60 protein-coding genes (1 of these 60 running past the window's edge) are annotated in these 57,671 nt (G+C 29.6%); 56 read left to right on the top strand and 4 right to left on the bottom strand.

From position 1 onward, the window contains the following. On the bottom strand, positions 1-73 hold the start of the coding sequence (locus KPL54_RS16290; protein ID WP_216107560.1) for a hypothetical protein. It extends 134 nt beyond the left edge of the window; 73 of the gene's 207 nt are visible here — the first part of the coding sequence; its start codon is at positions 71-73; its stop codon lies beyond the left edge, outside the window. Between the two features lie 290 nt (positions 74-363). Continuing rightward, on the bottom strand, positions 364-579 hold the full coding sequence (locus KPL54_RS16285) for an LLM class flavin-dependent oxidoreductase (RefSeq protein ID WP_216107559.1): 216 nt from the start codon (positions 577-579) through the stop codon (positions 364-366). A gap of 286 nt (positions 580-865) precedes the next feature. On the opposite strand from KPL54_RS16285, the gene KPL54_RS16280 reads away from it, so the two are divergent. The 39 genes from KPL54_RS16280 to KPL54_RS16090 all read left to right on the top strand — a co-directional run bounded on the left by KPL54_RS16280 (position 866) and on the right by KPL54_RS16090 (position 35,254). Next, positions 866-1,048: a hypothetical protein gene (locus tag KPL54_RS16280; RefSeq protein WP_216107558.1), complete on the top strand. Its 183-nt coding sequence runs from the start codon at positions 866-868 to the stop codon at positions 1,046-1,048. Between the two features lie 58 nt (positions 1,049-1,106). Next, complete coding sequence (locus KPL54_RS16275; RefSeq protein ID WP_216107557.1) at positions 1,107-1,652, top strand: type II toxin-antitoxin system PemK/MazF family toxin; 546 nt, start codon at positions 1,107-1,109, stop codon at positions 1,650-1,652. Between the two features lie 6 nt (positions 1,653-1,658). Next, positions 1,659-2,210 (top strand): hypothetical protein, encoded by a 552-nt coding sequence (locus KPL54_RS16270; protein ID WP_216107556.1) that lies wholly within the window; start codon positions 1,659-1,661, stop codon positions 2,208-2,210. Positions 2,211-2,735: 525 nt separating this feature from the next. After that, a complete protein-coding gene (locus KPL54_RS16265; protein WP_216107555.1) occupies positions 2,736-3,119 on the top strand; it encodes a hypothetical protein in 384 nt (127 codons plus the stop codon). A 78-nt stretch (positions 3,120-3,197) separates the two neighbouring features. Then, positions 3,198-4,079 (top strand): SprT-like domain-containing protein, encoded by an 882-nt coding sequence (locus tag KPL54_RS16260; RefSeq protein WP_216107554.1) that lies wholly within the window; start codon positions 3,198-3,200, stop codon positions 4,077-4,079. Positions 4,080-4,121: 42 nt separating this feature from the next. After that, positions 4,122-4,826 (top strand): hypothetical protein, encoded by a 705-nt coding sequence (locus KPL54_RS16255; RefSeq protein ID WP_216107553.1) that lies wholly within the window; start codon positions 4,122-4,124, stop codon positions 4,824-4,826. A 97-nt stretch (positions 4,827-4,923) separates the two neighbouring features. Then, complete coding sequence (locus KPL54_RS16250) at positions 4,924-5,094, top strand: hypothetical protein (protein WP_216107552.1); 171 nt, start codon at positions 4,924-4,926, stop codon at positions 5,092-5,094. 62 nt (positions 5,095-5,156) lie between these two features. Further along, positions 5,157-8,144 carry a hypothetical protein gene (locus tag KPL54_RS16245; RefSeq protein ID WP_216107551.1) on the top strand — a complete coding sequence of 996 codons (2,988 nt, stop codon included), beginning with the start codon at positions 5,157-5,159 and terminating at the stop codon, positions 8,142-8,144. Positions 8,145-8,673: 529 nt separating this feature from the next. Continuing rightward, a complete protein-coding gene (locus tag KPL54_RS16240; protein ID WP_216107550.1) occupies positions 8,674-9,171 on the top strand; it encodes a hypothetical protein in 498 nt (165 codons plus the stop codon). A gap of 168 nt (positions 9,172-9,339) precedes the next feature. Beyond that, the gene (locus tag KPL54_RS16235) at positions 9,340-9,639 is read left to right on the top strand and encodes a hypothetical protein (RefSeq protein ID WP_216107549.1); all 300 of its coding nucleotides are present in this window, start codon (positions 9,340-9,342) and stop codon (positions 9,637-9,639) included. A gap of 72 nt (positions 9,640-9,711) precedes the next feature. After that, entirely contained in the window at positions 9,712-11,379 is a 1,668-nt protein-coding gene (locus KPL54_RS16230) for an N-6 DNA methylase (protein ID WP_216107548.1), read from the top strand. A 253-nt stretch (positions 11,380-11,632) separates the two neighbouring features. Next, positions 11,633-11,791 carry a YegP family protein gene (locus KPL54_RS16225; RefSeq protein ID WP_253203501.1) on the top strand — a complete coding sequence of 53 codons (159 nt, stop codon included), beginning with the start codon at positions 11,633-11,635 and terminating at the stop codon, positions 11,789-11,791. A 178-nt stretch (positions 11,792-11,969) separates the two neighbouring features. Then, positions 11,970-12,425, top strand: a complete 456-nt coding sequence (locus tag KPL54_RS16220) for a DNA-binding protein (RefSeq protein WP_216107547.1) — start codon at positions 11,970-11,972, stop codon at positions 12,423-12,425. A gap of 162 nt (positions 12,426-12,587) precedes the next feature. Then, a complete protein-coding gene (locus KPL54_RS16215) occupies positions 12,588-13,028 on the top strand; it encodes a hypothetical protein (protein ID WP_216107546.1) in 441 nt (146 codons plus the stop codon). Positions 13,029-13,292: 264 nt separating this feature from the next. Next, positions 13,293-13,760 carry a P27 family phage terminase small subunit gene (locus KPL54_RS16210; protein ID WP_216107545.1) on the top strand — a complete coding sequence of 156 codons (468 nt, stop codon included), beginning with the start codon at positions 13,293-13,295 and terminating at the stop codon, positions 13,758-13,760. Next, entirely contained in the window at positions 13,757-15,442 is a 1,686-nt protein-coding gene (locus KPL54_RS16205) for a terminase TerL endonuclease subunit (RefSeq protein WP_216107544.1), read from the top strand. The genes KPL54_RS16210 and KPL54_RS16205 overlap by 4 nt, the downstream gene beginning before the upstream one ends. Before the next feature lie 243 nt (positions 15,443-15,685). Continuing rightward, positions 15,686-16,924, top strand: a complete 1,239-nt coding sequence (locus tag KPL54_RS16200; protein ID WP_216107543.1) for a phage portal protein — start codon at positions 15,686-15,688, stop codon at positions 16,922-16,924. A gap of 45 nt (positions 16,925-16,969) precedes the next feature. Continuing rightward, entirely contained in the window at positions 16,970-17,572 is a 603-nt protein-coding gene (locus KPL54_RS16195) for an HK97 family phage prohead protease (protein WP_216107542.1), read from the top strand. A gap of 86 nt (positions 17,573-17,658) precedes the next feature. Next, positions 17,659-18,747, top strand: coding sequence for a phage major capsid protein (locus KPL54_RS16190; protein WP_216107541.1), 1,089 nt, complete (start codon positions 17,659-17,661; stop codon positions 18,745-18,747). A gap of 50 nt (positions 18,748-18,797) precedes the next feature. Further along, positions 18,798-19,082, top strand: a complete 285-nt coding sequence (locus tag KPL54_RS16185) for a head-tail connector protein (protein WP_216107540.1) — start codon at positions 18,798-18,800, stop codon at positions 19,080-19,082. Beyond that, positions 19,079-19,432, top strand: coding sequence for a phage head closure protein (locus KPL54_RS16180; RefSeq protein WP_216107539.1), 354 nt, complete (start codon positions 19,079-19,081; stop codon positions 19,430-19,432). Before KPL54_RS16185 ends, KPL54_RS16180 begins: the two co-directional genes overlap by 4 nt. After that, positions 19,432-19,824: an HK97-gp10 family putative phage morphogenesis protein gene (locus tag KPL54_RS16175; protein WP_216107538.1), complete on the top strand. Its 393-nt coding sequence runs from the start codon at positions 19,432-19,434 to the stop codon at positions 19,822-19,824. Before KPL54_RS16180 ends, KPL54_RS16175 begins: the two co-directional genes overlap by 1 nt. Then, a complete protein-coding gene (locus KPL54_RS16170; protein ID WP_216107537.1) occupies positions 19,821-20,159 on the top strand; it encodes a hypothetical protein in 339 nt (112 codons plus the stop codon). The genes KPL54_RS16175 and KPL54_RS16170 overlap by 4 nt, the downstream gene beginning before the upstream one ends. Before the next feature lie 96 nt (positions 20,160-20,255). Continuing rightward, positions 20,256-20,825, top strand: a complete 570-nt coding sequence (locus KPL54_RS16165; protein WP_216107536.1) for a major tail protein — start codon at positions 20,256-20,258, stop codon at positions 20,823-20,825. Between the two features lie 75 nt (positions 20,826-20,900). Then, entirely contained in the window at positions 20,901-21,260 is a 360-nt protein-coding gene (locus KPL54_RS16160; protein ID WP_216107535.1) for a hypothetical protein, read from the top strand. 223 nt (positions 21,261-21,483) lie between these two features. Further along, on the top strand, positions 21,484-24,954 hold the full coding sequence (locus KPL54_RS16155) for a phage tail tape measure protein (RefSeq protein WP_216107534.1): 3,471 nt from the start codon (positions 21,484-21,486) through the stop codon (positions 24,952-24,954). Between the two features lie 18 nt (positions 24,955-24,972). Further along, on the top strand, positions 24,973-25,860 hold the full coding sequence (locus KPL54_RS16150) for a phage tail family protein (RefSeq protein WP_216107533.1): 888 nt from the start codon (positions 24,973-24,975) through the stop codon (positions 25,858-25,860). Between the two features lie 3 nt (positions 25,861-25,863). Beyond that, a complete protein-coding gene (locus KPL54_RS16145; protein ID WP_216107532.1) occupies positions 25,864-27,045 on the top strand; it encodes a siphovirus ReqiPepy6 Gp37-like family protein in 1,182 nt (393 codons plus the stop codon). A gap of 27 nt (positions 27,046-27,072) precedes the next feature. Then, a complete protein-coding gene (locus tag KPL54_RS16140; RefSeq protein WP_216107531.1) occupies positions 27,073-27,897 on the top strand; it encodes a hypothetical protein in 825 nt (274 codons plus the stop codon). Between the two features lie 13 nt (positions 27,898-27,910). Then, positions 27,911-28,378, top strand: a complete 468-nt coding sequence (locus tag KPL54_RS16135) for a collagen-like protein (protein ID WP_216107530.1) — start codon at positions 27,911-27,913, stop codon at positions 28,376-28,378. Between the two features lie 14 nt (positions 28,379-28,392). After that, complete coding sequence (locus KPL54_RS16130) at positions 28,393-29,154, top strand: hypothetical protein (RefSeq protein ID WP_216107529.1); 762 nt, start codon at positions 28,393-28,395, stop codon at positions 29,152-29,154. Between the two features lie 20 nt (positions 29,155-29,174). Beyond that, positions 29,175-29,432, top strand: a complete 258-nt coding sequence (locus KPL54_RS16125) for a hypothetical protein (protein WP_216107528.1) — start codon at positions 29,175-29,177, stop codon at positions 29,430-29,432. A gap of 2 nt (positions 29,433-29,434) precedes the next feature. Further along, a complete protein-coding gene (locus tag KPL54_RS16120) occupies positions 29,435-29,605 on the top strand; it encodes a hypothetical protein (protein ID WP_216107613.1) in 171 nt (56 codons plus the stop codon). Between the two features lie 272 nt (positions 29,606-29,877). Next, positions 29,878-31,110: a S8 family peptidase gene (locus tag KPL54_RS16115; protein WP_216107527.1), complete on the top strand. Its 1,233-nt coding sequence runs from the start codon at positions 29,878-29,880 to the stop codon at positions 31,108-31,110. A 103-nt stretch (positions 31,111-31,213) separates the two neighbouring features. Then, a complete protein-coding gene (locus KPL54_RS16110; RefSeq protein ID WP_216107526.1) occupies positions 31,214-31,657 on the top strand; it encodes a hypothetical protein in 444 nt (147 codons plus the stop codon). A gap of 22 nt (positions 31,658-31,679) precedes the next feature. Then, complete coding sequence (locus KPL54_RS16105; RefSeq protein WP_216107525.1) at positions 31,680-32,381, top strand: N-acetylmuramoyl-L-alanine amidase; 702 nt, start codon at positions 31,680-31,682, stop codon at positions 32,379-32,381. Between the two features lie 21 nt (positions 32,382-32,402). Continuing rightward, the gene (locus tag KPL54_RS16100) at positions 32,403-32,840 is read left to right on the top strand and encodes a hypothetical protein (protein ID WP_216107524.1); all 438 of its coding nucleotides are present in this window, start codon (positions 32,403-32,405) and stop codon (positions 32,838-32,840) included. Positions 32,841-33,041: 201 nt separating this feature from the next. Then, complete coding sequence (locus tag KPL54_RS16095) at positions 33,042-33,461, top strand: 3'-5' exonuclease (RefSeq protein ID WP_309245396.1); 420 nt, start codon at positions 33,042-33,044, stop codon at positions 33,459-33,461. A 494-nt stretch (positions 33,462-33,955) separates the two neighbouring features. Beyond that, the gene (locus KPL54_RS16090; protein ID WP_216107522.1) at positions 33,956-35,254 is read left to right on the top strand and encodes a hypothetical protein; all 1,299 of its coding nucleotides are present in this window, start codon (positions 33,956-33,958) and stop codon (positions 35,252-35,254) included. 112 nt (positions 35,255-35,366) lie between these two features. On the opposite strand, the gene KPL54_RS16085 is transcribed toward KPL54_RS16090, so the two are convergent. Then, a complete protein-coding gene (locus tag KPL54_RS16085; RefSeq protein ID WP_216107521.1) occupies positions 35,367-35,564 on the bottom strand; it encodes a hypothetical protein in 198 nt (65 codons plus the stop codon). Between the two features lie 838 nt (positions 35,565-36,402). Here KPL54_RS16085 and KPL54_RS16080 point away from each other — a divergent pair. From KPL54_RS16080 to KPL54_RS16065, 4 genes are all read left to right on the top strand, one after another. Then, on the top strand, positions 36,403-38,439 hold the full coding sequence (locus KPL54_RS16080) for a cell division protein FtsA (protein WP_216107520.1): 2,037 nt from the start codon (positions 36,403-36,405) through the stop codon (positions 38,437-38,439). A gap of 30 nt (positions 38,440-38,469) precedes the next feature. Further along, positions 38,470-39,651, top strand: a complete 1,182-nt coding sequence (locus KPL54_RS16075) for a M20 metallopeptidase family protein (protein ID WP_216107519.1) — start codon at positions 38,470-38,472, stop codon at positions 39,649-39,651. A gap of 100 nt (positions 39,652-39,751) precedes the next feature. After that, positions 39,752-40,705, top strand: a complete 954-nt coding sequence (locus KPL54_RS16070; RefSeq protein WP_216107518.1) for an RluA family pseudouridine synthase — start codon at positions 39,752-39,754, stop codon at positions 40,703-40,705. Positions 40,706-40,716: 11 nt separating this feature from the next. Beyond that, on the top strand, positions 40,717-42,345 hold the full coding sequence (locus tag KPL54_RS16065; protein ID WP_216107517.1) for a putative polysaccharide biosynthesis protein: 1,629 nt from the start codon (positions 40,717-40,719) through the stop codon (positions 42,343-42,345). A gap of 23 nt (positions 42,346-42,368) precedes the next feature. On the opposite strand, the gene spoVB is transcribed toward KPL54_RS16065, so the two are convergent. Continuing rightward, complete coding sequence (gene spoVB / locus KPL54_RS16060) at positions 42,369-43,892, bottom strand: stage V sporulation protein B (protein WP_216107516.1); 1,524 nt, start codon at positions 43,890-43,892, stop codon at positions 42,369-42,371. A gap of 194 nt (positions 43,893-44,086) precedes the next feature. Here spoVB and KPL54_RS16055 point away from each other — a divergent pair, with 194 nt between their 5' ends. From KPL54_RS16055 to KPL54_RS15995, 13 genes are all read left to right on the top strand, one after another. Then, positions 44,087-45,385 carry a hypothetical protein gene (locus tag KPL54_RS16055; protein ID WP_216107515.1) on the top strand — a complete coding sequence of 433 codons (1,299 nt, stop codon included), beginning with the start codon at positions 44,087-44,089 and terminating at the stop codon, positions 45,383-45,385. Between the two features lie 85 nt (positions 45,386-45,470). Continuing rightward, entirely contained in the window at positions 45,471-46,172 is a 702-nt protein-coding gene (locus tag KPL54_RS16050; RefSeq protein ID WP_216107514.1) for a zinc dependent phospholipase C family protein, read from the top strand. A gap of 88 nt (positions 46,173-46,260) precedes the next feature. Further along, positions 46,261-46,779, top strand: a complete 519-nt coding sequence (locus KPL54_RS16045; RefSeq protein ID WP_216107513.1) for a class I SAM-dependent methyltransferase — start codon at positions 46,261-46,263, stop codon at positions 46,777-46,779. A gap of 213 nt (positions 46,780-46,992) precedes the next feature. Further along, positions 46,993-48,696 carry a B12-binding domain-containing radical SAM protein gene (locus tag KPL54_RS16040; protein ID WP_216107512.1) on the top strand — a complete coding sequence of 568 codons (1,704 nt, stop codon included), beginning with the start codon at positions 46,993-46,995 and terminating at the stop codon, positions 48,694-48,696. A 46-nt stretch (positions 48,697-48,742) separates the two neighbouring features. Then, entirely contained in the window at positions 48,743-49,213 is a 471-nt protein-coding gene (def, locus tag KPL54_RS16035; RefSeq protein WP_216107511.1) for a peptide deformylase, read from the top strand. Positions 49,214-49,382: 169 nt separating this feature from the next. Then, positions 49,383-50,291: a quinolinate synthase NadA gene (gene nadA, locus KPL54_RS16030; protein ID WP_216107510.1), complete on the top strand. Its 909-nt coding sequence runs from the start codon at positions 49,383-49,385 to the stop codon at positions 50,289-50,291. Between the two features lie 4 nt (positions 50,292-50,295). Continuing rightward, complete coding sequence (locus KPL54_RS16025; protein ID WP_216107509.1) at positions 50,296-51,597, top strand: L-aspartate oxidase; 1,302 nt, start codon at positions 50,296-50,298, stop codon at positions 51,595-51,597. Beyond that, entirely contained in the window at positions 51,578-52,414 is an 837-nt protein-coding gene (nadC, locus tag KPL54_RS16020) for a carboxylating nicotinate-nucleotide diphosphorylase (protein WP_216107508.1), read from the top strand. Before KPL54_RS16025 ends, nadC begins: the two co-directional genes overlap by 20 nt. 221 nt (positions 52,415-52,635) lie before the next feature. Then, positions 52,636-53,187: an RNA polymerase sigma factor gene (locus tag KPL54_RS16015; protein ID WP_216107507.1), complete on the top strand. Its 552-nt coding sequence runs from the start codon at positions 52,636-52,638 to the stop codon at positions 53,185-53,187. Continuing rightward, positions 53,180-53,956 carry a hypothetical protein gene (locus KPL54_RS16010; RefSeq protein WP_216107506.1) on the top strand — a complete coding sequence of 259 codons (777 nt, stop codon included), beginning with the start codon at positions 53,180-53,182 and terminating at the stop codon, positions 53,954-53,956. Before KPL54_RS16015 ends, KPL54_RS16010 begins: the two co-directional genes overlap by 8 nt. Continuing rightward, entirely contained in the window at positions 53,943-54,821 is an 879-nt protein-coding gene (locus KPL54_RS16005; RefSeq protein ID WP_216107505.1) for an ABC transporter ATP-binding protein, read from the top strand. The genes KPL54_RS16010 and KPL54_RS16005 overlap by 14 nt, the downstream gene beginning before the upstream one ends. Before the next feature lie 4 nt (positions 54,822-54,825). Next, the gene (locus tag KPL54_RS16000) at positions 54,826-56,085 is read left to right on the top strand and encodes a hypothetical protein (RefSeq protein WP_216107504.1); all 1,260 of its coding nucleotides are present in this window, start codon (positions 54,826-54,828) and stop codon (positions 56,083-56,085) included. 16 nt (positions 56,086-56,101) lie between these two features. Beyond that, the gene (locus KPL54_RS15995; RefSeq protein ID WP_216107503.1) at positions 56,102-57,235 is read left to right on the top strand and encodes a hypothetical protein; all 1,134 of its coding nucleotides are present in this window, start codon (positions 56,102-56,104) and stop codon (positions 57,233-57,235) included. Positions 57,236-57,671: the final 436 nt, after the last annotated feature.

Genomic DNA, 57,671 nt, shown 5'->3' with positions numbered 1-57,671 from the left:
TTATTGGCTCATTATCTGGTATTTTCAATCCTTCATCTATATGATGTTGTATATCTTCTAGTCTTGTATTCATATTTTCAGTAAGCCCCTTTTATAATTATTATTTTATTTATATTCTAAGAAGATAATATCAGCTATTCTCTTTAAATATATTTAATCATTACTATACAATATGAACAATATTTGTTCAAGTATAGAACCTTACCATTAAATCCATAAAGTGAGATGATAGTTACAATTGACTAATTAGATATAAACAAACAGTTATAAGCCATTATAATTATAAGACATACAATTACATACATTCTATAGAATAATGGCTTGTAGACACTCTTAGACAAGAAAAAAGATAGAAGATTTCCTCTATCTTTTTTTAGTCCATTCAATTTTGTAATCCAAAACTTCTGCTATCTCTTCAGCTTCTTCATACCTTAACGTTCCTTTATTTATCTTTTTACTTAGATTTTGAATAGTATCATTCCGGCTATATTTCTCGTTTAATCTTTTTATTATTTCTGTTAAAGTAACGTCGGACTTAGCTAACATAATTTTTACAGTTTCTTTGATTGGCACTTGCATCACCTACCTTATTTACAATATGTATTACAGTGGTATTATACTATAGAGTATATTAATAATCAAGGATGGCAAATATTAGTCTTTAAAGTTGAAAATAAGCATTGACATATTAGCCTTTATGGTATATATTTAAACTACAGAGTTGATAAAGAACGAAACGCAGCAAGACAAACGAAACAAAGAAAATCATATCTAAAATCTTAATTGTGAAAGAATTTAAATTGACAAATAGGTTGAGGCTCAGCAAATGGACTTCACCTCAAAATAATAGGGGGAATATAAAAAAATGAGAAAACAAATATTACCAAAGTCACCAAGAATTAAGGATTTTATGGGAATGAATATTATTAATGGAATTGTCTATCATAGGGAAGCTTTTAAGAGGGCACAAAACGCAGAAAAGAAAGAGTTCCATTTAAAAAGATTTAATGAATTAAAAATAGAATTAGAAAATTACAAAGCAGCTTAATTAATATATATGATTGACAATGTGTGTCAGTCAAAACAAATTTTTAGGAGTGTAAAGAGTGAATAACGATAAATTAATAGTTAGAAGATCAGATATTTTTATGGTAGAACTAGTAGAATCTAATAATGCATTATTGAAAGGCAATCATCCGGTATTAATACTTACAAACAAGAAGAGTTTACAAAATTCTGATTTAATTAATATCGTACCAATTACAAGTTCAATTAATACTAATCCTTCAAGTATACAGATTGGTGTAGAATGTGGATTGTCTCATAATAGTATGGTTCTTTGTAATCAGGTTCAAGTTATTTCAAAATCTAAGTTAGGAAAGAAGATCGGATTTATAGGGGCAATGAAAATGGATGAAATTCTTTCTTGTATTAACGCTCAATTTGGGTATAAAAATATAAATCTTGAAGCAGTTAACAAACAAAGAATTAATTCTATGGCACAAAGCATCCAAGAGTTAAATAGGTTTAAAACTAAATACAGCATTTCCGATAAAGAATTAGATGATGAAATTCGAATGAAAACATCTGAACTAAAGTTATATTGTAATTCGCTCAATCTTAATTATAAAAATTATATTGAGGGGGAATAAATATAAATGTTCTTATATAATGAGGGAAAACGCCAGGAAATTAGGGTAGCTAAGATACAAGGGGAGTATAAGGTTATGGCTCAGTTATGTAATAAATACTTAAATAATTTACTACATATGGATTACCCAATGGTTGGACAAGATATCCATGAGGAGATGCAATGGAGCTTTTATAATTTGGCATTAGCAACTAAGAAAATGGGGGATGTCCAGAAGGCCTATACTTTAGCTAAAAAAGCATTAACTTATTGTATGTTTAGAGATATCAATCATACGTATAATTGTTTACTGCTAGGAGAGTGCTCATTTGAGATTGGAAATGTGCAGGAGTCAGTGGAAATGCTTGATATATGCGTAATATATTTCGATTTAATTGGAGAAAGACGTTATAGTTTATATTGTTCATTCAATAAGGCAAAAGCCTTAAATGACATGCTAGGTATGGAAGTTAGTATACGTTATTATGAAGAAAATGAGAAAACTAAACATCTAAATCGTGGAGATACAATGTTGGAAGAAATGAGGATGGAATTAGAGTATAGATGCTATGCTAGCTAAACTCTAGCACAAATAAAATTATAGAGGAGGTGGTTTTGCATTATTTATTATTGGAGGTGCAGTTATGGTAAGTGCTAGGAAAGAAGAATCATCTAAAACAGTAGTTACCATGATAGATCCACCAGGTGGCTGACAAAAGGGGCAAATGAAAATAACGAACTAAGTTAAATTTATTTTTCTAGGGGTTGTCTAATAGGTGGTTTTTATATACAATAGGAATGTAAGGAAAAAAAATAGAAACAAAAATAGTCCGTTAGTTTACTAGAATAAACAAAACAGACGAAAAATTCTTATTCAATTTTATTAGGGGTGGTAATTTATATACATATTAAAATCTATATTTAAATAATACCACAGAATTTAATAACATGCAACTAAATATTTAAATAGTTCAATGTTTTTGAGTAATATCTGCAATCATTGGCATATCAACGTGTTATAAGGTACTAAATATCATTAAAAAATGGTAAAACACATGAAAAGTGCTAGTTTTAGAGAAAATAAAATATATCGGAGGGAATTATTATGGATAAAAAATTAAACAAACTACAACAAAGTACAACTGGGACAAGCTACGCTGACACTAGAAAACAAAGTTTAGCTGCAGATGAATATAATTTTGAGAGGTGTCAGAAAACTACGGATGAATTTGCAATTCAAAGTTCAGAAAACTTCGCCACTGATAGTTTGATGAAAACTGAAACTCTAAGTTCTGAAATATATGCAATGGGAAAGGCTCCAACACTTGAAGAATCATGTGTTCCAGTGACTAGTCCGCAGAGTTCAACCTCTATAATGGACACTTTACCAAAGGAAACTTCAGCAAGTACCTTAGTAGATTACGGAGAACTCAAAACTTATATTGATACAACCAATATCTTTAATTTAGAAAAATATTTTAGACATTAAATAAAATAAATCCTCAGGGGAGTTTCCCTTGAGGTGTACAAAAAAAGACCAGGGAAAATATTAAGGGGGAAATTAAAAATGGAAGATGTTCAAGAATCAAGAGAGGATTTTTTAGAAAAAATGGTGGCAAAAGAGTTAAGAAGATTAAAGAAAGTTGTATATAAGTATAAAAAGAGAGAATTACTTGAACATAAATTAGCAGTTGTTGCAGAAAATCTAAAAAACAAAGATGCTGCAGGGGTATATGAAACTATAGAGGGCAAGAATGAATATGATTACTCACATAAAATTGTCATAAGTAATGAGTATATTGATGAATATTACACAGCAACTGGGAGATATCTAAAACCTTATTATAAAAGAGCAATTAAAGCCACTATAAGACATGAATTGTGTCATGCATTAGTATATGAATTGTATAATGACTGGAGTGAAATTGAGGGAGTTCATAGAGATGCGAGTCCTATATTTTTAGATGTGTTATATTTTTGCGGCGGGACAACAAACCATGATTGTAGAACATCATTTCTTAAGAGTAAATCTTATGAAGATATTAAAGGTTTTATCAACTTTAGAGAACTAAATTTATATGTTATAAAACAGTTACGTGGATTTAATAAGATTATTAAGGAAACAAAAACTATAGTAAAACATTCTCATTATATAAAAAATGCTTTTGAATTTTCATCGAGAAACCCAGGAGTTACTGCAAAATACACGATTAAATGTATTAGTAAAGATCTAGACCATAGAGAAACATTACTAATTAATTCTAATATGTTTGAAATAGGTTCTTGCATAAAATTTTGTGATCTTCAGAAGCTTGTTGATAAAAAAATTAATAGTGATGCCTTTAATGAAAAGATAATCACCCAGGATTACCTTAGGGGAAATATATTGTATAGAGTTAAAGATGGAAGACTTAATAGGGTTAATGATGAGTTTTATAAAGTATCTTAAACAATAACAGCATATTGAACTACGGAGGAGGTTGATCGTATCATGGAAAAAAATACAGAGATTAAAAGTGCAAAATTTAAGGATTTATTTCTTAATGCTGAAGGTGGATTTATTCCTATGCCTAGACAACTAAGTAGAGTATTAGGATTCAATGCAACTGGCTTGCTAGAGGAATTATATGATAGATATGACTATTATATAGAAAAAGATTTGCTCGATGACTATGGAGAATTCTTTTATACAGTAGCAGATTGTGAAATTAATACTGGATTATCCAGGAGAGAACAAGAGGGAGCTATTAAGAAACTCACGAAGGTAGAATACAAATTTATTGAAGATATAAAACAACGTGGCATGCCTCGAAAGAGGTATTTTAAACTTAATAATAACCCACTTGAATTAATAAATAAGATGTATACCGAAGCAGAATCAATGAAAACTGAAATAAAAGATAAAGCAGCTAAAGAAGCTGAAAGATGTAGAAAACTCACAAACACCCTATCGAATGCAGTCGGTACAAAACAGCCGTACTATAACGTACAAAACAGCCCGACTATAACGGATGAAACCGCCGTACTTGAACGTACAAAACCGCCTGTAATTAATAACTATGATAAAGAACTACTAAAAACTAAAATAATAACTATTTTAGAAAATGATCCTTTTAAGATTGCTAAGAATGCTATGAATAGTAATCCACATGACTATAAAGATTTTGGTTATGAAGATGATGGATTAGATTTTTAAGATCAAAAGTAATAGGATTAAAACCTTTTTCTTGTCGGAGAAGAACCTCCAAGAGTAAATATACAACAATAAAATAATAATTAGGAGTGATATCAAAATGACAAAGAAAATATTCAAAAAATCCATTGCAATAGAGTTAATATGCAATGGAGAAAATTTACTATATACAGAACAAAACAGGCTTAAGAGTTGGCTTACTGTATTCTGTTTTGAAGAAACTGAAGAATTACTTAGAAAATTAACAGAAATTAATTACAGAAATAAATAATCAACACCTATTAAATAATATCAAGATCTAAATAAATCAAAATTTATAGGAGGCTTATTAATATGAATAAAAATATACAAATATTATCAATAGAGGCTAAGGATGTAGTTACAGGAATGTGTGCTATAGTAGATAAAACAAATTATAAAAACGTGGAAATATTAAAAGAACAAGGTTATAGAATCTTAAGAAATTATAAAGGTAGTATGGATTATTCACTGTTAACTATACATCTACAGAAAATGAATACTAAGATAGTTAAATTCAATAGGGCAATACATAGGTATTATTCTAATGATATTATAACAGTGAATTTTAATTATTCAATTGACAATAGTATAATGTTAAAGGATGAAAAAGACGAACAATATAATAGTATGCTTATTGTATTAGATATTCTTAAAGCAGAAAGATCAAGACATATGAAAACTAAGAATAGTATTAATGGTAAAATTAAGAGATTAGAGTCAAAAGTAATATTAAATTTAGATAAAATTGAAATATTAAAACGTGAATTAAAAAAAATCAATGATAAAATAACATCGATTAATGGGGATATCGCAAATGTTCAAGATAAAATTATAGTAATAAAAAATAAATATAGTTTGTCTACTAATATGCTAAGAGAAAAACTATATCGGAATGGGTTTAATGTAAAGGTTAATGGAACAGATACTAATTTTGTTAGATTCCTAAGAAGTTCCGGTTCAGCCAGAGTCGGAAAAATCAATTTTGTGAATAAAGATTACTATAATAAATTAATTAATTGGTGTATGTGTGGAATACAATATTTAAACAATAATGAATTAGATCTTCCAAGCCTAGAAAGTTACGTTTCTTTGGTTACATCTTCAATAATTGATACTTTTGAATTAAAAGCTGAGAATATATTATTGATTGATGAAGCGACAAGTACATTTGAAGACACAATAATGGCTACTGAATTAATAAATGAAGTTAAGGACGAGAATGAAAATATAATAAGTGGTGATTTATCTACTAAAGTGGCTAAAAAATCTATATCAAATGTACTTTTTGATGGTGAAGCATTGCTTTGTAAATCAATATTTATTGAAAAAGATTATGAAGATAAAGCAATACTACAGATTAGGAATTCATTTTATAAAGGGTTAGGAGTTAATACAGACATTCAAAAGTTCTTTAAGGATAACAACATAACTGAAATATCCCAATTGAAAGGTGAGACTACGGCTACGGATATAAGTCAAATAAAGTTAATTTGTACTAAATCATCAATCAAATATCTTAAATATGGTACTTTTGAAGAATGGAAAAAAGTTATGTTGCCAGAATGGGCGATTTGCAAATATGAAAAGCCACAATCTAACTTTAATGGAATGGCTCAATCACATTATCAGCTCATAAATACGCTTGGAATGGATTTTAATTCTACTAAAGATTTATTAAAAAATACATTAGAGTATATAAGGTTATTAAAGAATGACATATCTGTTTTTAAGCTTCATTTAGGGATAATTAAAGATGGTGGATTGGATGCTATAGTAAACGAAGAGGATATAGAGGGAGAAATGACTGAAGAAGAATTAACTCAATTAGATAGCATTAAAACTAATTCCGATATGATATTATCAATGCTGAAGATTAATGAAGAATTTGCTAAAACGAAGATTTGCAGACAATTCAGGTATGAAGTTGTTAGCAATTACATTAAGAATGTTAAGAAAGGGCATATATTAATTAATGGGACATATGCCACCGTAGTAAATTCATTGTATGAGTATTTGTTATGTTCTATAGGTAAATGGGATGGAGTAAGTAGTACCATAGGAATAGGACAATGTGTAACATCTAAATTTGAGCCATTAGAAGATGTTTTGGGGGTACGTAGTCCACAGCCAACAATGTCGAATATGACCGTTTTTGAAAATCAAGAAGCAGGAATATTAGCAAACTATTTTCAAACCAAAAGTGAGAATGTAATATTTATTTCTGCTATAGGATGGAATATATGCGAGCTTGAATCATCAATGGATTTTGATGCAGACCAGATGCTTATATCCAATGAAACTATACTAACATCTCATTGCAAAGCCTTAGATGAAACGATAATAGTTAATGGTCAGGAGATAAAAAGATTCTTAGTTAGTACAGACTTTACTCCTAAAACTAAAATTTCCAGAGAGTACAACGCAAAAGATTTAACAGACACAGACGTAAAATGTGCTCAAGGGAAAATAGGAGAATGTATTAATTTAGTTCAAATGTTGAATTCAGTTTATTGGACTAAGAAGTTTAATGGAGCATGTGAGGAAGATTTATTAAGGTTATTTACAGATATATCTACTTTAAATATTTTAAGTTGTGTAATTATTGATAGTTGTAAAAAGTCTAGTCCAGTAAATATTGATAGAGAAATGAAGAAAATTAGAGAAAAGGGTTACTTGGGGAGAGGAAGTATCATAAGAGATGGTAAAACTAAGAATGTTGGAATAAGGCCTAAATTCTTTAAATATCTTGATGGTGGCAAGGATTATAAATTTATATGGTTTGAATGTGGAATGGATTATCTTGTTAATATTATGTCTGATAAAGAAATTAATCCAAGGAAAGATAGAGATGAGGAGAATGGTAATGTTACTTTAAAGAGTTTACTACTTAAACAGAAAGGTAGAAAAGCAGATAGACAGAAGATACAGAGTATAATTAAAAAAATAAACCACATGCAAATAGGAGTATCTAATATATGTAAAAGTAAGGATGCTGGTAAAGAAAAGTTTAGACAAATAGAGGAAATAAGAAAAATATCTTTAAAGGAAATTAGTAAAATAGAAATAACTACAGAAATGGTTTATACAATTGTTAAGAGATTATCAGATTCTTATAGTACGGAAGAATATCAGGGATATAAGAAAATAGGGAGAAATATATTAAAAGTATTATATTCTATTGATTCAGTTAAATTCCTCTCGTGTTTACAAATAAAACCTAATATAAGTGAAACAATAGTGAGAGCTGATGATGGTGAGATATATGTATATAATGTAAAATATAAGAAAATATGTGCATAATTTAATGAAAATTCGTACACTTGATAAAAATAGACGTAGAATAATAAGGCTATAGAAGGGTTTAGGTAGGATACTTTACTAAGTACTATTATTCTATAAGGTAGGAGAGTAATATAAATTTATTTGTATTATTTCCTTTAATCTGAATAGATTGAAAACTAAGTGATAGCCCGATATCAAAGACTATTAGACAGAAATATAAAATGAGGAATTGAATGAGAATTAGATTCTTAACAAAGTAGTCTATTAATTTAGGCTACTTTTAGTATTTTTCATGTTCGAAAACTTTATACATATGAATAATACCACTAACACAAACAGATGTCAATAGAATAAAAAAAATTATATAATTTAAATAATAGTAATTAAGAGTAGTAATTAATTTTGCTGCTTTTTTGTCGTGATTCCAAGTGATGATACTTGGTTTAATTAATTTGTACGGGCTGGGCGGAAATCATCTCCGCTTAGCATTACCTTTTATACCTATAATGAAATAGGTCACATTTATGGACGGTTAGGAGAAATATATATGAAAATTAATAAAAATTTAAGAGAAAAACAAGGAGTCTATGCAGTACATATTAATTTAGAAAATATTAGTTACGTATATTTAGGTAGCGGAAAATTGGCTGATCGGATCAGCGGGAATATTAGTAAGCTAAAAAGGAACGTTCATGCAAATCCAACACTCCAGGAGGCTTATAACATAGTTGGAGAATGTAAAATAGAAGTATTAGGGGTTTGTGAATCAATTGAAGAAGCTAGAGCAGCTGAACAAGATTTAATAAATTTTTATAAGAAATTAGAAGACGTGGTTGTCTGCAATAAATATAAAGCAGTAACAATGGAAAAGCCATATAAAAGAGTATTAGACGTAGAAAAAGTTAAAGAAATAAAAACGTTAATAGCAGAAGGAATAATGAAAATTAATGATATTGCTCTAGCTTATGGAGTAAAGGCATGTACTATAACTAAAATTAAGCATGGGTATAGATGGTCAAACGTTAATATAGATGTACAAGCTTAATAACGATACCTCTCGAAAGATACCGTTATTTGAATATAACTCTAATAATAGTAGTATATACCAAAATGATAGAAATTAACACACTTTTTAAAAATAAATATAATTAAAGTTGACAAGAAAATTAAGATATTTAATAATGTCTTGCTAAAAACTGGGGGAGTGTTATAAATGAATATTGACGAGTTAAATGATTTCTGTATTAAGAACATAAATATGGAATTACTGGATATGAAAGATCATCCTATTACAGTAAAAGAGGTAATAGCGAGTGCGTTAAAAGAAATAGAGACTGACGAAAGTTGTAAGGACGATCTTGAATCTATGTTAAAAATGATTGAAAGTTTAAAAGAGTTTGAAGATTTAAATTGTATATATTCAACAGATTGCATGTCCGGGGGAACTTTTGGTCAAGGGTTTGTAATTATAGATTCAAACTTGGATTATAAGGGATTCGTAAGAACTATTTAGTTAATATAAGGGTATTCAACATAGTGTTGAGTACCCTTTTTTGTTGTGTAAATAAATGGAGGGGGAGATTAATTGGCAACAAAGGGAAACAAAGAAGTCCTAAAATCCGTTAACTACTCAATAAATATTATTAAAAAAATAAAAGAAGATGTAGCCTTCACTCAAGAGGAAAAACAAAAGATATTAATTGATTTTGTTGGAATGAGTGAGGATAACAATAGTTATTTTACACCTTTTGAAATATGTAATTTCATAAAAGATTTACTTAATATCACATCCGGGAAGATTATTGATCCAAGTGCGGGTATTGGTAATATGATAAGGCCTTACATAAAAGAATATGGAAAATTACTTGATGGTATAGAATTTACTTGTTTTGAATTTGATGAGAATAACTCACTTGCAGGATATAAAGCTTTTGAAGATTATGAACAAGTTAAATATAACACTTGCTTCAATAGTTTAGATAGAGTTGGAGAAATTAAAGATAATTATTATGATTATGTGATAGGTAATCCACCATTTGTAGGATCAGTAGAATATTTAAATGAGTTTAATAATACTAAAGGAAAAGCGAAGAAAACTGATATCGTAAGTTGCTTTATAGACCTTTCTATTAAGAAGTGTAAAGACAAAGGTTATATTGCTTTGGTGTTACCTGGAGGTCATTTATTTAAGGGTAATGCAGTACAGAAACTAAGAGATTATATGAAAGGTGTTATTAGCTTAAAAGGAATATTTCCTTTAGATGCAGACACGTTCTCAGAAGCTGGTATATTAGGAACTTCAGTAGGAACAAACTTGCTTATATGGCAAAAGGGCACACCTCAAGGTAAAGTATTCATAGGAGATTTAGCAGATAAAAAGGATCTTAAAACAGAAATGAGTTCTATCGCATTACAATTTCAATTATTTTTAAGTGGTGATTATTATTTAGAGCAATCTTATAATTATGCTAAATTAATTAAAGGTGTTGGAGTTGATTGGGAGCCTCAAGAAAAAGAGGAAGAAGTAATTAACGGTATAGAATGTCATTGCTGCAATAAGAAATTTCCAGAATATCAGATTAGTGAATACACGTCAAAAGATGGATTAAGTATAGAAAATATATGTATTGAATGTGAAAATGATTCACTAACATATATGAATATAATCAAGAGAAACTTTTTAATTGATGGAGAGTCTTACGAAGTAACTAGGGCAGATGAAAGGGAAATTAAGAAAGAAGAATCATTGAAACGTGAAAAGGATGAGGCAGAGCGAAAAAGAGATTGTAAAAAATCAATTCTCTATTTAAGTAATGCTGAAAAGTTTGATATAAATTATCAGATTGTTAAATATGCTAATGGTTTTATAGGGACTCAAGAGGACTCAGGCGAGGATAATATTCAAAGGTGTAAGTTTAACTATGGTTGTAATAAGCACTGGAGCATAGATAAAACGTGGGATAAAAACCTAGGTAAAGTAGATATTCATCTTGATAGTTTTAAAAAAGAAATTCAAAGAGTTCGTAAACCTGGTGCAGTAGATTGGAGAGAAAGGACTAGAATATGGTGGAGTGGTAGGATACTTTGTGAAGAAGATTTCTACAATGCTACATTTGGATTTAGTACATATAGTGATGATGAAATTGTAAAAGAGGTTTATGTTAATTATCAATTTATATGTAGTAAAAGTTATAGTCTATCTAAAAAGATTATGGAATTATTAAAAGAGGATGGATTTAAGGTGAAAGAATAATGGTTATGGATTATATAATTCCTGCATTCACTTATATTTTGTCTTCAATAACTAGTATAATCAATTTTGTTATACAAATGTATGACAAAATAATGAGTCATTAATCAACACATAGAACAATCTTAAAAGTATGTTAAGAGCATACGCACATAATTATTTTAAATTAAAAAAGTAAAATTTACATAAATAATAGTAAAAAAGAAGGAAACTTCCGATATATGTAGAAATATGTATATATGGGAGGTGATTAATAATGAGTGAAGCAAAATGGGAATTTTACAAAGATAGTGCAGATAAATGGAGATGGAGAAAAAGAGCATCAAATGGTGATATAGTTTTATCATCTTCTCAAGGTTATGTTAATAAAGCTGATTGTATTTCTAATGCAAAAACAGCTGGATATGTAGGTTAAATATATTTAATTATTAAAGAGTATCTATTAATTTAGATGCTTTTTTATTTGCCAAAAAAATAAGAAGAAATAGAAAGGGTGATTAATATGGATTATAAATTCAAAGGGTAATATTTTAAAACACACCTTTTTGAGATGAATAAGATGGTATAATAAGTAAAAGGAAGGTGTTTTAAAATTGAAATCTAATAAAATATATTTATATATCTGTGTGGTATTATTATCTTTTAGTTTAGTAGGCTGTGGAAGTAAGACAGTTGTATCTAATGATGTAGCAAAACCAATTACTGCGCAAAAGGTAGTAGCAGTTAAACAGACACAAACACAACTTGATGCTAAGATCAAGAAAGAATCTGTAAAAGCAGACTTTATAAAACTAAATGGACATGAGAGTGAATTTGTTGGTAAATCATATTTAATAGAAGGAACAGTAACAAACATAGATAATAGTAATGCTGTATTACCATCATTTACAGTAACTACGAAAGAAGATAAGGGAGTAGGAATGTATTCAATAATAAATATTAATAAGGTTAATATTGTTAAAGGTAATAAAGTAAAAGTATATGGTAAGTTAAATGGTAAGAATGATATAGGATTTACAGAGTTATCAGGGAATGTTATAGAGAAATAAATAGAAGTATAAGTATATGGAAGAGTCTAAGAGATTAGGCTCTATTTTTGTGCGTGGATTTATATGTCTATTTTTTTACGAGTGTATGAGTGAGTATTATACTAATGTTAATATGTTAGTGCAGTCGTTATGTATACACAGTATGTATATGGAGGTGGGGGTGTGTTGTATAGAACATGCGCCATATGTAATTGCAAGGTACAGTATGGGACGTTGTGTGCGTGTGAGATAGAGAGAGAGAACAATAGGAACAAAGAGTATAGAACTAAAAGGAATAAGGATAAGGAACTAAAGAAAAGACAAGTGTTCTACTCAAAGGATGTATGGCTAAGGCTGAGGGATAGCATAAGGAGTGAGTATAGTAACATGTGTATCATGTGTCTGATTGCAGATGATGTTGTTATACCTTCTGACTATGTGCATCATATCCATACGACTGAGGACTATTGGAACATGAGACTACAAGAGGATAACCTTGTGACCTTGTGTGCTACTCATCATGCTTGTGTACATAGAGATATGAATGTTAGTAAGAGAGAAGAACAAAAAATAATAAAAATGTTAGAAGATATGATTGAAGAGTATGAAGAGAATTATATATAGAAGTAAGAATGTTAGAAGGTAAGATGAGAACTGCATAATAAAGTAAGAATGTTAAGGCATAAAGGGAATTATAGTATATAAGAAAAATGAATACGAATATTTGTTTGTATGATTTAAAAAAGAGAGAGTATCCCCCTAGTAAAAGGTTGGGTTGGAATCTTAAAAAGTCGTTGGTGAAGATTCAATTTAAAAATAGTCCCTTTTCAAGTTTTTAACATAATAAGTAATAAAATAATAAGAAATAACGAATTGGAGGTGAGCAAAATGGCAAATATTAAACCAATTGAATTACAAACTAAACATAGCAATCCAGAAGATATTGCAAAAAGAATGGAAACTGAAGAAGCATTAAAAGGTACTACTGTAATAGAAATTAAACCCCCAACTTCACTATCTACAACTGGTAAAAAGTTCTATAAGAAAATAATAGAGATTTTACCTGATGGATTTTTAAATGGAGGAGACACATATTGTGTAACTATAATTTCAGAGTCTTTAGATAAGATGCAATTATGTCAAAAAGAAATTAATAAGATTGGATTGTTTATTGATGGAAATGAAAATAAAGCAGTTGGAACATATAAAAAATATGTAGATATATTTAATACATTTTCACAGAAAATTGGCTTATCTCCAAGGGATAGAGCAAGTTTATCAATACTTAATATCAATAGCGAAACAGATAAAAATGATAAGGTCTTACAGGCACTCAAGGGTGGCGATAAGAAATGATTTTATTAGAACAAGGATTACAATATGCGAAAGATGTTGTTTATGGAAAAGAAATTACAACTAAAGAAGTTGTGAGACAATGTGAAATATTTCTTGAAGATTATGAAGTAAATCAATTTAAAGAAGAATTCAAATATTATGCTGATGAAGATAAATTAGAAGTAATAGATAATCTTTTAAAGTTATTAAATTTTGCTACAGGATTTGTAGCAGGACAACCAGTATTGGAAAACCTAGCACCCTTTCAATGTTTTTTATTGATAGGTGTTTTTTTATTTAGATTTAAAAATAACTCTAATAAATTTAAAAATAACGATATTACATTATTTATAAGTAGAAAAAATGCGAAGACAGCAATCGTAGGAATTATATATATTCTATTGATGTTAACAGAGCCATCATATTCAGAGTTCTATTCTATTTGCTTAACTAAAGAATTAAGTGCAGAGATAAGAAAAAGTATGGGACAAATATTAGAAGCAAGTCCTAGTTTAATTAGACACTTTAAAATAAGTAAAACATTTACAGGAAGTATTATTTGTAAATTAACTCATAGTTTTTATAAACCTAGAACTTCAGAAGCAGGAAAGAACAATTCTGTTCGCCCATCGGCAGTATGTTCAGATGAGCATGGTAACTTTCAAAATGCAGATAACTTTAATGCTATGAAAGGTGGACAAAAGAATGTAATTAATCCAATTGTATTTCGTACAACAACAGCCTATGCAATAACTAATTCTATTATGGAAGAAGATATTGACTATATTAGGAAAGTATTTGATGGAGTCTATGAGGACGATAGACAATTTGCTCTATTATATTATGCTGAAGAAGAACATCTATGGGATGACACAGGTATTTATCAATCAAATCCTTTAAGAATTGAAGAGAATTATGACATCATAAGAGAAAATAGGAAGAGGGCATTAGTTAAATCAACAGAAAAAATTGAATATTTAACTAAGGATATGAATAATTTTCTACAAGGTGATGCCGAAAATACATACTTAGATGTTAAAACATGGAAAAAACTAAGTGTTCCTAAGATAGATTTACATGGAAAAGAAGTAACTGTAGGGGGAGATTTTGCAATTAGTTTAGATTTAAATGCAATTTCAATTATGTACAAGGAAAAAGGAAAATATTATTTAGTAAGCAAAGGATTTTTACCAAAGGAGACATTGGCAGAACGTAGAGAGAAAATTGATTATTATGCTTATGAAGATGCAGGGTATTGTGAATTAATGGAAGGTAGAATTGCTAATTATATAAGGATAGAAGAATACATAAGAAGTATTGAAACTCTTTATAATTGTAAAATAGCTTGTATAGTAAGTGATCCTTTTAATGCATTACAAATGATGAATAATTTGAGTAATGATTATGATGTTGTTTTGTTAAAGCAAACATACACAAGTTTAAGTCCAAGCATTAAAGCCTTTAGAGATTCTGTTTATAATAATGAAATAATTTATCAAGAAAATAAACTACTAGATTTTTGTGTAAGTAATGCTGTAGAGGTTAGAGCAAAGGTTACGGAAGATATATTATTAGCTAAAGAAAATAAAAACAAACAAAGAATTGATATGCTTATGAGTAGTATTTTTGCATATAGTCAAATTTATCTAATTGAAGAAGCACCATATAATGCAATAGATGAACTAGATAAGATGGATTGGTAGAGGAGATGAGAGTTTGAAAAAGAAACTTAAAAATAATATAAATAAACTTATCAAAAGTATTAAAAAGATAACAAATAAAAGCACATTTGAAATGGAATTAGTATTTTTAATAGGAACATTTATTATTGTTTTTACTAATTTCCTCTTAAATTTCTTTTTAGGAATGTATTTCTTAGGATTGATTTTAATTGTATATAGTATTTTTATATATAAGTTAACTAAGGTGAGGAGGTGATGTGAAAAATGATATTCGACAAACTAGAAAAAAGAGATGCTGTAGATGTAAATGATTGGAAAGATGTATATAGTTTTGAAAAAGGATATGATACAACAATGTTTTCAGCTTGCTTCCAAGAAAGTGACTATTTTAAGTGTATAAAAATAATATCTTCAGACGTTGCAAAAGTGCCACTATTAGTTAAACAACATACTGAAAATGGCGAGAGAATTGCAAAGGAACACCCTTTATTTGATATATTAAAAAATCGTCCAAATCCGTATATGAGTGCCGTAGATTTCTTTAAAAGTATGGAAGCCACAAGACAACATAATGGAGATAGTGCCAGTTTAATAGTAAGGAATATTAGAGGACAAATAACTGGTTTATATCCAATAAACATAGTTGAAATACTAATTGATGATGTAGGTTTATTAAAAACTAAAAAAGTTGTTATGCCAATCGTTGTAACATATACATGTGGTAAAGATGGACAACAATATACTGCAAGATATGAGGATATATTACATTTTAAAGGATTTACACTTGATGGAATGACAAGCATGTGCGTTAGAAAGAGTCTTAAAACAACATTAGATACTAATATTTCTGCTAAAAATTATCAAAAAGAATTATTTAGCAATGGATTAACAAGTAAAGCAGTGGTACAACTCACGAGTGATATAAAAGATGAAAAAGAATTAAAAAAGACACAAGAAAAGTTTAATAGAATGTATAGTTCTAAAGGTCGTATTCTAACAGTTCCAGCAGGATATTCTGTACAACCATTAAATTTATCATTAACGGACGCAGAATTTTCTGTACTACGTAAAATGGGAACAGTTGATACATTCACTGCATTTGGAGTTCCTTTGTATATGGCAGGAATATTAGAGGGATATAACAACAATGCAATGGAACAAGCTACTTTAAGTTTTTTGAATGATACATTGCAAGTGGAATTTACTTCTATTGAACAAGAAGGTAATTATAAATTATTGACTGAAACTGACCGTAAAAATGGTTACTATTTAGAGTCTGATACTACTTATTTATTTAAGCAAGATTCTAAAACTCTTACAGCAATCTTAATATCTCAAGTACAAAATGGAATCACAAGACCGAATGAAGCACGTAGAAAGCTAGGATATGATGATGATGTTAATGGTGATGAACTATTGTTACATTCTGGAATGATGCCTTTGAGTATGGTATTAAATCCAGTAGTAGTACCCTTGACAACACAAGAAGTTAAACCAGTTTAATTTTGTGAAGTCATAAAAATAATACAAGAAAGAGAGGTGTGATATTTGGAAAAAGAAATTCGCAATATTATAGTTAATAAATTAGAAACTAGAGTTGCAACAGATTCTACTGAAAAGATAATTTCAGGATACATAAATAAATTCAATACAAGAAGTCAGTATATGGGATTTTATGAAGAGGTGGCAACAGGTGCTTTTGATAAAACCTTAGCAGATGGGCATAACATATTTTCAATGTTTAATCATAATGATGATAAAATATTAGGTTCTACTAGAGCAAATAGTTTGAAATTATCTATTGATGAAGTTGGATTAGCATTTGAATTAAGAATAAATGACAAAATATCTTATGCTAATGATTTATATGAATTAGTACAAGAAGGTTCTATAGATGGGTGTAGTTTTGGATTCTATGTTATAGATGATTCTTGGGTAACGACAACTGAGGGAATAGACTTGAGAATAATTAAAGAAATTGAGTTGATAGAGTGTACATTGACGCCTTTTCCTGCTTATTTAGATAGTCAAGCAAGTTGTAGAAGTTTTACAAAATTTGAGGAATCTAAAACCAAAGACGAAGAAATAAGATTATTAAAATCAAAACAAGAAAATTTAAAAGCAAAATTATTAATAGAGTTAGAACTTTAAGATTACTGAAATGATAGGTAGTCTTATTTTTATGCTCAAAAACACGTATCACACAAAAAAAAAATTATAAAGTGAGGTTTTTATAAATGAATATTACAGAAATAAGAGCAAAAATTGGTGAAATGAAAGTAGAGGTTAGAACTCTATTAGAATCAGATGTTACATTAGCAGGAACAAAAATGGAAGAAGTTAGAAACTTAGAGAAAGCACTTAAATTACAAATTGAATTAGGTGAAGAAGAAAAGAGAGACATATTAGACCAAAGCAAAAATAAAAAGGATGGTGTTGTAAAAATGGAAAAAGTAAACGAAATGAGAGCAATAACAAAACAATTAATGGGAAAAGAATTAACTTCAGAAGAAAGATCAGCAATAATGTCATCTGATAATGCTGTATTAATTCCAAAACAACTTATAATGGACGTAATAAAATTAAGTACAGGATATGGTTCACTAAAAGGAATATGTGCTGTTATTCCAGTAGTAAAAAATGAAGGTTCGATTCCAGTTGTAGATATTAGTGGACAAAATGCTTTACTTACAGTAGTTGAAGGTGATGCAATAATTGATGGTAAGTTAGTTTCTACAGACCTTAAATTTAAATGCTCTAAAGTTGGTTTAATCCAAGAATTAACTTCTGAAAGTGTGGATGATGCCGAAGTTGAAATTGAGTCACTTATCAGAGAGAATTTTGTTGAAATCAGTGTATCTAACGAAAATGCAAAGATTCTTAACGTAATTAAAACTAATGCAGTAGCAGTAGTTGCAACAGGATATGAGGATATAGATACTGCAATTGATAGTGCATTGCCAAGTGTAAAAGCAAATTTAGCTGCTATTACAAATGTAACTGGATATTGTCATATAAAAGCTCAAAAAGATTTAACTTCAGGTAAGAAACTAGATTTAATTACTATGGTTGGTACACAAGAATACTACTATGGTCATCCAATTTATGTAGTAGAAGATACTTTACTTCCAATAGCAGAAGGAAAAACACAAGTTTACTATGTTGGTAACTTTAAAGAAGCAGTTAAATACTTTGATAGAAACCAATTTACAGTAGCAAAATCAACAGAAGCAGGATTTAACACTGATACAGTTAAACTAAGAATACTTAAAAGATTTGATGTAACAAAGGGTTCGATTAGAAGTTTAAAGAAAATAGAATTTTAGTAAATAGGGTGAGTATATCTCACCTTTTATTATTATAGTGAGGTGATTAGATGGATTTAGAATTTATCAAAACATATCTTAAAATTGATGGTGATGAAGAAGATGAATATTTACAGGATTTGATAGATGTCAGTCTAATTTATATTGATTTTATGGTTAGTGAAAATTATAAACAAGATTTAAAAGCAGTTAAATTAGCAGGATTATTACAAAGAAAATTAATTGCAGATATGCATGAGAATAAAACAACAATAATTTCTACAAATACTAAAGCAGATAGAATAGTCTTATCTATTTTAGATAAATTAAGTAATTATGAAGATGTTGTTATATGAATGATTTTAGTATAGATATAAACAAATTGGATAAAAGAATAATAATACAGAAATATACATCAACAACTAAAAATGGATTTGTAACAAAAACTTGGGATACTTATAAACCAGTATGGGCAAGTATGAATAATTTATATGGTTCTGAGTTCTATTCTGCAATGTCTGTTCAAGCAGAAAATACAGTAGAATTTGTTGTAAGATATTCAAACGATTTAGAAGTATTATTGGAAAAAGGTAGCACAAAGAAATATAGAATATTTTGGAAAGGTAGAACTTTTGATATAACTTTTGTAGATGATATAAAATATCAACACACATGGATCAAAATTAAAACTTTGGAGGTGGGATAATGGCAGGAATTGAAGTTGAAGGAATGGACGAGTTACTTTCAAAACTTGAAAATATGAGTAATAAAGTAGCTAATGGTATAACTAAAACTGCACTTGAAGCTTCTGCCGTCCCAGTTTTAGAGGATGCTAAGAGTACAAGTGTATTCAGTGATAGAAGTGGTAAATTAAGGGAAGGTTTAAAAATAGGTAAAATTAAAACTCAAAACGGTGTAAAATACATAGAAATTGGAATTGGAAAAGAAGATGTATCAGAAATATTTTATGGTAAATTTATAGAATGGGGTGCATCTAATCAAGCCACTAGACCATTTTTACAACCTGCATTAGAAAAAAATAGAAATAAAATCAAAGAGATTATAACTGCTAAATTAAAAGAAGGTTTGGGATTATGATAAATATAAATGATTTTATAGAAGAAACTCTTAAAACTATTAATATTCCAATTCGATTTCAAATTTATGATGAAGATGAAACAACTTATATAACTTATCTACAGTATCTAGGACAAAACGAAAAATTTAGTGAAGATGTCGAAGAAATAAAAGGACATTATGTGCAAATTAATGTTTTCTCATTAGGTGATTATACTGATATAGTTACTCAAGTTGAATTATTGATGAAGGATGCAGACTTTAAAAAAACAAATGAAACAGACCTATATGAGGAGAAAACACATTACTTTCATAAAGGTCTCAGATATTTTTATGCAGAGGACTTAACAATTTAGATTATTAACAAACGTCGTAGAAAATCTAGGGCGTTATTTTTATGTCTTTAGGGTAGACAAAAAAGAACCACTTAAATTAAAAAGGATGGTAAAAAAATGAGTAGATTAATAGGACTAAAAGATATCACAATAGCACAATTGCTTACAGATACAAGCGTAGGGGCAACATACGAAATTCCTAAAAAACTAGAAAGAAGTATAAAAGCAACTTTAAAACCAAAAACAACTCAAACAAAACTTTATTCGGATGACACAATTGAGGAAGTTGTTAATGCTTTTGATAGTATAGATGTAGAAATTGAAGTTAATCAATTATCAATTGAATCAAGGGCAATGCTTCAAGGTTCAAAAGTTGTTAAAGGTGTTCTTATAGAGACTAAGAATGATATTGCTCCTACGGTTGCAATGGCTTTTAAGGCTAAAAAATCTAGTGGTAAATATATGTATGTATGGCTTTATAAAGGTAGTTTTGAAATTACAGAGGATACCTTTGAATCAAGTGAAGATAAATTAAAAGATCAAACAGCAAAATTGAAGGCAACTTTTTATGCTAGAGAATTTGATGGTGCGTATAGATTAATTGCAGATGAAGAAGCAAAAGATTTTGATGCAACTACAGCTACAACTTGGTTTACAACAGTAGCAGTACAACCAACAGAAATATAAAATTATAAATAATAAAAACTTATTAGTAGCCTTAAATGGTTATTAATAGTTTTTTTATTAATTAGGAGGGAAATTATGAAAGCAAAATATATAAAAAATAAAGAAAGTAAAATAGAATTATTAGATGGGGAACATGAGATTACAATAGATTTTAATACTTATGATTTATTACAAGAAATGTATGGTGATATAAGTATAGCATTAAGTAAGTTCAATGGTGGTGTGAAAATTACTGACTTAAAGAAGTTCATATGTTGTGGAATTAATTCTTGTATCGAAAATGAAGATGAACATTATACACCTTATCAAATAGGAAAATTAATAGATGCAGATAAAATAGTAGAATACATAGATGTTATATATTCACTAATGAATAAATCAATGCCAGAAACTAAAGAAATAGATGAAGATGAGGAGATAGACGAAAAAAAATAGATGACCACGAAAATTCCGACAATTGGGATTTTGCGTGGTTTTATTATTTACATTGTACAATACTTGGATTAACAGAAGCAACATTTTGGAAATCAAATCCTCGTAAGTTGTTTGCACTTTATGACATACATAGAAAAGTAAATGGAATTGAAGATGAGGAAGAAAAAAATAAATTAGCATTTATAGATGATGTTATCTTTTAGATGGAGAGGAGGGAAAATAAATGGGTGATGAACTTTCACTAAACATAAAACTGGCAATGGAATCACAATCTTTTCAGCAACAGGTTGCAGATATAAATCGCCAAATGACTTTAGTACAAAGTGGGTTTGCAAGTGCCAGTTCTAAGCTTGGAGAATTCGGGACTGCTACAGATAAATTAAAGGCTAAACAAGAATTATTAATACAGCAATTAGAACTCGCTAAAAGCAAAACTACATTATATGCTGATGCACAAGCAAAATCAAAAACAACACTAGATAAAAATGTAATTGCTAATGAAGCACTAAGAGTTAAATTAGAAGCAGTTACAAAAGCACATGCAAATAGCGTTACTGCTACTGGTAAGGACAGTGAAGAAAGTAAAAAATTAGCACTAGAATTAAGCCAGTTAAAAACCGAGTATAGCAATAGTAATAGTTTAATAGCAAACAATGCAAAAGCACTAGATAATAATACAATAAAAATGAATAACGCACAAAAGGCTTCTAATAACTTAGAAAGACAATTAAAATCAACAGCTAATGAGATAACAGTACAAGAAAGTAAATGGACTAAATTAGGTACTTCTTTAACGGAATCATCAACGAAATTACAATCAGTTGGTTCTTCTATGAGTGCAACGGGTGAAAAATTGTCTACAAGTTTAACTGTTCCAATTGTAGGTGCAGGTGTTGCTATTGGGAAGCTATCACTGGATTTTGAAGCAAGTATGGCGAAAGTTAGTACGATTAGTGACGATACACAGATGCCAATTGGAACTTTAAGAAGTGCAATATTAAAATTAAGTGATGATACTGGAATTGCTTCAACAGAAATTGCAAACAACGTTTATGATGCAATTTCAGCAGGTCAATCAACTGGTGATGCAGTGAACTTTGTAACCAATTCTACTAAATTAGCCAAGGCAGGTTATGCAGAAGCAGGAGATTCACTTGATTTGCTAACAACAATATTAAATTCTTATGGAATGAAATCAAGTGAGACTGCTAAAATTTCTGATGTGTTAATTCAAGTTCAGAATAAGGGTAAAGTTACAGTTGGAGAACTATCAAAAAGCATGGGTATGCTTATTCCTACAGCAAACCAATATGGTATATCTTTAGAACAATTAGGTGCAGGTTACGCAATTATGACTAGCAAAGGTGTAAAATCTGCTGAAGCAACTACATATATGAATTCAGCTTTTAATGAAATGGGTAAAAGTGGAACGGTGGCTTCTAAAGCAATAGAAAGTGCTACTGGCAAGACATTCCCCGAATTAATTAAAAGTGGAAAAAGTGTTGGTGACGTACTTAATATCATGTCAGACTATGCCAAGAAAAATGGTAAGAGTTTAACAGATATGTTTGGATCTGTAGAAGCAGGAAAAGCAGGTTTATTATTAAGTGGAAATGCAGGTAAAGAATTTGATGAAATGCTTAAAAGTATGGGATTAAGTGCAGGTGAAACAGATAAAGCATTTGCAAAAGTAAATGATACCGCAGGTACTAGACTAGCAAAATCTTTTAATGAACTTAAAAACGCAGGTATAAAAATGGGAGATGCACTTACTCCAGTAATCGAAAAAATATCTGTAGTAGTACAAAATTTAGCAAATAAATTTAATGAACTAACACCTGCTCAACAAGGAACAATAATTAAAATAGCAGGATTAGTCGCAGTAATTGGACCCGCTATATTAATAGTAGGTAAATTAGCAACGGCTTTTGGTGCTATAGCAGGGGTTTTAGGAACTGCAAGTACAGCACTAGGAATAGGCGCAACAGCAACAGCAGGCGTAGGGGTCGCAGGAGCAACGGCAAGTACAGGATTAGCGGGATTAGGAACAGCTTTTGGAGCTGTATTAATACCATTAGCACCTTATATATTGGCAATTGGTGCAGTCGTTGGAACAGGAGTATTAATTAAAAACGCAATGGAAAAAGAAGCAACTCCCGCAGTTGATTTATTTGCAGATAAAGTAGTTACAACAGCTAACAGTGTGAATGGTGCAAATAATAACATGGGGGCAAGTTACAGTACCGTAGTTACAACAATATCAGACGGTACAAAGAAAGCAGTTGGCTCTTATATGGATTTAGACACTAAAGCAACAGCAAGTTTAACAGATTTATATGTGAACTCAGATAACTTTAGTAATCAAGCCAAAGATGTAGTTATATCAAAATACAGTGAAATGGCTAACAAATCTACTATATTAAGTACCGATATGAAAACAGTCATGGTAGGAGAGTTTAAAGAATTAGTAACAGATACTGGTACATTAACGGAACAAAATAAAACTGAAATACTCGCTAAGTATACAGAAATGGTCAATGGCACTAAGAATCTAACACAGAAACAGAAGGATGATACTATTGATGCTTTTAAGTTAACATTACAAAAATCAACAGAAATAACAGAGGAACAAAAAAATAAATTAGTAGCTCAATATCAGCAAATGTCAAATCAAGTTAAAACGAAATTAGATGAGAGATATAAAACAGAATATGATACAATGAATGCATTTTTTGATAAGAGTAATGCATTATCTAAATCGGATGAAGAAAAAGCCTTAGCTAAATTAAAACAAGATAATATTAATAAAAAGACTGAGGAAGATAATTATACTAAACAGATTCAAGCAATAGTTAAAAAAGCATCTGATGAACATAGAGCATTGACTTTAGAAGACCAACAAAAAATAAATGCTATCCAAGACAAAATGAAAGTTACTGCGATTAAAACTTTAAGTGATACTGATGTTGAATCAAAAGTTATATTAGAAAGAATTAAAGAATATGGAGTTAGGATTACAACCGAGCAAGCAAGTGCAATAATCAAAAACGCAAATACTCAAAGGGATGGAGTAGTTAAGGGTGCAAATGATACTTATACTAAATCAGTCGAAGCTATTATTAAGATGAGAGATGAATCACATTCTATAACAGCAGACCAAGCTACAAAATTAATAGCAGATGCAAAGAAACAAAAGGATAAAACAATTGAACATGCCGAAGCAATGCGAAGTGGAGCTGTTGCAAAAGTAATTAGTATGAATAGCAGTATAACGAAGAGTGTAGATACATCCACAGGTGACATTCTTACCAATTGGGGTACATTGAAAAAATGGTGGGCAGATTGGGAGCCAGGAGTAAAGACTTTTGTAACAAAGATGGTAAATGGAGTAGTCGGAGGATACGATAAAAATTATACTGGCACTAATAACTATAAAGGTGGACTCACAACTATGCATGAGCATGGTTATGAACTTTACAACTTGCCAAAAGCTAGTAGAATTTATAATCACGAGGCAAGTGAAGCATTGGTTTTACAGACTGCAAAACAAGTTGCACTAGGGGTTTTAGCTGATAGTAACGGTGGAAAGGGTGAAACTACTATTACACAAAATTTTTATGTACCAGTCGCAAGTGCAAGTGAACTGGTAAGACAATCCAAAAGAGGACAACAAGAATTAGCATTTAATTTTTAGAGAGGAGTTGAGTTAGAGTTGTCAAAAACAATAACATATGTAAATAGTTTAGGGGAAGAGTTGGTATTAACTAATTCAGCCCCTTTTCTATTACAAAGTTTTACGCAAAGTGGGAATGTGAATATTTATAGTAGTAAAAGCATGAATCAAGATGGGAAAAATTATCAAGGGAATACACTAGATATAATGGATATATCTTTGGAAGTTGCTTTAATAGGTAATACAAAAGAGGAACTTCAGAGATATAAAAATAAAGTAATCAAAATATTGAATCCTAAAAATGGTGAAGGTTGGCTTTGTTATAAAAATAATATTAATGAAAGAAAAGTAAAATGTATTATAAATAAAATACCTTTCTTTAATATTATAAATAGTAATAGAGTTTATAATGGCTTAATTAGTTTAACTGCAAATAATCCATTTTGGACTGATCTTATTGAGGATAAGGAAGAAATAGCATTGTGGAAAGGTGATTTTAGTTTTTCTGAAGATGGCAGCGATGGATTTGAATTAATTGATGATGGAATAGAAATAGGACATAGAGAACTAAGTCTTATAGTTAATATATTAAATAGTGGTGATGTTGAATGTGGAATGAGAATAGAATTTAAAGCACTTGCTACCTTAACTAATCCCAATATATTGAATGTTAATACTGGTGAGTATATTAAAATTAATAAAAGTATGGTTGCAGGAGAAGTTATTTCAATATCAACATATTTTGGCTCTAAAAAAATTAACTCTATATTAAATGGAGTTACTACAAATATTTTCAATTATATAGATTTTCAAAGTACATTTCTACAATTAGATGTTGGTGATAATTTATTTAGATATAATTCCGATACTGGGATAGATAACTTAGAAGTTAGTATATATTATCAGCAACAATATTTGGGGGTGTAGGTTATGGATATATATGTATTTAATAGAAATTTAGAATCTATTGGGATGATAGATAGTTTCACTAGTTTGATATGGACAAGAAGATATTATAAAAGTGGTGAATTTGAATTACACTGTGATTTAACTCCTGCAAATTTAGCATTCTTATCTAGAGAAAATATTATATATAAAACAGGAGATATTGAAGCAGGAGTTATAAAATATAGAAATTTAAAACAAGATGCAGAAGGTAAAGAAATATTAGTTGTTAAAGGCAATTTTCTTACAGGATACCTTAATCGTAGAATTATTTGGGGAACATCAATACTTAATACTACTGCTGAATTGAGCATGAGAACTATGGTAAATAATAATTGCATAAATCCAAGTAACACAGATAGGGTAATACCTAATATGGTATTAGGAACTTTAAATAGTTTTATAAGTAATGTAGATTATCAAACTTCTTATACTAATTTAGCCGATGAACTTGAAAATTTAAGTAATATAAGTGATTTAGGACATAGAATTAATTTTGATATTACAAATAGAAAATTAGTATTTAATGTGTACAAAGGATTAGATAGATCTGTTAATCAATCTGTTAATCAATCTGTTAATCCAAGATGCATTTTTAGTAAGGAATTTGATAATATTTTAGAGCAGGAATACGTAGATAGTCTTGATAATTATAAAAATCTAGCGTTAGTTGGTGGTATTGGTGAGGGTTCTGAAAGAAGATTAATTACTATAGGTGATAGTGTTGGTCTAGATAGATTTGAAATATTTAATGACCAAAAGAGTTTATCAAATACGGAAGATATTAATGGTGTTTCAACAACTATGAGCGAGGAATATTACAACCTTTTATTAAGAGGAAAAGGAAATGAAACACTTGCATTAACAAAAGAAATCCAAACATTTGATAGTAAAATAAATATTAATTCAAATTTAAAATATAAAACTGATTATGACTTAGGAGATATTATCACTATTATTTCTAAAAAGTGGGAAGTAACTTTAGATAGCAGAATAACAGAAATTCAAGAAGTATATGAAGAAGCAGGATTAAGCATTAACATTACTTTTGGCAATAATATTCCAACTCTCATAGATAAAATAAAATTAAAACTACAATCTAATAGTAGCGGGAGTAATGGAAATAGTAACACAACTATAACAAATATAGACGGAGGTAGTTTCTAATTAACAAAATAGAGAGGATGTGGTGATATGGAGAAATCTAGTTTTTTTAATAGTGTGGCAGGAGATAGAAAATATAAGGCTTCAAATTTTGCAGACTATTTCAATAGTTTGCTTACAAATGGTGTGTTTCCTAATCCAAGCACAAATTTACAAGTTATAAATAATAACAATATGACGATAACCGTTAAAACAGGTAAAGCTTGGATTAACGGTTATCAATATTTTAACGATGGTGATTTAACGTTGCCTATAGCAATTGCTGATGGAGTTTTAAACCGAATTGATAGAATAGTAGTTAGGTTTGATACTGTAGGAAGACTTATTAGCACGGTGGTGAAAAGTGGAACAATGGCAAGTGTTCCAGTAGCCCCCGTTTTACAAAGAGATGCTGACTTATTTGAATTGGGAATAGCAGATATTTATATAGGACAAGGAGCGGTTCTTATTTCTCAACCTAATATTACAGATTTAAGAATGAATACTACTTTATGTGGTTGGGTTAATTCACTTATTCAAGCCGATACTTCAGCAATATTTAATCAATATCAAGATTGGTACAATGCAAAACAAACTGCTTATAATAGTGACTTTACAACTTGGACAACTGCTAAAAAGGCTACTTATAATAGTTGGTATGCCACAACAACTAGTGGATACATAACAGAAATGTCAGCAAGTGAATCAAGTTTTCAAGAGCAGTTTAATACATGGTTTAGTGCAATTCAGTCACAACTTAGCGGAGATATCGCAGGTAATTTACAAATCCAAATAACTGAAATTCCTAAAGTTTATAAAGGTACTATAGCACCTACAACGCCAAAATCATTAGATTTTTGGTTCAAACAAGTTTAGGGGGTGAGGTGGATTGGTACGAACTATACAACTTAAAAGATATAAATTAAAGGCAGATTTACCTATATTACTGGAGGCAGAACCTGCATTATGTCTTGATACTGGGGAAGTTTTTATTGGAGATGGAGTAAGTAATATTCCTTTAAGTAAGCAAGGTATTCAAGGTATACAAGGAGTCCAAGGGGAAAAAGGCGATATAGGAAATACTGGTTCACAAGGTTCTACTGGAGCAACAGGAACACAAGGGATAAAGGGGGATATTGGAGTAACAGGTTTAGTTGGTTCGCAGGGAATTCAAGGTGTAAAAGGTGAAACTGGTGACCAAGGAGTAATAGGCAATACTGGGAATCAAGGTATTCAAGGTATTCAGGGCGAAAAAGGTGCTCAAGGAGATGCTGGGACAGTTGGAACTATTATAACAACGAGTTCAACATCTCCAACTACAACAGTCGCAAATGACCAATGGTACAAAATTATATAGAGGGAGATGGTTAAATGAGTGATATAGCAGATTCAATAATAAACATAGAAATGAGAGAAAGAAATGCAAGTAATAATGGTTGGATTATAGAACATCCATTAACAATTGGAGAAAATGTTTCCATATCAGATGCTGATAACGTATTTACAGCCACAACTGTTGAAGGTGCTTTGAGTGAGCTTTTTATATATGCCAATAATGGAGATTTAGGAATTAAAAATGCCATTGTTGGCAAAGGTGGAACGGTTACAGACGCAAATGGAGATGGAAGATTTACAAGACAAGAATTAGAAAATGGCGTAAACTCAATTAAACAAGGTGGAGGTAATGCAGTCGAAACAGATGTAGTATTAGGCAAAACGTTTACCAATGCTGATGGTGTGATTAGGACTGGAAATCAGACTAGTGTGAATCCGATAGCAGGCGATACGTATGGTACTCCGTTGACAAGTGGTAATTCAATGACTACAACAATGAGTAAAGTAACTAATTACATTAAAATTAATTATGGGGGAAGTATTAGAATAAAATATGGTTTGGCAAAAAGTCAAAGTGCAAGTAGTGCGTATTCACAAATTTATAAAAATGGAAGTCCAGTTGGGGTATTAAGAAGTGCCCAATTAACAACAGATACGATATTTATAGAAGATTTTATATGTTCTAAAAACGACTTATTTTCAATTTGGGGATATTCGAGTGATGGTCAAGCATATGTACACAATTGTTGTATTGGCATAAACACAACAATACTTCCATTAACACAAGTAACATACTAAATAATGGAGAGGTGATAAAAATGATAATTATTAAGTATATAAATGAATCAGAAGTTAAAGCAATTACAGATGCACAAATAGCAAAAGGTATGCATTTAATATCAGTATCAAATGTTACAGAAGGTAATTTCTTAGGCTTTGATGATAGGGATGTAGTTCCGACCGTTATACCAAATGACCCTGTTCAGTCACCTTTGCAACTTACGATATTAGAAGCATTACAAACACAAATTTTAGAATTACAAAATAAATTATTAGAAAGCGAAGGAGTGATTTAACAATGGCAACAATTATAGTTAAAAGGTATTTAGTGGATATATTAGTTAAGAAAATTAGTACACAGGAAACAAATCCAAAAACAAATGAATCTTTTAAAGTAGGAGATATTTTGATATCGGAATATAAAATTGAGGTAGAAAATGCTTTACTTGAATTAGCAAAAGTTGTTTAACTTCAAAGAAATGATTGAAAAAGGTATTAAAGGATATGGGAGCAACAACAGAAGAACCAATTGCTACGACATAGTAGGCGTTAACAAGTTCACAACAAACTAGTATAAGAAGGCAATAGCTAAGGACTTTGAATAGTCTTTTTTTATTTTAATATAAGAATAGATATTTTTTATAAAAAATCCCTTGAATTACAAGATTCTACAAAATTATCACAAACTATCAAGTATAATGGAAAAGATGTAGAATTAAGTGTTGAGGGGGATTTATTAAAATGAACAAAGCTAATTTATTTAAAAAAATTATTACAGTAACTATGATGTTACTCACAATCCAATGTGTAATTCCAGTTAGTATGAATAATTATCGAACTTTAAATGTTATTCAAAACCAGATAGTTTATGCTGCGACCAATGCACAAATATTAGAAGAAAAAAACAAGAAAATATTTGATTATTTAGGGATTACAGCTTATCATAATGCGGGTGTTACAGGAAAGGGTATAAAAATAGGAGTAATGGATCGAGACTTTGATATAGCTAGTAGTACTCTTAATGGACTTATCAAAGGGGCAAATGGAGCCGGAGTTACAGCTGACGATGATCACGGTATGTATGTATGCAGTATAGTAAAACAAATATTACCTGATGCGGAAGTTTATCTTATTGGTAAGCTAGGGGTATCACCATTAGAATGGGCTATGAATAATAATATGGATATAGTAACGTGTAGCCAAATCTATGGAACTGTCGGATCGCCTAATGCTAAGCTTGAAGGATTTCCAGAAGCAAGCAAGAGCGCATATCAAAAAGGACTTCTGCTTTGTTCTGGGGCAGGAAATGATGGAGACAAAGGCCAAACGGGAAATCTGGCATTACCAGGCGGATTGCCAGAATGGGTATCGGTGGGTGCGGTAAATGGAAGTAATTATATCTGGGATGGAGTAATAGGACGTTCTACATATTCCGGTTTTGGTACTGACCTAGAAGTTATGAGTTTTGATAATATATATGGAGTGGGTGATAAGGGACCTTTCCCATTTGGCGGCACATCGTGCGCAGCTCCAGTATTCTCAGGATTGATGGGGTTGGTAATGTCAAATATCGGGAAACGAGATCCTTCACAATTGCGTGAATTTGCAACATGGTTCTGTGTAGATATAGATTCTGTTGGAAGAGATAAGTATACTGGTTATGGTGTATTTAAGTTACCTCCTCTATCTGTTGGTATATCCACAAGTGGTGAACCGGTAGTAACAATGAAGGATCCCAAAAATATGGATTTAGGGGTTCCTATAAGTTTGGTCGATTCGTATTTATCGGAGGGGTATAAACTACCAAGCGATGTTGATCAAGTTACCATACAAAAATTAAAAAATATAAAAAATAGTGTTGATAATAAGGGTAATAAGAGATTAAAAATGTTAACACCTAATAAGAAGGTGGCATGGATGACAGAATCAGAAAAGAATTACTGGATAACAATTGGGTATACAGTTGTACAATAGGATAATACCACGACGTAACTATAAAATAAGATAATCAAATTAGGGCACTCGATTTTGGGTGTTTTTTTTATGCAAAAAAATAAAGTAGAGAGGAAGTGATGATATGGAAAGTGAGTGTAATATATGCATAAATCAACAGAGAATTGACTATCTAGAAAAAGGTTATGAGGAATTGAAAGAGGGTAGCAAAGTAACTAATAATAATGTGGCTTTAATAATAACTAACAACTCAGAGAATAGAATTCATTTTGAACAGATATTTGATTCATTAAAAAGTATTGCAGTAAATCTTACTAAAGTTACAGAAAGTCTAGAGTCAAATAGTAAAGAAACAGTAAAAACAGAATATGCAGTAGAAACTTTAAAATTAACTACCGATAAATTAACAATAGATGTAAAAGAAGCAAATACACAGATTGGATTAATTCAAGAAGCACCTTTAAAAAGTTATAATGCATTAAAAAATACAGCTTATGGTTGTGTTATAAGTGCAGTAATTGGTGGATTAGTAGTACATTTTCTACCAATTATACTCTTATTATTATAATATGAAAGAGAGGTAATTAATAATGGCAATAATAAGTTGGGACGAAGGGCATGGAACTGGTCAGGATCGTGGAGCAGAAGGGTTTTTAAATGAAGAAAAGGTTATTAGAGAATATGCACCAATATGCATTGCTGAATTGCAACGTCATGGACATACTCTTATTAATTGTACTCCACCAAATACCAATATGACAGTTAATCAAAGTTTAGCCTATAGAAGTGAACATGCAAATGCAAGTGGAAGTCAGCTACACTTATGTTTTCATGTAGATGCGTATGATGATGCTTCAGCTCATGGAGCAGAGATTGAATATGCATCATTAGCAGGAGCAAAATATGCTACTTCGGTATTAACAGAAATACATAAATTAGGATTTACAGATAGAGGTATTAAGAATCCTAGATTATGGATGACGTATCAACCTAGTGCAGTTAGTATTTTGATTGAGCCTTTTTTCTGCACAAATTCTAATGATTGCAACCTTTACAATAAAACAACTTTAGGACTTGCAATCGCAAAAGGAATATTAAATATTATTGGTGGAACTGTTACGGTAAGTCCAGTAGTTAAACCAGTAGCATTTTCAACTGTTAATTACTGTTTGCAATTTCAAATTTGGTTTAATAAAATTACGCAAACTAGTGATAAATTAATAGAGGATGGATTTTACGGTGTCAAAACACAAGCAAAATATGATGCAATGGGTACTTATATTAAAAAATAATAAAAATTAGGAGATGTATATATGTTAGTAACAGTATTAAGTTATTTATATCCAGTCGTAGGAATAAGTTTTTTAGGTGTATTAGGTAAATTTATCTTAGAGTTATTACCAAAAGTAGTAAGTTTAGTTGTATCAAAAACAGGATTAACTAAATATGATAAACTTAAAAAGGATGCAGTAGATATTTGGAATATTTTAGAGGAAAATCATAGGCTTAATGAACTTGCTGATTCAAAAATAGTTTTATTTTCTAATATGCTTAAAGCAAAATATCCATTAATAACGGATGAAAGAATTGAACAATTAAATAAAGCCTTAGCAGGAGAGTTTAATAAAGACAAACCAATAGCTATTCAAGAATTAAATCCAGTCGAAATAGTTCCTACAGTGGCACAAATTAAATATGTAGATGCCGAAGGTAATACACTTGTTAAAGAAGTAGTTTCAGTAACAGCATAATTTTAAAAGGATATTTAAGCTTAATTGCTTAAGTATCATTTTTTTCTTTTTGTAATATACAAATAAAGTAATTTAAATAGACCATCCATCAAGAAATATGTTATAATATTGATAGCAGATAGAGGAATGGAATAATATGAGGTTAAATACAATGTATCTTTTAAAAAGATAGTCATACCAACGGTTACAGAGTTTATAATTTTGTGTAATCTATCAATTCATGGAGTAAAAGGTATGGAGTTTAAAAACGTATTTCTAATTAATTGTAATGAGGAGAACATCCCACATGTAAATAGTATAGAAAATAACTTAGAAGAAGAGCGAAGACTCTTTTATGTAGGAATAACAAGAGCTATAGATAATGTTTGGTTATGCATTAGTAAAAGCGTTAAAGGAAAAGTGAAAGAAACATCACGCTTTATAAAGGAATGCAATATCATAGGTGGTAATGATGTTAATCTACCTTTTAAAGAAGGGGATACTGTAATACATAAAAGTTTCGGAGGTGGGACTGTTATTTCTATTAATGATAAGGATTTAGAGATTAAATTTGAAGGGGATATTACACGAAAATTTGATACTAGTGTACTTTATAATAACTCTTTGATATCAAAAGTATAAATCTCCTAATGTTGTCCAATCTGTGGGAATAAACAACTACATAATCATAGGTAATAAAATTATAAATAAAAAAGTACTGCACAAAGGCAAATTCCTAAGTGCAGTACTTTTTTATTTTCAGTTAAAACATTCAAAATAAAAGGATATCTAAATTATAGACTATTTTCAAAATTCTATTCATTATGGAATAGGATAATTTAGTATAGATTAGGTAACACTAGTCGGATATAAAACTGATTCAAATTCATAAAAGTAAAAAAAGGACTATTTACCGAAGTTGGTGGATAGTCCTTTAGTTTTTAATGCTGATATTGTTGAATAAAGTTTTTTCAAATTTCGCCCATAGGTAAATTTTAAAATATTTATTTTTAACATAAATTGTGTTAATATGTAACTATTATCAACATAAAAAAAATAAATGCTAATGTTTGTTAATCCATATTTACATAGCTTTTATTGCGTTTTAATATAATAAAAATAGGGGGAATCTATTAATGAAAAATTTTAAAAAAATTATGATGATGGGATTTGTGTTATTGATAGCTACACTGTCAAGACCAGTGATGGCACTGGGGTTAAGTGGTTTTAGCGATGTTACAAATTTTTCTGTTGTAATAGGAGAAAATATGTATACTTTAGAGTATGCGAATGATTTAAATAATGCAAAACAAATTAATGATGCAGTAGTTAAAAGTAAAGGTGATATTTTTATAAAAACAGACGATACCGGTTGGATAAAAAATAATGATGGGTCGTGTGTGAATAAAGATTATGTAGACATTTCAACTATTAAATATAATAATGGTATAGCAATAACTCAACAAAAAATTGGTAAGATTAACATTACTTCAACTAAATTAGAAGTTGATAATGTAACTAGTGGTTTTGGAGATGGGCATGCAAATTATCAAGTATTAGATTCATTAGGAAATGATATTACAACGACATCTCTTGCTAACGGTATAATCTTCAAATCTGGAGTGGGTACCGTAGAAGGAAGAAATGGTAGACTTAAAGTAACACCAAACATGAATATTTTTACATTTACTTCGGGTATAGTAATAACTGCCAATGACCCAATAAGTGGAGTTTCAACAAATGCTACATTAAGCGTTGAATTAGTGGGATCTACACAAGGTAATACATTAAGTGATATAAAACTTTTATCATTAAAAAATGTTGATGGTAAAGTGTTGACGGCAGGGGATACTACAACCGTTTTCTATGCTGGATACCTAGCTAAAGATATCAGTGGGATACCTACAACAAATTATACGCTTATGGAACAAGGCTTGATATTAACTGGTGATCATATGTTGAATACGTCAAGTCCATATATAGTAGCTCAACTTGTAAAAGATCCTACAGATCCATCGATAGGATTAATAAAAGTAACAGCAACTAGCGATACTATTTTAATGGATAGGCCAGTAGCAATCACTGCATTTACTCTGAGAGGTACATCTTCAACAATAAGTATTACATTGAAGAAGCAAGCGGAAATAGATTCGTTCATATTAATAGTTCCAAGTGAAGCTGTATATTCTGGTGAATCAAAGGTAATTCCATTTATAGCACTGGATCAAAATGCAAACTTAATTACAAAATTTAGTGAATTAGATGGCCGTGTGAGTCTTATAGGGGCGACCTTTGAAAGAAACTCTGATGGAACTGCTTGCATAAAGAGCAATAAAGTTTATAATACAATGACTACTTTAATGTCTGCAAATATAACAGCAATTACACCAACAGGTAAGTATAGCAGTATAAATATAAATATTCAGCACAAGTGATTTTGATGGCATGGAACATATTGAGAATTGCATAAATTTTAATTTTTACACATAAATTAAATGCAAATCAAAAAAGGACTATTACCGAAGTTGGTGGATAGTCCTTTTTTGTTTAATGCTGATATTGTTGAATAAATTTTTTTAACATTTCACATATAGGTAGAGATTCATTAATAAAAACGGATACGTCATTGCAATTTTTTTTATAGCCATCCAACATAGTTTGAAAAGACGGATCATCATGTTCTTGCTGAGTGACATATATTAAAAAAGCTGACTTATCGTGCATTATTACTTCATTTACTCTCATATTTACGCCTCCAAAATTCCAATATAGTATGTTTAATTATCACTATACAGTATGTCCAAGAATTGCGCAATATAAAAAATGAAATATAAAACAAATATCTTTATAACATACGTTTACATGGAAATAAATGAAAAAAATGTAAACAAATCATTATATAAAAAGCTGCACTCCCTAAAAGAGTACAACTTTTTATAATTTAATATTACTAAAAATGGAGTAAATATATAATAAAGGTAAGTAGTTATTTAGATTAACGACTGTTTCCCTAGTTTAATTAATCTTATAGTTATTAAGATACTCCTCAGCAGAATCATATATTAAATTATTCGTAGATATTAAATCTTTTTTCTCTTGAGCTTCAAGTTTATGAGCTAATTTTACAGTTGATATTTTTTCTATTGTTTTAGTATTGATGATAATCACCTCAACTGTATTATAACACAAAAACATGTAAATTATAAAGGAAATTTTGAATGAATGTAGAGGACAGGCTACATGACAAGGTGGAATAAATTGGGATCAATAGAGCGGTTATATAAAATTACAAATAAACTGTACCATAATAATAAGCCGAAAATAATATTTTATAAGGGTTAGTGTTGCAAGATGTAAGCATAACAAATATAATGTAATAAATACAAATAATTGGATATAGTGTTTTTATATAATATATTATAATATTTAATTATTTATTAATCAGGACATTTAAGTTAATATAGTAGTTTTATTGAATATTGTTATATGATGTTATATAATTTCATTAAGCTCATATTCTATGAATATGAGCTTAATTCGGATTAGTAACATTCAAATAATTTTGTGAGAAAGAGGTATAAAAATGAAAATCACAAATGTAAATTTAGAGGAACTGATATTTGCTTTAGATATAGGGACAAGGTCTATCATAGGAACAGTTGGTATAATATCTGAGAAAAAATTCCAAGTTATTTCTGAAAGTTATATTGAACATGAAGAAAGAGCTATGATTGATGGCCAAATTCATGACATTCAATTGGTAGCCAGTGGAGTATTAAAGGTGAAAAAAGAATTAGAAGATAATTTAAATGTTAAATTAACTAAAGTAGCAATTGCAGCAGCAGGGCGATTTTTAAGGACAACGCAAGTTAAGTCTGAAATAGAAGTTGATATTGATAAAGAAATTGATAGGGAAACCATTAGAAGTCTAGAACTCACTGCAGTTAGAATGGCAGATGAGGAAGTGGCAAAGTCGTCTCAAGGTAAGCTTTATTGTGTGGGATATAGTGTAAAAAATTACTATTTAAATGGATACGTAATCACAAACTTAAAATCGCACAAAGGAGAAAAAATTGCGGTAGAGATAATTGCTACATTTCTTCCACGATCAGTAGTTGATAGTTTATATGCAGTCATGGATAAGGCCTCACTGGAAGTTGTAAGTTTAACACTTGAACCTATAGCTGCAATGGAAGCTGCCGTGCCACAGAACTTGAGACTTCTAAATTTGGCTTTAGTGGATATTGGTGCAGGAACATCTGATATTGCTATTAGTAGCAAAGATAGTATAAGTGCTTATGGTATGGTGCCGATGGCAGGGGATGAGGTAACTGAAATAATATCTCAAGCATATTTAGTTGATTTTAATACTGCTGAGAAAATTAAAAAAGAATGTGGTGGGAAAGATAAAATTCAATACATAGATGTGTTAGGCTTTGAAAATATTTTAGAACCAGAGGAAGTATTAAAAATAATTAATCCTATTGTTGTGAAAATTTCGGAAGAAATTGGGAATAAGATAATTGAATTAAATGGTGGAAAAGCACCAAATGCAGTATTTCTTGTAGGAGGTGGAGCACATACACCTTTTATTAAAGAAAATATTGTTAAAATTTTAAATCTACCAATTAACCGTGTCGTTATTAAAGGTCGTGATTCAGTAACTGACTGCATATGCGATGCTGACATGGGAAGTACTGGAGTTACAGTTTTAGGTATAGCGCTGGTATCAATTAAAAGATTAGGAAATGATTTTGTTGATGTGACGATAAATGATAAGATTATAAGTTTATTTAATGCACATAAACATACTGTTATGGATGTAATGATGCAAGAGGGTATAAATCCTAAGATATTGATTGGTAAAAATGGACGCAATATAAGATTTATAGTTGATGGAATAAAAAGAGTGGCATTTGGAAGCTTAGCAAAGAGCGCTGAAATTAAGATTAATAACTTACTTAGTAATATTGATTCTGAGGTAGCTGAAGGCGATATCATTGACGTTAGCTTTAGTGTAGATGGGAAAAGTGCTGAGCCTAAAATTATGGATTATGTAAAAAACATTCAAACTGTAAGTTTCTATTTTGAAGATGAAATTCGTAACATTGAGCCTGTAGCATTTATTAATGGTATAAGAACTATAATAAGTGGTGTAATAAAAGAAGATGATGATGTTTCAATAGTAATACCTACTACAATTAGTGAATATGCAAAGTATTTTGGTGATGATACTAGTGGTTTAGATTTTATGATAGATAATAAAAAATTGCTTTTGGATTATGTTATAAAAGAAGGGGATAGAATATATAAAGTAGCAGAAATTACTAAAGAAATTACTAAAGAAATTAAGGTGGAAAAAAAAGTTAATAAAAATGAACAAAAAGAAACACAAAATTTGAATGTTAAAGTGAATAAAAATATGATAGGTCTTAAAGGAAAAGATAAATACATATTTGTAGATATTTTTAATTATGTGGATTTTGATTTGACTATTTCAAAAGGAAACTTAATATTAAAGCTTAATGGTAGTAAAGCTGATTATTATCAGCCGCTAAATAATGGAGATGTAATTGAAATATATTGGGAAAATATTATTGAGGCAGCTGAAACAAAATAAAAAATAGGATGATTTAACATAAGCGAAGGAGTGGGAATTGTGAATTTATTAAATATGGCAAAAAATATTGAGAGTGAGTTAATAGATATGAGGCGCGATATACATCAAAATCCAGAATTGGGATTTGATTTATCTAGAACTAGCCAAAAGGTAAAAGATTTTTTGAAGGCGGAAGGCATTGAATTTTATGAGGTAGCACAAACTGGAATCTGTGCTATTATTAGAGGTAATGGTAAAAAAACGGTTGCTTTAAGAGCAGATATGGATGCACTTCCTCTTCAAGATAAGAAAGTGTGTGATTACTCATCTAAGATTAATGGTAAAATGCATGCTTGTGGACATGACGCCCATACCACTATACTTTTAGGTGCAGCTAGGATATTAAATAACATGAGGGATGAACTCAAGGGAAATGTTAAATTGTTTTTTGAGCCAGCAGAAGAAACTACTGGTGGATCACCTTTAATGATTAAAGAGGGTGTACTTGAGCATCCAAGTGTTGATGCTGTTATTGGGCTTCATGTAGAAGAATGGTTAGAAGCCGGAACTGTTGGTTTAAAAAGAGACATCGCGTACGCTGCATCAAATCCATTTACTATAAAGATAATAGGTAAAGGTGGACATGGTGCAAGCCCACATGTGACTATTGATCCTATTGTAATAGCAAGTAACGTTATAGTTGCACTTCAAAGCATTGTAAGTCGCGAGATTCCACCTACAGATCCTGCAGTTATAACTGTAGGTTCAATTCATGGTGGTACAGCTCAAAACATTATACCTGAAGACGTGACAATATCAGGGATTATTAGGACAATGAAGAGTGAACACAGGGAATATATAAATAAAAGATTAGTTCAAGTAGTGGAAGGTATAGTTAAAGCCATGAGAGGAAAATGTGAAATTGAAATTGAAGAAAGTTATCCATGTCTTCATAATAATGATGAACTTTCAGATATGTTTGAGAATAAGTCAAAAGAACTAATCGGAGAAAGTAATGTTTATAAATTAGATCAGCCTACCATGGGTGTGGAAAGTTTTGCTTATTTCTCTATGGAAAAACCATCGCTATTTTATTTCTTAGGGAGTGGAAACAAGGAAAAAGGTATAATAAACCCGGCTCATGGAAGTTTATTTGATATAGATGAGAGCTGTTTATCCATAGGTGTAGCTATGCAATGTACGTTAGCTTATGAATTTCTATTGAAATCATAATGCAACTTAGTATATAATTGATACTTGATGTGAATTATTAACGTAGATTAATTATGTATAGAAGTTAATCAATAGATAAAAGAGATCTAGGAGGATATATATGAGGATAGAAATTGGAGCAAATGAAGCAGGACAAAGAACAGATAAATTTATGAGGAAGGTACTTGGAGATGTGCCACTCAGCAAAATATATAAAGCTTTTAGAAAAGGTGATATTAGAGTTAATGGTAGCAAAATTAAGGAAAAACATTCATTAGTAGAAGGTGATGTTGTTGAAACAAAATATATCACTAGTGAGTTTAAGAGGGATGAATTTGTAAGAATTGATAATAAACTTAAGATAACTTTTGAGGATGCTAATATATTAATGGTAGAAAAATGGCCAGGTGTTTTAGTTCATGCTGATAAAAAAGATGGAGAACCTACTTTAACAGATTATGCACTTTCTTATTTATTTGATAAAGGAGATTACAAACCAGAAAATGAAATAACCTTTACGCCAGCGCCTTGTAATAGATTAGATAGAAACACTTCGGGTATGGTTATATTTGGTAAAAATTTTAAATCTCTTAAACTATTAAATGAAATGATAAGAGATCGTAATATTGAAAAATATTATATGGCACTTGTATCAGGAAGAATTAAGGATGGAATTTATGAAGGATATATATATAAAAACGAAGATGCAAATATATCTCAAGTATTTAAAGAATCAAAACCAGATACTAAAAGGATAGCAATGGAAGTCAAAACTATAGAAAGTTGTGGTACATTTTCTTTACTTGATATTAACCTTTTAACAGGCAGAAGCCATCAACTTAGAGCTCATTTGAGTATGCTTGGTAATCCTATCCTTGGTGATCCTAAATATGGAAATAAAAAAATAAATAGCTTTTTTAATAACAAATATGGTTTGGACTCTCAATATTTGTATGCATATAAGTTAATATTTAAGAATTGTCCAGAGGATTTGTCTTATATGGAGAATAAAACTATTGCAGAGAGCTTACCACCAGCATTGAAAAAGATTAAGAGAGATATATTTAAATTTTAGAGGGTGAATTTATGGGTGAAAAAGCAAAGTTAAATAAACAATCTACCACAAAAGGTTTTGCAATATTATCTGCGGCAGGTTTTGTAGTTAAGTTTTTATCCCTACTTTATATACCTTTTCTTGGAAAAATTTTAGGAGAGGATGGGCTAGGGGTATATTATTCTGCATACAATATATTTACATATGTTTACATATTGACAAATGCTGGTATTCCTGTGGCTATTTCGAAAATCGTGTCAGAACTTATAGCGCTTGGTAACTATAAGGATGCCATAAAGACTTTTAAAATAGCTAGATTTTCCCTTTTAGTATTAGGAGTAGTTATGTCGCTTTTAATGCTCATTTTGGTAGTACCTATATCTAAATTAACAAATAGTGAGACCGCAAAATTAGCGATTATGGCACTTGCTCCAACTGTTTTACTTACTTCTGTATTATCAGCTTATAGGGGCTATTTCCAAGGAAGAGGGAATATGACACCTACTGCGGTATCACAAGTATTTGAACAGGTTGCAAATACTATATTCAGTTTAGTTTTCGCAGCATGTTTTATAAAATATGGAGTATCTGCAGGAGCAGCAGGTGGAACCGTCGGTACCACTGTAGGAGCATTAGTTGCTGTAATTTATATGATCCATTATTATGAAAAAAATAAAGTGTTTAGAGTTCCCAAAGGATACAATCAGTTAGGTATAAAAAGATTAACTAATAAAAAAATATTTAAAAAGTTATTAGGTGTTGCTGTACCAATGACAATATGTTTAGGAATACAACAGTCAGGGCTATTAATTGATTTAGGAGTCGTTAAATCAAGAATGGTAGCCGCTGGAATTGGTAGTGTACAGGTTAATGTTTTATGGGGTGTGTTAAGTAAATACACAACATTAATAAATGTGCCCATAGCCATTATTACATCACTTGCCATAACTATTCTGCCATCTATTTCAAGTTTAATGGCACTTAGGGACAAAAATGCTGTAAGAGATAAAATTAATTACGCTTTTAGGCTTTGTTTTTTGGTGGCAGTACCTTCTGCAATTGGACTTGCAGTTTTAGCTTACCCAGTAGTTATTTTAATACAATACGGTTCTAGTGTTGGACGATTACTTATATATGGGTCAGTTGTAATAATACTTATGGCTGTAGTTAGTATACAAACTTCAATTCTTCAAGGGCTTGGAAAACTTTACTTAGTTACCATTTATGCAGTTTTGGGTATGATAGGAAAGATAATTACTAATTATATTTTTGTAGCAATCCCAAGCATTAATATATTAGGTGCTATTATGGGAAATGCAGTTAGTTTTGCAATACTTTTGATATTGAACTATATTACAATTAATAAAACGCTAAGAGTTAAAATAAAATTATTAAGTCATGCTATAAAACCTATAATGGCCTCGGTAGTTATGGCAATAATTGCAAAGTTAATGTATAGTAATTTTAATTATATATTTAGTTATGTTAAAGAAGGGTATTTTGCTAATGCTGTTGCTCTATTAATTTCTATGGTCTTTGCGATAGTAACTTACTTTTTCACATTAGTACTTCTAGGTGGATTAAGTAAAGAAGATTTAGAAGTATTACCTAGTAGGATTACAAAAATTATACCTAAGTCTATTTTAGGTAGACTTAAATAGGTAGTAAACAAATCTAAAGCACATCATCTTGGATGATGTGCTTTAGATTTTTCAGTTTTTTTTGTGAGAATTAGAGAAAATAATAATAGAGAGAAGCCAGTTACAATAATTATTATGTTCTTAGTAATAAAAATAGAATCCGGTATAGTATTACTTAAAATTTTTAATATAAAATATAACAGGATGCTAAGACAAATATCAATTAGAAATTCACTCCCTGAAAAATCTATATAACAGCATTTTTCGATTGATACAATATTCATTATAGCACTTAAAATAGAACTTATAAGGAGTGCTATGCCGTAGCCTAAAATATTTACACTTGGAATGCCAAGGAGTATATAAAGCAAGACTAATTGGATAATAGAAGTTACTACAGAATTTATTAGGAGAGATTTTTGTTTGCCAAGTCCATTTAAAATTCCGAAGGTTGATCCAGACATATACATGAATGGTGCGCTTAACGCTGCAAGTTTGATATAGACACCTAGATCATATCTATCAAAAAATAATTTTCCTAGAGAGGATCCTATACATAAAGATATTATCATAGTTGAAATTCCTAGTAAAAAAGAAATTTTGATTACTTCGTGGATTCTATTTTCTAAAGCATTATAATCATTTTTACTTATACTTTTAGAAATGTCGGGAGTCAACATGGTAGACATTGACATCACAATAATAAAAGGGAAAAATACAATACTCATAGCCATACCAGAAAATTTACCAATTAAAGATAAGCTTTCGGTATATTCTATTCCAGCTTGGACTAGCCTGCCCGGAACAATTAGGGTTGATAGTGCTGAAATTACAGTGTTTAAAAACCCATTTAGGCATAATGGAAATGAAATAATAAGAACATTAAATAAAAGTTGGGCTCGTCCTTCGGTCTTTTTTATAATTACCTTAAATTTATTTTTACTCTTTTCATAAAATACATATAGAAGAATAAAACTTATAAGTTCTCCAATTGACAAAGAAATGTATGTAGCAGTTACTGTAGTAGTTACATTTGTTAGAGCAAAAAAATTTATTAGCCCAAGTATTATGGCCATTCTTGCAGTTTTTTCAACAATGTCTATTATTGCAGGTACTTTAACATTAGAAATGCCATAAAAATAGCCCTTGTATATAGAAGATAGGGCAACAAAAATTAATGCGGGACAAATGACCCAAAGGGAGTATAGTGTTCTTTGGTCTTTTATTATATATGTACTGATATACGGTGAGAAAAAAAACACTAAAATTGCTATGAATATAGATAAAACAAAATCGAAAACTAATGCAGTATGTATAGATTTGTTAAGGTTACCGTAATCATTTATTCCATAATAGGATGAAGATTCTTTTGAAATAGCTGTTACCATACCACCGCAAATAAGGCAAGTGAATAAATCGTATATAGGCATTACAAGGCTATATAAGCCCATACCTTCTGCACCTAATTTCCTTGAGAGCAATATTGAAAACATAAATCTTAATATGCCAGCAACCAAATTTGAAACCGTAAGTATTATTGAATCTCTGTAGAAATCGTCTTTTATCATAAAGGGTCCTCCCTGAGGTTAAACTTAAATATATTACAACTATTAATAATTAATATGTTAAGTTTTAAGATTATATTCTAAATGTATTTGATTAGGGATAACAATTAAATATACAAATGTCATATAATTTTTACATATACGCGAACTTTTATAAATATATATAGATTAGAGATTTATAATTTAGGGGGAGAAGTATGAAAAAGACCATTGGATTTATAATTATTTTAGCTTTGATGGCTTTTGCACTATTTTCATTGAGAAATTCTTTTAAAGAATATAGGGTTACAGTGAAAAATGGAAGTATTAAAACACAAATTTTATATAAAGGATTAAGTAATTCGGTAGATTTTACTAAAGATAATGAAGGAAATTATTATATTGCTTTTAAGGATAGAATACAATACATAGATAAGTCAGGTAAAGCGTATAATATATTTGTAAATAAGAAGTTAAATATAACTAGCTTAGATTACAATAATAAAATATTGTATTACGCTTCTGGTACAAATGTCTATTCATATAATTTAATATCAAAGGAAAGTAAAGAAATAATAAAGAATATACCGAATTACGGAGATTATAATAATAGTTTGGTTCGAATTAATGGGGATTATTTATTTGTTACTATAGGCTCAGCTACAAATTCCGGGGTAGTTGGACTCGACAATAAGTGGTTAGATAATTATCCTCAAAACCATGATATTACTCCAAAAAGTATAACTATAAAAGGAATGGACTTCGCAGGGATAAAAACAGGAGCATTTGTTGCATATCAAACTAGAAATATAAAGGGACAAATTATAACGCAGCATGTAATTGGAAATTCATCAATAATAATTTATAATTTAAAAACTGGTGCGCAAGGAAACTTTGCTTGGGGTATAAGAAATATGATGGGGATAGATTTTAATAGTGAGGGCAAAGTATTAGTTACAGTTGGAGGCATGGAGGATAGAGGATTAAGACCAGTGAATGGTGATAGTGATTATATTTACCAAATCAAAAAAAATGCATGGTATGGGTTTCCCGATTACTCTGGAGGTGATCCAATAAGCTCACCAAAATTCAGAGATTCGGTTAATAAGACTATACCAGCTATTCTAGATAATCACCCTACAATAAATCCACCTGCGCCAATATACCAACATAAATCAGTGGGTAGCTTAATAAGTTTGACAATAGACAGGGCAGGGAAACTCGGGGATAAAGATTGTATATATTTCTATGAAAAGAATGATAATAGTATATATAGTCTAAACAAAAACAGTGCACTTAAAGAAAAAGTAAATTTTGAAGAGGGTGCATATATATCTAGCATGAAATTTTTTGATAAATTGATAATATTAGATTCTAAAAATGGATATTTAATTAGTATGGAAAAAGGTCAATATAATAATACAAATAGCGGAAAACACAAGTTTTATAACTATTTGTTAATAATAGTTATAACTTTAATAGTGGTCATACTTGTTGGTTTAAGAAAAAAAGATTAGAATAGAGTGAGTATATATTATTATGGTAAAATTAAACATGTTTTTAGAGCATATTTAGCGTATACTAAGTTAAGAGGTGAACAGGTTGAAGAAAAAATTTGAAGCTACATATGGGAAAACTTTAAAAGGCTTAATGGTAACAATAAATCCAATTAAAAAAAGAATCATGAAAACTCATTGTATCGTTCACAAATTTATTAATATTCAAGCTATTGAGATATTAAAAAATAAGGGATACCGTGAAGTTCATACTTTTTACAAAAATTATGTAAAAGAATTAAACAATGGGGTTACTTGGGCAGACCAAGATTTTAAGAGTTCAAATCATTTTTATCATCACATTACGGGTACAGGGTTATATGGATTTTCAAATGCATTAACAGAATTTAACAAATACTACAAATGTGCGTTAAGGTTCGTAGAAGCTGGTGATCTACGGCAAGCACTGTTTTATTTTGGAGCAGCATGCCATTTGATTCAGGATGCAACTGTTCCTCAACATGTTAACAATAAACTACTTAAAAATCATAGAAATTTTGAACTTTGGATTATAGGTAGATTAATGAGTGACTATTCGTTCCCTATTTTCAATGAAATAATTAAGCAAGATAATATAGAAGATTATATAAAAAACAACGCAACATTTGCAAGTGATACTTATATTTCACACGTGCATATAAAAAACAAGGAAGAGCGATATAGGAAAGTATCTACGCTTATAGTTCAGAGAGCACAAAAGACTACTGCGGGCTTAATGTTAAATTTTTACAATGAAATTCACAAATAATTCCTTTATTTTAGAGGGATTATTTTGTTTTTGAAGAATAGATTTTAAATAAGTATTTATAAAAATCATATGAAAAGGGGGATAACAATTGAAGAAGGAGGTTTTGTTAAATTTAGAAAAGGAGATTTTTAAAGGAAATCTATTAGACATAGGGTTTTCTAATCATGGTATCATATATAATATATATAAAGAGTACGTTGATGATAGTAGTAGTGTAGAGTATGTAGAAGGAAAAGTGGAAAAGAAGGCAATAGAGGAAGGCATATATGATACTTGCGCACTATTTTTCACTTTAAGTGATATAAACCTTACATATAATAAAAGAAAATTGGTACAAGATATATATAAATATTTAAAAGTTGATGGATTGTTATATATTTGGGATATTGATAAAGGAATTGCTAAAACTTTTACTAAGGAAATTAAAATTGTGTTACCAGATAAAAGTACAAAACAAATAAATTTAAGAGATTTAAATTTATTTAAAAATAGTTCTAAAGATAATACAATGAGAATTTTAGAACCATATTTTAAGGTGGTAACATTAAAAAATTCAGACAATGTCTATTATATGATATGCAAAAAGAAAGTCAAAAGAAAAGATTAAAGTAAAACTAATAGACATTGTTAAAGATTTATTAGCCTGTCTGGACATATCTTTGAGTTGTCCAGTAAGGCTTTTGATTTTTTTGTATTATTACAAAACTCATTTAATGTGAAAGCTACTGCCTAATCATAAAAGCGACTAGGATATAATTGCTTTTATGCAAACTAATATTGTATACTGTACAAAATAGATGAGTTAAGGAAGGAATTAAAAATGAAAGTATTGTTGGTTGGAATAAATTCGAGGTTTACACATAGTAACCTTGCAATTAGATATTTAAAAGCTTTTACTGAGGATCTCAATTATGAATCTCTTATAAGAGAGTTTTCTATAAATGATAGAGTAGAAAGAATTGTGGAAGAAATTATATCAGAGAAAGCAGATATAGTAGTTTTATCTTGTTACATATGGAATAAATATTATGTTAAACAGATATCTAATTTAATCAAACTCATAGATAATAATATAAAATTGTTATATGGAGGGCCAGAAGTATCATTTGATAGTGAGAACTATCTAAAAGATAGTCTTTCAGATTATTTAATTGAGGGAGAAGGAGAAGAAACATTTAGAGAGTTTATAAAATGTATGATAGGGAATATTAGTCTAAAAGGTGTTAGTGGTTTGTACTATAAAGAAAATGGAAAAATATTTTATGGTGGAAAAAGAAAACTTATGGACATAAATAACATTGTGTTCCCCTATACTAAGGATGATGATTTAAACAATAAAATAATATATTTTGAATCATCAAGGGGATGCCCATTCAACTGCAAATACTGTCTTTCTTCAACTATACGTGGAGTTAGGTTCATGAATTTAGAAAGGGTTAAAAAGGATTTAAAATTTTTAATAGATAAAAAAGTGAAACTCATAAAATTTGTTGATAGAACTTTTAATTGTAGTGATGAATTCGCTATGGGTATTTGGGGATATTTAATGAGTATAGATACCGAGACCACGTTTCATTTTGAAATTTCAGCAGATATACTAAATGATAAGCAACTTAAACTTTTAGAAAAAGCTCCTAAGGGTAGATTCCAATTTGAAGTTGGAGTGCAGACTACAAATAATGAAGTATTAAAAAATATAAACAGATTCGTAGTTTTTGAGGACATAAAAAAACAGGTTGCTAAGCTAAATAAGTATGGTAATATAAAGCAGCATCTAGATTTAATTGCGGGACTACCAGGAGAAAATCTTGAATCATTTAAGAAGTCTTTTAATGATTTATACACAATAGAGCCGGATGAAATACAACTTGGATTCCTTAAGATATTAAAAGGTGCTCCTATGAAAGATGAAGTGGAAAAATGGGGAATGGTATATGCTCCATATCCACCTTATGAGATCTTAAAGACAAGCGATATAAGTTATGAGGAAATTATTCTTTTAAAACGAGTTGAAGAGGTAGTGGATAAATACTACAATTCCCGTAAATTTAAAACTATATTAAAATACTTTATCCCTAAGTTTGATAATGTATTTGATTTTTATTTAAGCCTAGGTACGTTTTTTTATGATAAAGGATATCTAAGTAGAAGTATATCATCTGTGGATTATTATAAAGTGTTTTTAGAGTTTAATGATGAACATCTCAATTTAGATAATAGGATTTTAAAAGAAATTGTTAAGTTTGATTATCTGCAGTTTAATAAGAAAAAGTATATGCCTAATTTTCTTTTAAGAGATCCTAGTAAAAATTTTGAAAGATATCTAAAGGATTCACAAAGAAAAGGTGATATAGAACTACCATATACGGATTACCATTTAGAGAATTTTAAGATAGATATTATTAAGTTTTTGGACAATGGACAAATAAGTGAAGGCGAATTTTATCTAATTTTTGATATGAGTGAAGCTGAAAACATAACGGATATATCTTATTTCATCAATGAAGAAAAAACATTAAAATAAAGTTTTATGAGCCTGGAAGTACTAATACAAAAAGAGGAGAAGATAAATGGCGATTAGAGAAATATTACAATATGGTGACAAACGTCTTAATTCAATTTGTGAAAAGGTTGGAAAAGTAGATAGAAAGATTTTAAATTTAGTTGATGATATGATGGATACCCTTTATGAGGGAAATGGAATAGGTCTTGCTGCACCTCAAATAGGTGTTTTAAAAAGAGTGGTCCTAATTGATCTAGGAGAAGAAGAGGGAGAACCAATAGTTATTATAAATCCTAGAATAACGGCTCAATCTGGAAATGAGAAGGATTATGAAGGATGTTTAAGTTATGTAGGATATGAGGGTGAAGTTTACAGACCAACAGATGTTACGGTTGTAGGAATTAATATTAAAGGGAAGCCAGTTACTTATAATGCTACAGGATTACTTGCAAGGGCATTTTGTCATGAGATTGATCACTTAGAAGGAATAATGTATATGTCTAGAGCTGAAGAAACACATGAATTAACTGAAGAATAATTTTGAAAGTTTATTAGAAAATTTTATAAAAAACATATCTCTTGATATCAGGGGGTATGTTTTTTTATTTTTTTAACGATTGATATCTTATTACACAAATGATACTATGGTATAGAAGAAGAGTGTATATACAACAGTGTATACACACAAAGAAAGAGGTGTATAAGTAATGCAGGAGTTAAAAGAAAAAATTCAGAAATTAAAGGCAGAGAGAAACGCTATAATTCTAGCACACTATTATCAAAATGATAATATTCAAGAAATTGCTGATTTCGTGGGAGATTCTTATTATCTTAGTAAAATAGCCAAAGAATGTAGCGAGCAAATCATAGTATTTTGTGGAGTAAAGTTTATGGCTGAGAGTGCAAAAATACTATCACCGGAAAAAACAGTGTTATTACCCAATAGTGACGCAGGTTGTACTATGGCGGATATGATTAATGGAGAAGATGTTAGAGAACTAAAAAAACAACATCCGGGTGCAAAGGTTATATGTTATATAAACTCAACGGCAGAGGTGAAATCAGAAAGTGATATATGTTGTACTTCTTCAAATGCATTAAAAATAGTTAATAAATTAAATAGTGATGAAATAATATTTATACCAGATAAAAACCTAGGTGATTATATAAACGAAAAAGCTCATGTTAAGAACATGATATTTTGGAATGGCTTTTGCCGCGTACATGAATTTGTTGATGCTAAGGAAATTATTAATGTTAAAAATTCAGATAAAGATATTAAGATTTTAGTGCATCCTGAGTGTAATCGCGAAATTAGAAAATTAGCTGATTTTATAGGAAGTACAGGGGAAATAATTAAATTTGCTACCCACGATACGTGTCAAAAATATATGGTTGTAACAGAAGAAGGTATACTCTATGAGCTTAAAAATAAAAATCCAAATAAACAATTTATAACTCCAAAATCTCCTATGACATGCTGTAGTATGAAGAAAACTACCCTAGAGGATGTTTACAAAAGCCTTCTTAATAAGCAATATGTTGTAACATTAGATGAAAATATAAGACAAGCAGCGCACAAATGTTTAAGTGCTATGCATGAAATGGTGAGGTGATATTATGGATATATCTGTAGATGTATTAATAGTTGGAACGGGGGCAGCAGGTTTGTATGCTGCATTAAATCTAAACGAAGATCTAAATGTACTTTTAATAACTAAGGAGTCTGTAGACAAATGTAATACTTCATTAGCACAAGGTGGAATAGCGGTGGCTAAAGATGAAAAGGATTTTGATTTATTTGTTCAAGATACTTTAAAAGCAGGAAAATATAAAAATTCTATGGAGGCGGTAAAGACTCTAGTATATGAATCAATTGATAATATAAATGAAGTAGTTGATTTTGGGGCAGAGTTTGACAAAGTAAATGAAAATTTTAAGTATACAAAGGAAGGGGCACATAGTATTAGTAGAATTGTGCATACCAAAGATGAAACTGGAAAAGAACTATTTTTATCTTTACTCGCGGCACTTAAAAATAAAAAGAATGTAAGAATATTTGAAAACACTACTTTGCTTGACCTTATTACTAAAGATAATATATGTTTCGGCGGTACAGTGATTAGAGGTAAAGAAAGAATAAACATATATTCAAGGGAAACAATTTTAGCTACAGGGGGAATTGGAGGATTATTTAAAAATTCGACTAGTAGGCGAAGATTAACTGGGGATGGAATAGCTATTGCATTAAGGCATAATATTAAAACTTCTGATTTAAACTATGTGCAATTTCATCCAACTGCTTTATATGATGATAGGGTTAATTGTGAGAAATTTCTTATATCAGAGTCACTAAGGGGGGAAGGTGCCAAACTCTTAAATGAGCGTGGGGAAAGATTCGTAGATGAACTTTTACCAAGAGATGTGGTTGCAAAAGCAGTTTATAACGAGGAAGAAAAAAGTAAGAAACCTTATGTTTTTTTAGATATTTCGTTTAAAGGAAAGGAATATATTATAGATAGATTTCCAGGAATTTATAAAAAATGTTTAGAGTGTGGTATAGATATTACAAAAAATAAAATTCCAGTAACACCAGTTCAGCATTATCATATGGGAGGAATAGCTGTTGACCTAGATTCCAAAACATCTATGGATCATTTATTTGCATGTGGTGAGGTAAGTTGTACAGGTGTGCATGGAGCAAACAGATTAGCAAGTAATTCATTGTTAGAAGCCTTAGTTTTTTCTAGAAGGGCTTCAAGATTTATAAATAAATCTATTTGCAGGATTACTACATTAAATTGTGATGATATAAACAGTATAAAAAGTCTTAGTGATTATAGCGAAATTAATAAGGCCGTAGTGTTAAATAAATTTAAAGAAATGGGAGATGAGATAAGGAATGAATTGGTTAATTATTGATAAACTAATTATAGATGCTATAACAGAAGATGTGCCTCAAAATGATATTACAACAGAATTTATTATAAGTGATGAGTGTAACTGTAGTGTTGATTTAATAGCCAAAGAGAATGGAGTAATCGCAGGACTTTGTGTATTTGAGAGAGTTTTTAAAATACTAGGAGAGGTAAATATAGAGTTTTTTAAAAAAGATGGAGACTTAGTATGCAGTGGAGAGTCTATTGCAAAATTAAGAGGAAAAACAAAACATATATTGACAGGAGAAAGAACTGCATTAAATTATCTACAAAGAATGAGTGGTATTGCTACGTTAACAAAAACATATGTGGATAAATTAGCAGGCACCGGAGTGAAAGTCCTTGATACAAGAAAAACCACACCTGGTATGAGAATATTTGAAAAATATGCAGTAAAAGTTGGTGGAGGTTATAATCATAGATATAATCTATCAGACGGTGTATTAATAAAAGAAAACCATATAAGTGCAGCTGGAGGAATAAGACGAGCTGTAAACATTATACGTGAAAATGTTTCCTTTGTTAAAAGGATTGAAGTTGAAATTGAATCTTTAAATCAAATAAATGAGGCTTTAGAAGCAAAAGTAGATATTATAATGTTAGATAACATGGACAATGAGACCATGAAGAAAGCCGTAGAGTTAATTAATAAAAAAGCCCTAGTAGAAGCATCTGGAAACATAACATTAGACAATATACTCGAATCCTCAAATTGTGGCGTAGATTATATATCTGTAGGGGCATTAACTCACTCATGTAGAGTTTTAGATTTGAGCATGAAGAACTTAGTTAATAATTAAAGTATCAAATTTTTCTTTAATGCTTGCAAAAGAACATAATAATCAACTATAGAGTAAGGCCATTTTTAATAACAATTATTTTAAGGGAAGTCCAAAATTTGGACTTCCCTTAATTAATATTTTAAATATTATCAATTAAATATAAAATTTTTAAAACTATTTTACTCGTTGTTACGAATATATAATTAGAAGGATTAGAAAGTGAGAGTTAGTGGTGAAATATGGACAAGCAAAAACACTGGATAAGACAGATTAAATCAAAATCAAATCAAGATGCTGCGAATGAGCTCATTAAAAAATATTATAAAGAAGTATATGGTTACATATACAAACAAACTTTAAATAAAGAACTGTCTATGGACTTGACGCAGGATATATTTATAAACATGTTACAATCTATAAAAAATTTTGATGAAGGCAAGGCTTCATTTAGAACCTGGTTGTATAAAATATCAACTAATAAGCTTATTGATTATTATCGCTCAAGTAACTATAAAAACAGTAGCATAATGGTATCTATTGATGACTACGATTTACATGCTACTGAAGATTTTACAATCATTATTGAAAACAAGCAAGAGGCTCAAATGGTTATAAATACAGTAAACAGATTTGATGCTTCTTCTCAGCTAATACTTAGACTTAAAATTTTTGCACAATATACTTTTTTAGAAATATCAGGTGTTTTAAATGTACCAGAATCTACAGTAAAAACAAAATATTACGCAATAATTAAAAAAGTTAAAATATTTTTGGAGGATAATAATGGATAAACATGAATCTCATATAGATTTTCCAAATGACGACGAAATAGAATCTGAAATAAACTCAATCATAGCCAAAGGGCTTAAGCCTCAACAGTCATTCTATTTTTATGTAAAAAGCATGTATAAACAAATAGGTATAAAGAATCTATTTCATGACATAACAGAAATTGTTTTTTTAGTATTAATTGTTCTGTCAATCCTAACTTTTATAGCTGTCAGCTCTAGAATTTCAGCGAATATAGATAATGGAAATATATATTCTTTTATTTTTATATTCTCGCCTATTTTATATTTGACTATATCATTACTGTCTTTTATAAATACAAAACAAAAAAACACCTTTGAAATCGAGATGACTTGTAAATACAATATATATCAATTAGCAGCCTTTAGAATGCTAGTTTTTAGTGCTTTCTGTATTATTCTGAATGTTTCAGCCCTCTACTTAGTTTCTTCACTTTATAATAGAATAGACTTTTTACAAGCTTTGATGATTTCAGTTACTTCTCTATTTTTATTTTCAACAATTTTTTTATATCTAATATTAAAAGTATATTCTAAGGTTACAAAATATTTTGTACTTATGGGTTGGGTTATTATGAACCTAGGAGCGTCGATATTTAGTTCAGAATTTTATACTATGTTTTTAAATAAAATTCCTTTTTACGTGTATTTGACTGTAACAGTTATTTGCTTATATGCCTTCATTTATAGTCTTAAAAAACTTATTACTTTTAATAATATAGGAGGAATGATTAAAAATGCTAGTAATTAACAATGTTAGTAAAGAATTTGGTAATTTTTGTGCCCTTAGAAATATAAATCTTGAATTTGCAAATGGTGTCTACGGTTTGCTCGGACCTAATGGTGCTGGAAAAACTACACTGATTAAGATGATTACCACACTCATTTTTCCAACTAAAGGGGAGATATTATACAATGGAATTGATATAGTTAAACTAGATGGAAAATACCGTGATATATTAGGTTATCTTCCTCAAGAGTTTGGTTATTATAAAAGCTATAGTCCAAAACAATATTTGCTGTATATATCAGCACTAAAAGGTTTAGTAAGACATAAAGCTAAAAATAGAGTAGGCGAACTATTGAAGCTCGTTGGACTGGAAAACGTAGAAAATAAAAAAATGAAGAAGTTTTCTGGAGGTATGATTCAACGTGTAGGTATAGCTCAAGCTATGCTAAATGACCCTAAAGTTCTTATTTTAGATGAGCCTACTGCTGGACTAGACCCAAAGGAAAGAGTTCGGTTTAGAAATCTACTCGCGGAGCTATCAAGAGATAGGGTAGTTATTCTTTCAACTCACATAGTTTCAGACATAGAATCAATAGCAAATGAAATTATAATGATAAAAGATAAGACCGTACTATATAAGGATAGCATTAAAAACATCTGTAAAATAATCCAAGGGCGTGTTTATGAAACAGAAATTGATTTTGATGATGCTCAAAACTTTAGAAAAGAATATTTGTCACTATCTGAGAAGCAGGAAAATGGAAAGCTAGTAGTTAGATTTATTAGTGAACAATCTATAGAAAATAAATGGAAATCTGTTTCACCAAATATAGAAGATGTCTTTCTCTATGTCTATAATGATGAAAACTTAGTACAGGAGTCATAGAGGTATGAGTGTAAAATTATATGAACTTAAAAAGGTGATTTTCTCCCCAGTTGTAATTGGATTAATGGCAGTATTTATTGCTTTTAATATCTTTGTTATATTTAATCAGACACAGTCTACAAGTGAATTAAAAGTTTTAAATAAAATTGTAGATAAATTTGGGTATAAAATAAACGATAAAATGATGGTTGACTTTAAACTATATTATAGTGATCAGCTAAAAAATTTAAATGAAATTACTTTTGAAAAAACTTCTAATCCATACCAATCTGCTATGGATTTGTTTTCAAATGATTTTAACAGCAGCAATATTTATAAAGAAGATGACCTTGAATTTTTTAATGACGTACGCGTTATAGAAAACTATTACTATACTGCAAAGAACCTCGACATAAGCTACAAGGATAATAATATAAAACAGGTTGGCGAGGGTGGAATATCTATGTATAATATTAGCGGTAGTGCCGCTGATACAGTAAGAATGCAGTATGCAAAGCTATCTATAAGATTTGATAAAATAAAAGAGAATGGAGAATATAAAAATCTGTTTTTTATAGGAAATGTTTATAAGATGCATACATTTCTTTTTAAAACTTTGTTTAGGGATTTCATCTTCGAAATAATGATTTTAATTGTTCTTATTACAGGTTATTTAATGAACTATGAGTTTGAAAACAAGACTTTATTTGTAGTTTATGCTACAAAGAGAGGAAGAAAACTTAATAAAGATAAATTTTATGTATCTATATTTACAAGTATCTTGGTTACCACGATTATTATTGGTATTTCATTAGGAATATATTTTACTGTAGTAAGCTACTCAGGACTTTGGAAAGTTCCTATTAGTAGCGGATTTAATTGGGATAATCAATTACCTTATATATCTTGGTTCAATATGTCATTTACTAAATATTTATTTTGTTGCATTGGACTTGTTTATGTATGTGAAATACTTTTTGCTTGTATTACTTTTATAATATCAAACTTTATAAGAAGCAGTTATATAGTCTTTTTTATCTTTGCAATAACATTTGGTATAGCCATAATTATCTCAGGTCTTATACCCGTCAGTAGTAATGCTGTTTTTATAGGCCAATTTACACCCTTTGTACTTATTTTGCATTCGCAACAATGGTTTATGGAAAAAGGTCCTTTTGCTACATTTAAATACTATGAAGTGTTTACAATTGTAGCATGGTCTATAATTCTACTAAGTATATGTGGAATATGTATGAGAAAATTTAGAAAACAAAATTTGTATTAGGGAAAGGATGTATATCATGAGAATAATTTTTAACGAGATAAAAAAGGTATTTAATGTTAAGATAATTGTTTTAATTATGTTTATTAGTTTAATAATATATTATTTGTTCATAAGCTTTAATTTTAGATATTTTCCTAATGGCAGACCCAATAAAGATGAGTACAATATAAGTGTCCAAATGTTAAAGGACTACGGAACCTCTATGGATAAAAAAGAATTTTTAAATTTTAAGGAATTATACAATAAGCAACTTGAACAAGCTGACAAATATCTTAAGTCCAAACCGGAGTTTGTAAAATCAGGAATGACTACCTATAAAAAGCTTAATTCTATAAATATGGATAATAAGAAGTTAAGTAAATTATATGATAAAGTTTTTTTTGAAGATGAGGTAGATATGTTTTGGGAGTTGCAGGTTAGATCGGAAATAATAGCCGAATACGAAAATATAAATAGATACGTTTCTAGCTTAAGTAAAAATCAACTCGAAAGATATCATGAAACTATAAAAAATTCTTCAATAACGTCTATATTTCCAGAGTTTGTTTTTAGAAACTATAATGAATTAATAAATAATGTAGCAATGCTCATAGTCCTAAGTATAATAATTATGGTTTCACCAATTTTTATAAAGGATAGTAGAAACAAGGTAAATTATCTTCAATATACATCTAATATAGGACGAAAAATATTTAAGACTAAACTAATAACAGCATTAATATCAAGCTTTATAATAATAAGTGTACAGCTTATTGGTTTCTTTATCTTATATTCACATAATAAGGTTGGAATGTTTTTTAATACTAGTATAAATTCAGTTTTTAGCTTTAATACGTCTTGGTATAATATTAGTTTTATACAATATATAGTACTTACAGTAGTAGGAATATATATTGTAGGATTTGCTGTTACTTTAATAGTAACCTTTATCTCAAGGTTAGCGCCTAATTACATAACACTTATAGGAGTGCAAATACCAATAACCTTTGTTATTTTAAATATTTCTTCTAACTACCTTCTGAATAGTTTAACATCTACAAGATTCCCTAAATATCTTCAACCAATAGCCTATTCTAGTTTAGTTTGTATTGGATTAATACTTATAATTTTTAGGTGGAATAAAGAAAAAATAATTGATATCGTTAATTAAGCTTATATAAAACATTTACGATTATAATAGATATAGTGATAATTTACTTTGGACTCCATTTTGCTTATGTATATTTGAGCAAGGTGAAATCGAAAAAAGATATAAATAAATCTAAAGATAATAAATGATATTATTAAAACGTGAATTAAGGGAAGAAATTTGTCTTCCCTTAATTCATGTAATTTCTTCGACACTACTGTTGAACTTAGTTTAAAAATAAAATATTTTTCTTTGATTATGCTAACAAAAGTATATATTGAGATAAATGCGTTTGAACTAAGCTTAGAAATTCTTAATTTAATATATTTGAAGATGCGTGAAGAAAAACATATGTTTGAGCGACAGTAAAATGTACCCTATAGAGTAGACGATTTAAAAAAACCTACGCTATAGGGTTTTTCTATGTATAATTAAATATAAGAATAGAGGTGGATAA

Source organism: Clostridium estertheticum (assembly GCF_018861295.1).
Taxonomy (GTDB): domain Bacteria; phylum Bacillota; class Clostridia; order Clostridiales; family Clostridiaceae; genus Clostridium_AD; species Clostridium_AD estertheticum_D.
The sequence above is the reverse complement of the archived record's forward strand: the minus strand, read 5'-3'. Positions and strand labels throughout refer to the sequence as shown.

What these genes read in the sequence shown, in the direction of transcription:
- KPL54_RS16170 (WP_216107537.1), top strand. Translation starts at nt 19,821, where the DNA reads ATGATAAATATAAATGATTTTATAGAAGAAACTCTTAAAACTATTAAT.
- KPL54_RS16260 (WP_216107554.1), top strand. Translation starts at nt 3,198, where the DNA reads ATGGAAGATGTTCAAGAATCAAGAGAGGATTTTTTAGAAAAAATGGTG.
- KPL54_RS16040 (WP_216107512.1), top strand. Translation starts at nt 46,993, where the DNA reads ATGAAAGTATTGTTGGTTGGAATAAATTCGAGGTTTACACATAGTAAC.
- KPL54_RS16010 (WP_216107506.1), top strand. Translation starts at nt 53,180, where the DNA reads ATGGATAAACATGAATCTCATATAGATTTTCCAAATGACGACGAAATA.
- KPL54_RS16250 (WP_216107552.1), top strand. Translation starts at nt 4,924, where the DNA reads ATGACAAAGAAAATATTCAAAAAATCCATTGCAATAGAGTTAATATGC.
- KPL54_RS16165 (WP_216107536.1), top strand. Translation starts at nt 20,256, where the DNA reads ATGAGTAGATTAATAGGACTAAAAGATATCACAATAGCACAATTGCTT.
- KPL54_RS16240 (WP_216107550.1), top strand. Translation starts at nt 8,674, where the DNA reads ATGAAAATTAATAAAAATTTAAGAGAAAAACAAGGAGTCTATGCAGTA.
- KPL54_RS16055 (WP_216107515.1), top strand. Translation starts at nt 44,087, where the DNA reads ATGAAAAAGACCATTGGATTTATAATTATTTTAGCTTTGATGGCTTTT.
- KPL54_RS16235 (WP_216107549.1), top strand. Translation starts at nt 9,340, where the DNA reads ATGAATATTGACGAGTTAAATGATTTCTGTATTAAGAACATAAATATG.
- KPL54_RS16285 (WP_216107559.1), bottom strand. Translation starts at nt 579, where the DNA reads ATGCAAGTGCCAATCAAAGAAACTGTAAAAATTATGTTAGCTAAGTCC.
- KPL54_RS16090 (WP_216107522.1), top strand. Translation starts at nt 33,956, where the DNA reads ATGAAAAATTTTAAAAAAATTATGATGATGGGATTTGTGTTATTGATA.
- nadC (WP_216107508.1), top strand. Translation starts at nt 51,578, where the DNA reads ATGAATTGGTTAATTATTGATAAACTAATTATAGATGCTATAACAGAA.
- KPL54_RS16100 (WP_216107524.1), top strand. Translation starts at nt 32,403, where the DNA reads ATGTTAGTAACAGTATTAAGTTATTTATATCCAGTCGTAGGAATAAGT.
- KPL54_RS16005 (WP_216107505.1), top strand. Translation starts at nt 53,943, where the DNA reads ATGCTAGTAATTAACAATGTTAGTAAAGAATTTGGTAATTTTTGTGCC.
- KPL54_RS16280 (WP_216107558.1), top strand. Translation starts at nt 866, where the DNA reads ATGAGAAAACAAATATTACCAAAGTCACCAAGAATTAAGGATTTTATG.
- KPL54_RS16140 (WP_216107531.1), top strand. Translation starts at nt 27,073, where the DNA reads ATGGAGAAATCTAGTTTTTTTAATAGTGTGGCAGGAGATAGAAAATAT.
- KPL54_RS16190 (WP_216107541.1), top strand. Translation starts at nt 17,659, where the DNA reads ATGAATATTACAGAAATAAGAGCAAAAATTGGTGAAATGAAAGTAGAG.
- KPL54_RS16265 (WP_216107555.1), top strand. Translation starts at nt 2,736, where the DNA reads ATGGATAAAAAATTAAACAAACTACAACAAAGTACAACTGGGACAAGC.
- KPL54_RS16080 (WP_216107520.1), top strand. Translation starts at nt 36,403, where the DNA reads ATGAAAATCACAAATGTAAATTTAGAGGAACTGATATTTGCTTTAGAT.
- KPL54_RS16205 (WP_216107544.1), top strand. Translation starts at nt 13,757, where the DNA reads ATGATTTTATTAGAACAAGGATTACAATATGCGAAAGATGTTGTTTAT.
- KPL54_RS16180 (WP_216107539.1), top strand. Translation starts at nt 19,079, where the DNA reads ATGAATGATTTTAGTATAGATATAAACAAATTGGATAAAAGAATAATA.
- KPL54_RS15995 (WP_216107503.1), top strand. Translation starts at nt 56,102, where the DNA reads ATGAGAATAATTTTTAACGAGATAAAAAAGGTATTTAATGTTAAGATA.
- KPL54_RS16125 (WP_216107528.1), top strand. Translation starts at nt 29,175, where the DNA reads ATGATAATTATTAAGTATATAAATGAATCAGAAGTTAAAGCAATTACA.
- KPL54_RS16120 (WP_216107613.1), top strand. Translation starts at nt 29,435, where the DNA reads ATGGCAACAATTATAGTTAAAAGGTATTTAGTGGATATATTAGTTAAG.
- KPL54_RS16175 (WP_216107538.1), top strand. Translation starts at nt 19,432, where the DNA reads ATGGCAGGAATTGAAGTTGAAGGAATGGACGAGTTACTTTCAAAACTT.
- KPL54_RS16210 (WP_216107545.1), top strand. Translation starts at nt 13,293, where the DNA reads ATGGCAAATATTAAACCAATTGAATTACAAACTAAACATAGCAATCCA.
- spoVB (WP_216107516.1), bottom strand. Translation starts at nt 43,892, where the DNA reads ATGATAAAAGACGATTTCTACAGAGATTCAATAATACTTACGGTTTCA.
- KPL54_RS16110 (WP_216107526.1), top strand. Translation starts at nt 31,214, where the DNA reads ATGGAAAGTGAGTGTAATATATGCATAAATCAACAGAGAATTGACTAT.
- KPL54_RS16255 (WP_216107553.1), top strand. Translation starts at nt 4,122, where the DNA reads ATGGAAAAAAATACAGAGATTAAAAGTGCAAAATTTAAGGATTTATTT.
- KPL54_RS16065 (WP_216107517.1), top strand. Translation starts at nt 40,717, where the DNA reads ATGGGTGAAAAAGCAAAGTTAAATAAACAATCTACCACAAAAGGTTTT.
- KPL54_RS16270 (WP_216107556.1), top strand. Translation starts at nt 1,659, where the DNA reads ATGTTCTTATATAATGAGGGAAAACGCCAGGAAATTAGGGTAGCTAAG.
- KPL54_RS16185 (WP_216107540.1), top strand. Translation starts at nt 18,798, where the DNA reads ATGGATTTAGAATTTATCAAAACATATCTTAAAATTGATGGTGATGAA.
- KPL54_RS16105 (WP_216107525.1), top strand. Translation starts at nt 31,680, where the DNA reads ATGGCAATAATAAGTTGGGACGAAGGGCATGGAACTGGTCAGGATCGT.
- KPL54_RS16160 (WP_216107535.1), top strand. Translation starts at nt 20,901, where the DNA reads ATGAAAGCAAAATATATAAAAAATAAAGAAAGTAAAATAGAATTATTA.
- KPL54_RS16245 (WP_216107551.1), top strand. Translation starts at nt 5,157, where the DNA reads ATGAATAAAAATATACAAATATTATCAATAGAGGCTAAGGATGTAGTT.
- def (WP_216107511.1), top strand. Translation starts at nt 48,743, where the DNA reads ATGGCGATTAGAGAAATATTACAATATGGTGACAAACGTCTTAATTCA.
- KPL54_RS16145 (WP_216107532.1), top strand. Translation starts at nt 25,864, where the DNA reads ATGGATATATATGTATTTAATAGAAATTTAGAATCTATTGGGATGATA.
- KPL54_RS16015 (WP_216107507.1), top strand. Translation starts at nt 52,636, where the DNA reads ATGGACAAGCAAAAACACTGGATAAGACAGATTAAATCAAAATCAAAT.
- KPL54_RS16130 (WP_216107529.1), top strand. Translation starts at nt 28,393, where the DNA reads ATGAGTGATATAGCAGATTCAATAATAAACATAGAAATGAGAGAAAGA.
- KPL54_RS16155 (WP_216107534.1), top strand. Translation starts at nt 21,484, where the DNA reads ATGGGTGATGAACTTTCACTAAACATAAAACTGGCAATGGAATCACAA.
- KPL54_RS16085 (WP_216107521.1), bottom strand. Translation starts at nt 35,564, where the DNA reads ATGAGAGTAAATGAAGTAATAATGCACGATAAGTCAGCTTTTTTAATA.
- KPL54_RS16200 (WP_216107543.1), top strand. Translation starts at nt 15,686, where the DNA reads ATGATATTCGACAAACTAGAAAAAAGAGATGCTGTAGATGTAAATGAT.
- KPL54_RS16225 (WP_253203501.1), top strand. Translation starts at nt 11,633, where the DNA reads ATGAGTGAAGCAAAATGGGAATTTTACAAAGATAGTGCAGATAAATGG.
- KPL54_RS16070 (WP_216107518.1), top strand. Translation starts at nt 39,752, where the DNA reads ATGAGGATAGAAATTGGAGCAAATGAAGCAGGACAAAGAACAGATAAA.
- KPL54_RS16115 (WP_216107527.1), top strand. Translation starts at nt 29,878, where the DNA reads ATGAACAAAGCTAATTTATTTAAAAAAATTATTACAGTAACTATGATG.
- nadA (WP_216107510.1), top strand. Translation starts at nt 49,383, where the DNA reads ATGCAGGAGTTAAAAGAAAAAATTCAGAAATTAAAGGCAGAGAGAAAC.
- KPL54_RS16025 (WP_216107509.1), top strand. Translation starts at nt 50,296, where the DNA reads ATGGATATATCTGTAGATGTATTAATAGTTGGAACGGGGGCAGCAGGT.
- KPL54_RS16000 (WP_216107504.1), top strand. Translation starts at nt 54,826, where the DNA reads ATGAGTGTAAAATTATATGAACTTAAAAAGGTGATTTTCTCCCCAGTT.